At 55.7% G+C, this 54,890-nt stretch carries 50 protein-coding genes and 1 pseudogene; 31 read left to right on the top strand and 20 right to left on the bottom strand.

Going from position 1 to position 54,890, the window contains the following annotated elements; all coding sequences use genetic code 11:
• Window positions 1-124: 124 nt before the first annotated feature.
• Window positions 125-2,503 (bottom strand): autotransporter family protein, encoded by a 2,379-nt coding sequence (locus tag ACR0ER_RS22215; protein ID WP_480770771.1) that lies wholly within the window; start codon window positions 2,501-2,503, stop codon window positions 125-127.
• 211 nt (window positions 2,504-2,714) lie between these two features.
• Between ACR0ER_RS22215 and ACR0ER_RS22210 the strand changes: the two genes are divergently transcribed.
• The 10 genes from ACR0ER_RS22210 to ACR0ER_RS22165 all read left to right on the top strand — a co-directional run bounded on the left by ACR0ER_RS22210 (window position 2,715) and on the right by ACR0ER_RS22165 (window position 8,640).
• Window positions 2,715-3,272: a hypothetical protein gene (locus ACR0ER_RS22210; protein ID WP_010443781.1), complete on the top strand. Its 558-nt coding sequence runs from the start codon at window positions 2,715-2,717 to the stop codon at window positions 3,270-3,272.
• 53 nt (window positions 3,273-3,325) lie between these two features.
• Window positions 3,326-3,847 (top strand): hypothetical protein, encoded by a 522-nt coding sequence (locus ACR0ER_RS22205; protein ID WP_480770770.1) that lies wholly within the window; start codon window positions 3,326-3,328, stop codon window positions 3,845-3,847.
• A gap of 5 nt (window positions 3,848-3,852) precedes the next feature.
• The gene (locus ACR0ER_RS22200; RefSeq protein ID WP_170418283.1) at window positions 3,853-4,179 is read left to right on the top strand and encodes a hypothetical protein; all 327 of its coding nucleotides are present in this window, start codon (window positions 3,853-3,855) and stop codon (window positions 4,177-4,179) included.
• A 114-nt stretch (window positions 4,180-4,293) separates the two neighbouring features.
• A complete protein-coding gene (locus ACR0ER_RS22195; protein WP_010443788.1) occupies window positions 4,294-5,028 on the top strand; it encodes a hypothetical protein in 735 nt (244 codons plus the stop codon).
• Window positions 5,029-5,349: 321 nt separating this feature from the next.
• A complete protein-coding gene (locus ACR0ER_RS22190; RefSeq protein ID WP_029622284.1) occupies window positions 5,350-5,865 on the top strand; it encodes a DUF805 domain-containing protein in 516 nt (171 codons plus the stop codon).
• Window positions 5,866-6,010: 145 nt separating this feature from the next.
• The gene (locus ACR0ER_RS22185) at window positions 6,011-6,301 is read left to right on the top strand and encodes a hypothetical protein (RefSeq protein WP_170418286.1); all 291 of its coding nucleotides are present in this window, start codon (window positions 6,011-6,013) and stop codon (window positions 6,299-6,301) included.
• Window positions 6,302-6,460: 159 nt separating this feature from the next.
• On the top strand, window positions 6,461-7,234 hold the full coding sequence (locus ACR0ER_RS22180; protein WP_170603540.1) for a hypothetical protein: 774 nt from the start codon (window positions 6,461-6,463) through the stop codon (window positions 7,232-7,234).
• Window positions 7,218-7,445 carry a DUF3955 domain-containing protein gene (locus ACR0ER_RS22175; protein WP_170568172.1) on the top strand — a complete coding sequence of 76 codons (228 nt, stop codon included), beginning with the start codon at window positions 7,218-7,220 and terminating at the stop codon, window positions 7,443-7,445. Before ACR0ER_RS22180 ends, ACR0ER_RS22175 begins: the two co-directional genes overlap by 17 nt.
• On the top strand, window positions 7,445-7,891 hold the full coding sequence (locus ACR0ER_RS22170) for a hypothetical protein (RefSeq protein WP_010443799.1): 447 nt from the start codon (window positions 7,445-7,447) through the stop codon (window positions 7,889-7,891). Before ACR0ER_RS22175 ends, ACR0ER_RS22170 begins: the two co-directional genes overlap by 1 nt.
• 572 nt (window positions 7,892-8,463) lie before the next feature.
• Entirely contained in the window at window positions 8,464-8,640 is a 177-nt protein-coding gene (locus tag ACR0ER_RS22165) for a hypothetical protein (protein WP_157769979.1), read from the top strand.
• Between the two features lie 52 nt (window positions 8,641-8,692).
• Here ACR0ER_RS22165 and ACR0ER_RS22160 read toward each other — a convergent pair whose 3' ends face one another.
• From ACR0ER_RS22160 to ACR0ER_RS22135, 6 genes are all read right to left on the bottom strand, one after another.
• Window positions 8,693-9,106, bottom strand: coding sequence for a hypothetical protein (locus tag ACR0ER_RS22160; protein WP_170568171.1), 414 nt, complete (start codon window positions 9,104-9,106; stop codon window positions 8,693-8,695).
• Between the two features lie 92 nt (window positions 9,107-9,198).
• Window positions 9,199-10,347 carry an AAA family ATPase gene (locus ACR0ER_RS22155; RefSeq protein ID WP_029622285.1) on the bottom strand — a complete coding sequence of 383 codons (1,149 nt, stop codon included), beginning with the start codon at window positions 10,345-10,347 and terminating at the stop codon, window positions 9,199-9,201.
• A 497-nt stretch (window positions 10,348-10,844) separates the two neighbouring features.
• A complete protein-coding gene (locus tag ACR0ER_RS22150) occupies window positions 10,845-11,447 on the bottom strand; it encodes an amino acid synthesis family protein (protein ID WP_010443804.1) in 603 nt (200 codons plus the stop codon).
• Between the two features lie 13 nt (window positions 11,448-11,460).
• A complete protein-coding gene (locus tag ACR0ER_RS22145; RefSeq protein ID WP_170486591.1) occupies window positions 11,461-13,569 on the bottom strand; it encodes a CoA transferase in 2,109 nt (702 codons plus the stop codon).
• Window positions 13,566-14,333 carry an alpha/beta fold hydrolase gene (locus ACR0ER_RS22140; protein ID WP_254447392.1) on the bottom strand — a complete coding sequence of 256 codons (768 nt, stop codon included), beginning with the start codon at window positions 14,331-14,333 and terminating at the stop codon, window positions 13,566-13,568. The genes ACR0ER_RS22145 and ACR0ER_RS22140 overlap by 4 nt, the downstream gene beginning before the upstream one ends.
• Before the next feature lie 32 nt (window positions 14,334-14,365).
• Window positions 14,366-14,767 carry a RidA family protein gene (locus ACR0ER_RS22135; RefSeq protein WP_170418304.1) on the bottom strand — a complete coding sequence of 134 codons (402 nt, stop codon included), beginning with the start codon at window positions 14,765-14,767 and terminating at the stop codon, window positions 14,366-14,368.
• Window positions 14,768-14,910: 143 nt separating this feature from the next.
• On the opposite strand from ACR0ER_RS22135, the gene ACR0ER_RS22130 reads away from it, so the two are divergent.
• The 4 genes from ACR0ER_RS22130 to ACR0ER_RS22115 are packed head-to-tail and all read left to right on the top strand — an operon-like array spanning window position 14,911 to window position 19,199.
• Window positions 14,911-16,392 carry an aldehyde dehydrogenase gene (locus ACR0ER_RS22130; protein WP_170568169.1) on the top strand — a complete coding sequence of 494 codons (1,482 nt, stop codon included), beginning with the start codon at window positions 14,911-14,913 and terminating at the stop codon, window positions 16,390-16,392.
• A gap of 11 nt (window positions 16,393-16,403) precedes the next feature.
• On the top strand, window positions 16,404-17,444 hold the full coding sequence (locus ACR0ER_RS22125; RefSeq protein ID WP_170486588.1) for an LLM class flavin-dependent oxidoreductase: 1,041 nt from the start codon (window positions 16,404-16,406) through the stop codon (window positions 17,442-17,444).
• A gap of 4 nt (window positions 17,445-17,448) precedes the next feature.
• Window positions 17,449-18,252, top strand: a complete 804-nt coding sequence (locus ACR0ER_RS22120) for a carnitinyl-CoA dehydratase (RefSeq protein WP_170568168.1) — start codon at window positions 17,449-17,451, stop codon at window positions 18,250-18,252.
• Window positions 18,252-19,199 (top strand): 3-hydroxyacyl-CoA dehydrogenase NAD-binding domain-containing protein, encoded by a 948-nt coding sequence (locus ACR0ER_RS22115; protein ID WP_170568167.1) that lies wholly within the window; start codon window positions 18,252-18,254, stop codon window positions 19,197-19,199. The genes ACR0ER_RS22120 and ACR0ER_RS22115 overlap by 1 nt, the downstream gene beginning before the upstream one ends.
• Here the strand turns inward: ACR0ER_RS22115 and ACR0ER_RS22110 are convergent.
• Entirely contained in the window at window positions 19,181-20,251 is a 1,071-nt protein-coding gene (locus ACR0ER_RS22110; protein ID WP_170667836.1) for a GlxA family transcriptional regulator, read from the bottom strand. The genes ACR0ER_RS22115 and ACR0ER_RS22110 overlap by 19 nt on opposite strands.
• A gap of 119 nt (window positions 20,252-20,370) precedes the next feature.
• Between ACR0ER_RS22110 and ACR0ER_RS22105 the strand changes: the two genes are divergently transcribed.
• From ACR0ER_RS22105 to ACR0ER_RS22065, 9 genes are all read left to right on the top strand, one after another.
• Entirely contained in the window at window positions 20,371-21,261 is an 891-nt protein-coding gene (locus tag ACR0ER_RS22105; protein WP_120981302.1) for a beta-keto acid cleavage family enzyme, read from the top strand.
• Window positions 21,254-22,255 carry an ABC transporter ATP-binding protein gene (locus tag ACR0ER_RS22100; RefSeq protein WP_170568166.1) on the top strand — a complete coding sequence of 334 codons (1,002 nt, stop codon included), beginning with the start codon at window positions 21,254-21,256 and terminating at the stop codon, window positions 22,253-22,255. Before ACR0ER_RS22105 ends, ACR0ER_RS22100 begins: the two co-directional genes overlap by 8 nt.
• A gap of 76 nt (window positions 22,256-22,331) precedes the next feature.
• Window positions 22,332-23,438: an extracellular solute-binding protein gene (locus tag ACR0ER_RS22095; RefSeq protein ID WP_480770769.1), complete on the top strand. Its 1,107-nt coding sequence runs from the start codon at window positions 22,332-22,334 to the stop codon at window positions 23,436-23,438.
• A gap of 65 nt (window positions 23,439-23,503) precedes the next feature.
• Window positions 23,504-24,352: an ABC transporter permease gene (locus ACR0ER_RS22090; protein WP_010443824.1), complete on the top strand. Its 849-nt coding sequence runs from the start codon at window positions 23,504-23,506 to the stop codon at window positions 24,350-24,352.
• The gene (locus tag ACR0ER_RS22085) at window positions 24,349-25,146 is read left to right on the top strand and encodes an ABC transporter permease (RefSeq protein ID WP_170568163.1); all 798 of its coding nucleotides are present in this window, start codon (window positions 24,349-24,351) and stop codon (window positions 25,144-25,146) included. Before ACR0ER_RS22090 ends, ACR0ER_RS22085 begins: the two co-directional genes overlap by 4 nt.
• 11 nt (window positions 25,147-25,157) lie before the next feature.
• Complete coding sequence (locus ACR0ER_RS22080; protein ID WP_170463741.1) at window positions 25,158-26,318, top strand: acyl-CoA dehydrogenase family protein; 1,161 nt, start codon at window positions 25,158-25,160, stop codon at window positions 26,316-26,318.
• Window positions 26,315-28,405, top strand: a complete 2,091-nt coding sequence (locus ACR0ER_RS22075) for an acetate--CoA ligase family protein (protein WP_170696928.1) — start codon at window positions 26,315-26,317, stop codon at window positions 28,403-28,405. Before ACR0ER_RS22080 ends, ACR0ER_RS22075 begins: the two co-directional genes overlap by 4 nt.
• Window positions 28,402-29,544 carry a serine hydrolase domain-containing protein gene (locus tag ACR0ER_RS22070; protein ID WP_170568160.1) on the top strand — a complete coding sequence of 381 codons (1,143 nt, stop codon included), beginning with the start codon at window positions 28,402-28,404 and terminating at the stop codon, window positions 29,542-29,544. Before ACR0ER_RS22075 ends, ACR0ER_RS22070 begins: the two co-directional genes overlap by 4 nt.
• A 407-nt stretch (window positions 29,545-29,951) precedes the next feature.
• Window positions 29,952-30,716, top strand: a complete 765-nt coding sequence (locus tag ACR0ER_RS22065; protein WP_170568159.1) for an SDR family NAD(P)-dependent oxidoreductase — start codon at window positions 29,952-29,954, stop codon at window positions 30,714-30,716.
• Here ACR0ER_RS22065 and gcvA read toward each other — a convergent pair.
• Window positions 30,704-31,648: a transcriptional regulator GcvA gene (gene gcvA, locus ACR0ER_RS22060; protein ID WP_480693316.1), complete on the bottom strand. Its 945-nt coding sequence runs from the start codon at window positions 31,646-31,648 to the stop codon at window positions 30,704-30,706. The two genes, ACR0ER_RS22065 and gcvA, sit on opposite strands and share 13 nt — an antisense overlap.
• 93 nt (window positions 31,649-31,741) lie before the next feature.
• Between gcvA and ACR0ER_RS22055 the strand changes: the two genes are divergently transcribed.
• Window positions 31,742-32,941, top strand: coding sequence for a serine hydrolase domain-containing protein (locus ACR0ER_RS22055; protein ID WP_480693315.1), 1,200 nt, complete (start codon window positions 31,742-31,744; stop codon window positions 32,939-32,941).
• 7 nt (window positions 32,942-32,948) lie between these two features.
• Here the strand turns inward: ACR0ER_RS22055 and ACR0ER_RS22050 are convergent, their stop codons facing one another.
• The 3 genes from ACR0ER_RS22050 to ACR0ER_RS22040 are packed head-to-tail and all read right to left on the bottom strand — an operon-like array spanning window position 32,949 to window position 36,612.
• On the bottom strand, window positions 32,949-34,736 hold the full coding sequence (locus ACR0ER_RS22050; protein ID WP_170568157.1) for an ABC transporter ATP-binding protein: 1,788 nt from the start codon (window positions 34,734-34,736) through the stop codon (window positions 32,949-32,951).
• Window positions 34,733-35,608: an ABC transporter permease gene (locus tag ACR0ER_RS22045; protein ID WP_142638852.1), complete on the bottom strand. Its 876-nt coding sequence runs from the start codon at window positions 35,606-35,608 to the stop codon at window positions 34,733-34,735. Before ACR0ER_RS22045 ends, ACR0ER_RS22050 begins: the two co-directional genes overlap by 4 nt.
• Window positions 35,605-36,612, bottom strand: a complete 1,008-nt coding sequence (locus tag ACR0ER_RS22040; RefSeq protein WP_217360874.1) for an ABC transporter permease — start codon at window positions 36,610-36,612, stop codon at window positions 35,605-35,607. The genes ACR0ER_RS22045 and ACR0ER_RS22040 overlap by 4 nt, the downstream gene beginning before the upstream one ends.
• A 134-nt stretch (window positions 36,613-36,746) precedes the next feature.
• Here ACR0ER_RS22040 and ACR0ER_RS22035 point away from each other — a divergent pair, with 134 nt between their 5' ends.
• The 4 genes from ACR0ER_RS22035 to ACR0ER_RS22020 all read left to right on the top strand — a co-directional run bounded on the left by ACR0ER_RS22035 (window position 36,747) and on the right by ACR0ER_RS22020 (window position 42,451).
• Window positions 36,747-38,345, top strand: coding sequence for a fatty acid--CoA ligase (locus ACR0ER_RS22035; protein WP_480693313.1), 1,599 nt, complete (start codon window positions 36,747-36,749; stop codon window positions 38,343-38,345).
• A 16-nt stretch (window positions 38,346-38,361) separates the two neighbouring features.
• Window positions 38,362-39,546: an acetyl-CoA C-acyltransferase gene (locus ACR0ER_RS22030; protein WP_170568155.1), complete on the top strand. Its 1,185-nt coding sequence runs from the start codon at window positions 38,362-38,364 to the stop codon at window positions 39,544-39,546.
• Between the two features lie 120 nt (window positions 39,547-39,666).
• The gene (locus tag ACR0ER_RS22025) at window positions 39,667-41,244 is read left to right on the top strand and encodes an ABC transporter substrate-binding protein (protein ID WP_170568154.1); all 1,578 of its coding nucleotides are present in this window, start codon (window positions 39,667-39,669) and stop codon (window positions 41,242-41,244) included.
• 103 nt (window positions 41,245-41,347) lie between these two features.
• Complete coding sequence (locus ACR0ER_RS22020; RefSeq protein ID WP_170485289.1) at window positions 41,348-42,451, top strand: glycine cleavage T C-terminal barrel domain-containing protein; 1,104 nt, start codon at window positions 41,348-41,350, stop codon at window positions 42,449-42,451.
• Window positions 42,452-42,985: 534 nt separating this feature from the next.
• Here ACR0ER_RS22020 and ACR0ER_RS22015 read toward each other — a convergent pair.
• The 3 genes from ACR0ER_RS22015 to ACR0ER_RS22005 all read right to left on the bottom strand — a co-directional run bounded on the left by ACR0ER_RS22015 (window position 42,986) and on the right by ACR0ER_RS22005 (window position 44,428).
• Window positions 42,986-43,330, bottom strand: a complete 345-nt coding sequence (locus ACR0ER_RS22015; protein ID WP_480770768.1) for a type II toxin-antitoxin system RelE/ParE family toxin — start codon at window positions 43,328-43,330, stop codon at window positions 42,986-42,988.
• Complete coding sequence (locus ACR0ER_RS22010; protein ID WP_480770767.1) at window positions 43,320-43,577, bottom strand: ribbon-helix-helix domain-containing protein; 258 nt, start codon at window positions 43,575-43,577, stop codon at window positions 43,320-43,322. Before ACR0ER_RS22010 ends, ACR0ER_RS22015 begins: the two co-directional genes overlap by 11 nt.
• A 290-nt stretch (window positions 43,578-43,867) precedes the next feature.
• On the bottom strand, window positions 43,868-44,428 hold the full coding sequence (locus tag ACR0ER_RS22005; RefSeq protein ID WP_170516133.1) for a recombinase family protein: 561 nt from the start codon (window positions 44,426-44,428) through the stop codon (window positions 43,868-43,870).
• A gap of 134 nt (window positions 44,429-44,562) precedes the next feature.
• Here ACR0ER_RS22005 and ACR0ER_RS22000 point away from each other — a divergent pair.
• Together ACR0ER_RS22000 and speB are read left to right on the top strand one after the other, a co-directional pair.
• Window positions 44,563-47,537, top strand: a pseudogene (locus tag ACR0ER_RS22000) (Tn3 family transposase).
• Between the two features lie 262 nt (window positions 47,538-47,799).
• Entirely contained in the window at window positions 47,800-48,780 is a 981-nt protein-coding gene (gene speB, locus ACR0ER_RS21995) for an agmatinase (protein ID WP_170352649.1), read from the top strand.
• 195 nt (window positions 48,781-48,975) lie between these two features.
• Here the strand turns inward: speB and ACR0ER_RS21990 are convergent, their stop codons facing one another.
• The 4 genes from ACR0ER_RS21990 to ACR0ER_RS21975 all read right to left on the bottom strand — a co-directional run bounded on the left by ACR0ER_RS21990 (window position 48,976) and on the right by ACR0ER_RS21975 (window position 53,407).
• Window positions 48,976-49,770, bottom strand: a complete 795-nt coding sequence (locus ACR0ER_RS21990; protein WP_170485422.1) for a DUF3299 domain-containing protein — start codon at window positions 49,768-49,770, stop codon at window positions 48,976-48,978.
• A complete protein-coding gene (locus ACR0ER_RS21985; RefSeq protein ID WP_170486578.1) occupies window positions 49,767-51,602 on the bottom strand; it encodes an amidohydrolase in 1,836 nt (611 codons plus the stop codon). The genes ACR0ER_RS21990 and ACR0ER_RS21985 overlap by 4 nt, the downstream gene beginning before the upstream one ends.
• Before the next feature lie 480 nt (window positions 51,603-52,082).
• Window positions 52,083-52,592 carry a nucleoside deaminase gene (locus ACR0ER_RS21980; RefSeq protein WP_480770766.1) on the bottom strand — a complete coding sequence of 170 codons (510 nt, stop codon included), beginning with the start codon at window positions 52,590-52,592 and terminating at the stop codon, window positions 52,083-52,085.
• Window positions 52,593-52,729: 137 nt separating this feature from the next.
• Window positions 52,730-53,407: an ankyrin repeat domain-containing protein gene (locus ACR0ER_RS21975; protein WP_480770765.1), complete on the bottom strand. Its 678-nt coding sequence runs from the start codon at window positions 53,405-53,407 to the stop codon at window positions 52,730-52,732.
• Window positions 53,408-53,461: 54 nt separating this feature from the next.
• On the opposite strand from ACR0ER_RS21975, the gene ACR0ER_RS21970 reads away from it, so the two are divergent.
• Window positions 53,462-53,806, top strand: coding sequence for a WGR domain-containing protein (locus tag ACR0ER_RS21970; protein WP_480770764.1), 345 nt, complete (start codon window positions 53,462-53,464; stop codon window positions 53,804-53,806).
• Window positions 53,807-53,858: 52 nt separating this feature from the next.
• Here the strand turns inward: ACR0ER_RS21970 and ACR0ER_RS21965 are convergent, their stop codons facing one another.
• On the bottom strand, window positions 53,859-54,104 hold the full coding sequence (locus ACR0ER_RS21965) for a hypothetical protein (protein ID WP_298856126.1): 246 nt from the start codon (window positions 54,102-54,104) through the stop codon (window positions 53,859-53,861).
• Window positions 54,105-54,890: the final 786 nt, after the last annotated feature.

The following is a 54,890-nucleotide window of genomic DNA, read 5'->3' as shown; positions in this document are numbered from 1 at the left end:
TGCTTGTAGCTGATCGACGATGAATTCATCGATGTCACCTATGTCCAAATCCAAGCATGAGCAACCGAACGACGGTTAACGTGACAACACCAGCTTACCACTCCTCTTCGTTGGCCCGCCCTAATCAGAACCGAACGCTTAAGTTTGCACCGAGGCCATGTTCTTGGCCGTTGGAGCGAACTGAATAGCCATATCCTGCCGTTAGTCTGGCCAGATCAGAGATCTGATACCCTAGCCCCAGACCAAGAACGAAGCCGTTTGCTCCTCGGTTTTGACCGACTTGCGTGAACGTGCCAAATATCGGGCTTGTTACAGTGATTTCGTGCTCATTGTCCTTGTTGGCAAAGAAGTCATATTCATACCGGGCAAAGGCGATTGGGGTTAGCAAACCATTCTCTGTCAAGAAATCCCGCTGGTAGTCAATTCCAATAGAAGCGACCAGCGATTCTGCGTTCGCTTTTTCAATCGAGTAATTGAAATCACCACCGCCAGTCTCTGTGCCTGAACCTTGTTGGATACGCCCGTAGTTCAATCCGAAAACCGTAGAAACCCTTGCACCGCTCTCCAGGTTAAACAACTTCCGTGCCTGGATACCGGCGTGGATTCCCTCTTGGTCCAAATCCGATTTAGCCTCGCCCCCCGTAAAGCCATCAACAGAAGGGTTATTTCGCTTGGCGTCGGTTTCACCGAACATGTAACCGACCAGCCCGGAGAACTCCCAAGTTCCGGTTGTTGTGCGCCCATAGACGCCCACATGATAGCTGTCGGTCGAAAAGTCCTGATCGACTTGATCGTGTTCATCCATGGAGGATGTCCCAAAACCTGCGTACACGCCGACCACACCTCTATCGGTGCTTGCGACATCCGCTCCGACCAAAATCGTGCCCAGCGAATAGTCGAATGTCCCAAGGCCATTGCTTCCATCAACGTCCCCGCTCACATAGGCCGTGTCGATCCACCAGCGCCGATCAGAGCAGTCTATTGCGCCGCTCGGGCTCTGGGCCGAGTCGATGTCGCCTTCTGCAACGGGTTGATCCGCATTGCTGAAGCCAACCGCTTGATACTTGCGGCAGTCAGCATGGCTCAGCACAGTGTTTGTTATCAGGTCAAGTTGCTCAAGCCCAACGGTCAAATTGGAGGAATAGGGCTCTGCGTGCACACGATTAAATCCAGACAAACCTGAATTGGTAAGCGTGTTAACGGTATTACCCAAGGTTGAGCCATTGGTCAGATTAGTTCCAGGTGACGTGTTTGTGGTGTTAGCCACCGCACCAGCAAGGTTGCTTGCATTGGGAGATCCAACAACTGATGGATGTTGTGGTAAACTCGAAACGGGGAGGGTCGAAAACGCTATGTCGATTCTACCGTCCGCGGTTGGCGTGTTTGAGATACTCAGACTGGATAGGGCGGGCAGAGATCCTCCGGCAACAAGAGTTGGGGAGTTTCCATCGAAACGCGAGGCTTGAAAAACCGTGTAGTCGTTGCCAGCAGCATAGTCCTGCGCAGTCAAGCCTGGACGAGCGGCTTCGACTTGTATGGTGGCGTTGTTGATACCAGTGACTGCGTCTGTTGACGAAACCAGATCCGCTTTTTGTGCCGCTGCGGGGTCGACTTCCGACAAAATCGTCGACCCCGCAGCGAAGGAAATTGCACTATTAATATTCAACGTCCCAATCGAGGAGCCCGGTGAAAGAACAGCGCCATTTCTCACGTTGAAATTGAATGCGTTCACGGTGCCGTTGCCGGCCAGAGTACCAAAGTTATCAAAATCGACCGTGGTTAAGCTGCTGGACGCGTCAAGCCGAAGTGTTGAACCAGCACCGATCACCATATTGCTGGTGGCCGACATTGAACTGTTGGTCAGTGTAAAATCAGACGCTTGAGCGCTTCTTGTCTGAATGTTGATCACACCAAACGCGATTTCCGTCGCGTTTGTTACTGTCAAATTATCGTAAGTTAACGGCGTGTCTGATTGGAAAAATACCTCGGTTGGGTCAACATCACTCCCATTTGCGGGCGCAAATGTCATGGACCGTCCTGATCCTATCGAAGTCCCTACAATATTGACTCGTAGTCTGCCGTTGATTTGCGTCGTCAGGGCCTCCCGTGAAACAAAGTCGCCGCTCCCTGCCGCGACATCGACGTTCAACAAAGTCAGTACCGATGCTCTGTCTGGATTTTGACTCTGCCCCGGGACATACAGCTCAATTTCCCCAGAAGGCGTTATGGTGGAATTACCAATCAGAAGCGCCGTGATGGGCCCGTTTGGAATTGGCAGGCAGGTTTTAACAGTAGAAGATATCGTCTGCCCGCTAAGAATGGTCTCTGTTCCAGCAGTGTATTCTTGACGCGGAGCACCAACTTCAGCGCAAGATTGCGAACTTTGGGCCTGGGCAATGCCGGGCAGTAAGAAGTACGCCAAGGCTCCGAGTGTGAGCTTAGTGAAAAGTGCGCGATCAACGTACGGCGCTACGCTTGCCTGAACTCGATCCTTTGTTTCCATAAGCTCTCCCCACTAACTTCACAAACGCGGCCACAACCTTTTGCGATCATCCGGAGAATATTTGAGCACAAAAAAATATTCGAATGAAAGACCGCTATGGCAAATGGTTTTTGATGGGGGGCCGCGGTGCAACAGTGCCGCTTGAAGATTATTCGCCTCGCGATAGAATTTACTCACGAAACTGCAAGAACTCTGCCCGGAGTATTCGCGCATGCAGAAAGCACACCAGTTACGTCCGTCTGCTGCGACGAAGCGCTTAAAGCGGCCGTTCAAGCAAAGTGCAGCGAGTTGTCGAATGCCAGTGTTCGAATTATGGATTGCGCGGATGATGTTTGCTCCCAACTGTCACGCGTCGCGGCGAACTGCAGATGTACTCTTCTGCAGGGAAAGGAGCCCCAAGGTGGAAGTGCGGAAAGTTGGACTGGATATCGGTTTCGCCACGCTCAAAGGCTCGTCCACGGCGGTCAATTCCCAGCGCTTAGCCTGCAACTCCGGCGTGTCGAAATCTCGGATCATGGAAGCGTCTGAAGGCATAGTCTGCTGCGGAAATGGTGCCGCAGAGAAGGTCATCGACAACGCTTTCGTGAGAGAGCCAGACGACCCTTGGAGTGTAAGCGTTGCTTTTGATGGCGATACCATTCGCGCGATGACGTCGCACAGCTTTTTCGATCACAGCCGCCGACAGGGTTCCAGTTCGGGCTGTTTGGCGAAGAACGGTCGAAATTCCTTGTCTTCAGTGATGGTGACGAAACTAAATCGAATTCGGTGACAACACCGGCGAACCATGCAGCGGAACCTTAGGTACATGATGGAGAATCGAAAATGGAGACTAAGATAGCCGGAAAGAGCAACCGCGACGATGCCCGGAAATGGGCGTTCTTTCTCTGTGCAATCTTGACGGCATTCAACACTGGTCCAGCAATTGCACAAGATTGGTCTGCGCTGCCGGCGCGGTTGGCCGAAAAGGTCGAAGCCGCCCAAAGGGCTTGTTCTGAATTCGAGAACGGACAGTTCGCCCTGGAGTTCGGTGCGGTTCGCCGCGTGGATCTGGACGGAGACCTCCAGCGGGACTGGGGGCTGGACGAAAGTGGATTCTCGTGTTCGACCGCTGCATCACTCTATTGTGGTACAGGCGGTTGCATGTCCCATTTCCTGATCGAGGATCGTGCGTTTTCGCTTCTCAATCAGGGTTGGGAGATGGCGAACATCGGCCCGTTCCGGGTGCTTCTGGCGGATGTGCATGGCTCGCAGTGTGAAGGTATCAACCCAACGCCCTGCATCGTAGCCAGCGTATGGGATGCAGAAGAAAAGGTGTGGCGCAGCACGCGCGCAGAGTGGGAGTAGCGTATTTGAAACGACACCTCGAAATGATTATGCTCAATATCGGCACTATCGCATCGGTGCTGGCTGTTTCGGGGTGCATTGAAACTACTCCTGAGGTTGCCATAAGCGAACCTGATCCGGAATTGATCTTCGTCCGCGGCTACAGAAGCGCTGCTGATGATTGCCGCCTCGTTGGCGAAAGCGCTTTTACCCTCGATTTCCTAGACGACGCTGCCGATCTTGTAGCGTGTTCAACCGGTTCGACGGATATGGATGAACTCATGGCACAGACTGGTGTGCCAATCCTGACCCAGACGAACAGCTACACATTTTTCAGCGTACCGCGAAGGTAAGAAACATCCATGTCCGCGTCCCAATTCATTTTTTCTTGCGTCCCCACAACAATGGCAACCATTACAAGAATCACGGCCACTGCGAGGAGTGCAACGAAATCTTTCAGAGAAAAGTTGTCAACATCGTTTGCCATCTCACTATTGGCTGCAGCTGTGATCGGGAACAACGCTGCGGGGGATCCTATACCAGAGGGTCCACCTGGCGACATTGGCACCTTGACCGAGGAAGACTTCATTGTCGATGGATCTGCAGGTGGCGCAAAACGCTTTACCTTCACCAATGGCGAGCGAAGCCTGTATTTCATCCCCATGATCCATATCGCCGAGCAGCCTTTCTATGATCGTATTGCCGCTGAGGTCGAACGCCTCAAGCTAAATGGAGCGGACCTCTATTACGAGTTTATCGACTTCGACACGGCCAGCGTCGCCGACAAACTAAGGATACGCGCAATGCTGGGCATGCTTCCCTCGCCGGCCTTCTATGCCGAGAACGTGTCGGACGGTCTTGTTGCACAGGACAACGAGGCTTTCCTTGGCTTCCCCGGTGGTCAGGATGTGAACGTGGATCTGACACCAGCACAAATCGCAGACGCCTATGAAATGCTGATTGGACCACTCGAAATCAGCGAAGAGAACCTGTCGACGCCCATGAGAGACTTCGTTCTGCCGACTGCGGACCCCGCGCGGGTCACGCAGATCACAATTGACGCACGTAACAGGCACTTGGCAGCCGTGATCGATGCCGCTCCGGGTAACGTCGTTGTCCTCTATGGCGCAGCGCATGGCGCGGGGACCCTGCAAGAGTTGCGGGCTCTCGATCCCGAATGGCGGCGCGCGCCCACATTTTGACCGGCCGACCCCACCTGACAGTTTAGTATCGACGCCCGAGAAAGAGTGCGTGCGTCTTCGCGTCTGGTTTACCCCAGAAGCGTGCTTCACTCAAAAAGCATGATGAGGTGACACGGAGGCCACGGTATGGGTCGGGATTACCAGGTGCATTTTGTACTACCGCAGCAGGGAAACCGAGCGCTGCTTCAGAGAAGATTCTAAGGTGGCGAATTTGGACACTCACCGGTTTTGAGGGAGCAGTGCCAAGGCGATTGACTAAGCCGTGGAGTAGGGTCCATGATTTCAGAGAGATCGGGCCGCCGCTCTAAGGAGTTCGGAAATATGGGATTTGTTCAAGCAACCAAAACGTGCTTTGGAAAGTACTTTGTTTTTTCCGGGCGTGCAGTGAGGTCTGAGTACTGGTGGTTTGTGCTGTTTGTTGTTCTCGTAAGCCTCGTCTTTGCAATCGTCGACGCATCAATCTTTGGGACGGATCCCGAAACCGGACAAGGCATCCAAGTCCTGACCCCAATTTTTCAGCTTGCCGTTCTAATACCCATGCTGGCTGCTGGATGGCGTCGACTGCACGACACAGGACGACCGGGCTGGTATTTGCTTTTGCCTGCAGCACTAAGCATCGCGACTGTGCTCATGCTGTTCAGTGGCATCGCAGTGTTCTCTGCGCTCGAGCAAGGCGCGAATGATCCTGAAACTCTGAGGGGCCCAGCGGCTTTCCTCGGTGTCACCGGGTTGATGGTTGTCGGTATTCTGCAACTCATACTCTCAGTGCTCATGATCTGGTGGCTGAGTCGACCGTCACAAGAAGGCGATAATGCATACGGTCCCGCTCCAGTTTGACGCTATGACGCAGACTTGGTCAGAGGTTTTGCGGGGACGTAGTAAAGTTGTTTGGGAGAATACTAAGGAAGAATCTACGGTTTGCCTGCACGGGTCTCGCTATTCCGACTGTCAACAACCAACAGAATCAAATTGGGGGGAATAAGTGTCTAACTATTCAAAAATTGGCCTTGCAGTCTTCGTTGCAACGGCTGTCGCAGGCTGTGTCGAGACGACGCAACCCGGCTCTGGTGACGGTGAGGCCGTCGCGCGCGCCAATTGCGTCGCAGATGTCAACTCTACCGTCGGTGTCACCGGTTCGTCAGTGAACGACGTTACTCGCCTTGACGATGGCTTTAGCCTGCTCATGAACGTACCCGGCGCGCAAAATTTCTGGGTCTGCGAGACGACTCCGTCCGGCGCTGTCACGTCCGTGTTCTTCATGGGTGAGGGATAAGCTCTTTGAAGCGGGCGGTCTAAAGAGCCGCCTATTCCAAGAGGAAAAAAGATGTGAAGCGGGTGTGGCTTTGGGCACTAGGTTGATGAGTCAACCGGCTCTCACGAATTTGAACACCGGCAGCCGCCGGTTTCGCTCTCTACAATAATGAGGTCATAAATGAACTGGCTTTCCACATTATTTACGTCCTTTTTGCTCGCTGCTCCATTGTCGGCAATGGCAGATTGGCAGTTTAGTTCAGGCCCAAGCCCTAATGCATTCATTCAGGCGAACAATATCACTTTAGAACTGCAATGCGACCGCATACGGTTTGCTCCAGCAGGCTATGAAGACAGCCAAGACATCGTGAACAAGCAGGGGCTTTCGTTTCGATTCATGAGCAACGGCACAGCTGAAGTCGGTGCGTTTCAGGCCGGGCGGGCCAACAGTTCCTTCCGGGTTGTGGACAATTACCCCGTCGAAATTGAGTTCAATGACGCCAATGACTACGTGTTTGTTCTGGATCAGATTGCCGCTAACGCGACGCTCAATCTCTCTATGACCGATCAGGACATTTCGTATGCGATCCTCGAATTGAAGGGGTCTTCGGCGGCCATCCGTTCGTTGAAACGCAGTTGTAGTAACCTCGCCTCGTCGGGTTCAGGTTCCCTTCCGGAAGCACCTGAAGGCGTAGTCTACTGCGGCGGGGGCGGCACTCAGCGACAGATCGAATATGCCATTGTCGACACCGGCAGCGACTGGGACGCGCGTGTTACGGTCAACGGTGAAACGATGGACGCAATGACGTCCTACAGCTACTTCGGCAATGCAGAGCCGCCGCGTGGCTTTATCGTCGCTCTCTTGGGCCAGGACCGTTCCGAGTTTCTCGTTTTTGAAGATGGTTCAGAGCGTTGGATCGAATACGGAGACTATCGATATGATCAGTGCAACTAGGCGCGCCGCGAAAGTGACCCTGATCTCGGCGCTGTTCTCTTTGACCATTGGTGCGGTTTTATGGGTCCTCTATTGGGTGCAAGGTGTGCAGATTGACGAGGACGGAGTGCTGCGCGAAGCGTTTTTCCTTCTCGGCCTTGGATGGATATTCACCTTAGGTGCAGTGGCGATGCTTCTGACGTCGCTGTTTCTCTATTTTTGGAACCGTTAATGCGGCTCTTCGCCTTAGTCGCGGCGATGGTAGTGCTGGTGACTGCCGCGTTCTGGGCGGGCGCGCGTGTACAGCTGGCCGTACAGGAGGACAACTGCCTGGACCTCGGCGGTGGAAGACATCCAGGGGACTACCCGGTATGCGTGGTAGAGCGATTTCCTGACTGGATTTCCATCGGCCCGATTGCTCTAATGCCTGCTGCTGTCCGCGAAATGAGCACCGAAGAGACCGGCAATGAGCAAGTGATCCTTCGGCTCGAGCTAAACAAAGACGCTGCTTTCGCCGTGGCGGGCCTGACAAGAGCGAAGATCGGAAAGGACCTTGAGCTGCGAGTTGGGAACAGGATGGTTAGCGCCGTGACGGTCAGAGAGGAGATCGCGAACAGGCGATGGAACCTCATCCTTCCCAAGGAGGCCGCCGATCTCGCGGTGCGTGAATACCAATGACTCAGCTAGCGCAGCTTCCTGCATCGAAATAGAACAATTGTGCGGGTCTGCTAGAGGAAAATCTATTGTCGAAAAACTTAGATAGCACTCTCTGCCGCAGCCTTGATCTTCAGCTTTCTGCTTCTGGCGGGATGTGCAGATTCCGTCCGGCAAGGCGGCGCGTGACAGGACACCCTGTCGGTGGTTTTGGATCAGGGTCCGCCCAGCAATATCGAGCGGCTCAACGATGGTCGGCGAGCATACTAGTGGATTGTCGAATTCACAGGCACGCAACCGATTGTAACCAACGCAACGACGAATGTAGAAAACGACATTTTATGTTCTACCCTAGCGAATACGTCATCTACTACGTTCGAGCCCTATTAGTATCGTTGCCCTTATTCTTTGATTGCGACGCCGCAGGGATATAAGTGGGCCATAGAGGGGCTTTTCAACGGGCGACCCAGATGTAACTAACCTTGCACCGATTTAGGTTATGCAGAATACGGCCCGGAGATCATCTTAGCCATGGAAATAACGGGAATCTGCACTCATCATTGAGATTTATGGAATCATCAAATGACGGAAAACCTATGAACTATGATGTCGCGCACGCGCTTGCTTCTGGTGCCTTACTTTACGCCACCTATTGGTTAATGCAGCTTACCGGTGTCCTTGACGGAAAGAGCAAGGGAAGACAGCGGCTGACACTTGCGGTCGCCTTTGCAGTCGTTATTCTTTTGCTAAATCTAGTGTGGCCAACCGCCTGATGAGTTTCCTTTAAGACTAGTTCACGAAGTCGCCGGGAGAGCGCTACCGCATTCAGCTCTCAGGAACCCATCCGCATAAAGTGTAGATCTGGTAAGTGGAGGTTTCTTCGTCTGGTGAGTTTACAACCAGCAGCCTATTTTTCTCAAGCGGGGTTAAGAGCTGGCGGTAAGAATAGGTTGCACCGTCAAATGAGCAGGCCAGATCAACGATTTGCACCGCGGTTCCGCGAAGAGCCTGAACTTGAGCGTAAGCACAAGACCCGTCGTCCGATTTGCGCCCCTCGTCGTCATAGATGACGTATCCGGCACGAAGGTCCCCATATTCCTCCGAAATCCGCGCGCCTTCCGCGCACGAAAGACCTTCCGGGACATAGAGTCCAGAAAAATGAACCTTTTCGGCCACTACAATCGATGAACTCAAGCCATACAAGATAGTGGCAAGTTGTACCGTAGATTTGGAAACCATGCGGTTATATCGCGCGCGAGGTCAGTGTGGGTCAAGGCGATTCCGTGTAACGCACAACTCAATCGCGCGCGTTGTTAGCACTTCCCTAAAGGCTATCGTTTGGGCCACGACCAAGGTATGGGTTCCGCCGCTTCGACAAAGGTTTCCCCAGTGGCTTTGCCGAGGTGATGCGTGAGCGCATTACCCTTGCTCAAAGCTTTGGCTAACGCTCGGTTGTGAGAAACGACGATGATCTGACTTCGCGCGGAGGCTTCTTTGATCAACCGAGCTAGAGGTGGGATTAAGTCAGGATGCAGGCTTGTTTCGGGCTCATTTAGGACCATCAGGCTAGGAGGTCGTGGCGTCAGTAAGGCCGCCACGAGGAGCAGGTATCGCAGGGTCCCATCCGACAATTCCGCAGTGCTGAGCGGGCGCAGCAACCCGTGCTGTTTCATTGTGAGGCTGAATAACCCATCTTTCGCATGAACCTCAATTGAACTTCCCGGAAATGCGTCCATGACGGTCTTTTCAAGTGTTGCCACATCGCCGATTTCCCGAATTGTCTCAATAGCTGCCGCCAGGTCCGAGCCGTCACTTGCAAGAATTGGAGTTCGGGTGCCGACCTGTTGCCTTCTGGCCGGGGCCTCACGATCAGTCCGAAGTTGATCATAGAACCGCCAATTCCGCATACGGTCTCGTAAATGCAGCAGCTCTAATGCGTTATTCGGATCGGCTGCGTGGGTCATCATACTGTCAAACGGTGGAAGGGTAGTGGCCGCCTGGTTCCAAGAACCGTACTCCGACCGTACCCGTACACACGGGCCACGGCGCTCTGCAAGCGCGTTGTGTCGGCTCAATGTCTCGCCGATCCACAATGCTTCGGACTTGATCTCAGGATCATTAGAAAAGGCTGAGGTTTCTGCTGGCAATCCAAGCTCGACTGCGTACCCGTAGTCTTCGGACGCAAAGCCAAGCTTTAGGCCGACTGGTTTGCTCCGAGTCGTTCCGGTGATGGGTACTTCACCCGTTTTCATCCCTCGAGACAGCACTTCAGGCCCCGCCCACATTGTGGAGCCCAACCCTCCTTCAGACGCGAGTGTAGAGATAACACTACCTTGTGACACCTCGCTCAACATTCGAAGCGCGCGATACAGCGACGACTTTCCGACCCCATTGCCACCGGTAATTACCGTCAGGGGAGCAAGTGGCAGAACCAGATTTCGGAGAGATCGATAACCGGCGACAGCAACTGTAACAAGCATTTCAGTCTTTCCGGCTCCGGCGATCACACATCAACAGACGACCTATCAGACTAAACACAGGATGTCCGCAACAGGTTTTGATTAAGGCTTTCATGTAGCCGCTGCGAATGAGAGCTTTGTCTGTGGCTGACACAGTTGCATGGAACAAACTTCCTTGCTGTTATTTCTGTCCAAATGAGCTAGACGCACTAGAAAAAGGGAGGTGGGTAGTAGTTGTAAAGCCGCTTTTTATGAGGTTGGTGTCCCTGAGCGAACTCCATGTTTGGCGCTCGCTGCCTGATGATGAGTGTCTGAGCATTTCTAAACGCTTCCGGCTGAACGCGAAGTGACTCCGGTTTAGCCGACCCAGAATACCCCATCAAGGAGGCGGCGGTCGTTGGCGATTTTGCGCCCAATCCTTATTTGTTGATTGTCAGCTCTCGTGCTGAGTTGGTCTGCATCGAAGACAACAACTTGCCTCAAGCCAATTACCTGATACGCATCATCATCGTAACAAACTAGACCCCAGCCGGGTTCTCCACATCCCTTCCCAAGGCAGCGAGGTCTGAGTATCGGTCGCCGATCCGGTGGTGCGGGCGACCACGGGTTGATGCCCCCAGAGCCACAACAAGTTCATCCACATCCGGCGCGTCGTAGATTGAAAACTGGACGGTCAGGTAGTGCGACCGCCGCCCGGTATCATGTTTGTCCATCAGCGGGATCTGAATTTGGGTGTTCGCGGGCCCTCGCGTGTTTGTGAAACCGAGATAGCTTTTTGCACCCACTGCCTCACGATAATAATTTCCGTACTGCAGGGTGTGAATAAGCGCGGAGGCATGTTCAATCTCACAACTTGTCCCGGCGATACAGGCTTTTCCGTAGGCTTCTATCGCATCGCCTGACCCCGCCAGAGCGATCAGTCTGTTGGTGAGCATCTCTCCCAGAACTGGCGCCATGCGCTGAATCTCTGGTGAAAGATCATCGACAAAGCCACGTCCTGCCCAAGGGTTTCTGACCACCGCTGCCACGCCGATCATGCGCAACACGGGTTCCGAAGGTCGGCCTCCTTCTGTGTGAATATCCTCATCAAAGGTGACTACCTTGCGCAATTCGGGGATCATATTGCTTCTCCTGTCAAACGTGATAGCTGTGGTGCCCGGTCGGTGTGTGTACGACGCCTTCGACTTCAGTTCCGTGGTAGAAACCAAATGTACCGTGGCTGTTTTCCTTTGCGTAACGGCGCAACATCGAATTTTCAGCCCCGTCGCGTACGCGTTCCAGCGGCAAGTCGCCGAGACCAAAGTATTGCATGCCGTCAGGGGGCTGCCCATGAACGCTTCCGTGGTAGATGATCCGCTGCGTCCCACTTTTGGATATTCGATAAACCGCATAAGGATGCGCCAGCTCTACAATCAAATCTCGGTTTGACAGATCAGTGATCAGCCCATCTGCAGAATTGTTATTTGCAGGAGCAACCGGCACTGAAATGTGCCCGCTTTTGTCAACGGAGAGTAGGACCCGATCTTCGTTGGCCAGTACCGCTCCGACGGTCACACCACCTGCAGTGGCGGCCTCTGTCAGGGCACTGTTGAGCCCCAAATCGAAATAGGCACCGCGAAAGTAGCCCAGCGGATGTCCCTCGCGCGTTTCGAAATCCTCCACGCGGCCGATCAGGATCAGATGGTCACCAGCATCGACCAAACGGTGTCGGGCACAGCTGAACCGGGCGAGCGCACCGTCTATCGTGGGCATGTTCCGCGCGTCAGGTTGCCAGGCTGCAATGTCGAATTTTTTGGCTGATTGAGACGCGAAAAGGCCCGAGATTTCTTTTTGGTCGTCCGACAGGACGTTGACCGTGAAATGATCCGCCTGCAGGAAGGTTTCAAAGGACAAGGCCTGCTTACCGACACAAACCAGGAGTAGAGGTGGGTCGAGAGAAACGGAGGTAAATGAGTTCGCCGTGAACCCGCGCGGGGTCCCGTCCGGCTGCCGGGTAGTTACCACTGTCACACCGGTGGCAAAGCGCCCGAAGGCGTCGCGCAGCGCCTTCCCGGCTAAGGGTTCCGTCGACTCCGGTGGGGTCAATCCTTCCAGAATGCTATTGTGCTCACCTAGCGCAGGAGGGGTCGTCAGTGCACCTTGGCGGTGTCGACCGAACCGCAACGGGTTTGCTGCCACGATCCAAGGTTCATGCCCCGCATCCGGATGCGGGACCTTCGCCAGCATGCCGCGACTGGCTACATGAGGGTCGGCCGCGATGTCCGAGATATTGTTCATCGGGCCGAACGGGACCTGGCCACCCAGTGTTGCCGTCAATTGCTCCTTAGTCCGTTGTCGGGTCCAATCGCGTACGATTTTGTTGACTTCGGAAGCATGGTTGGCCCGGGCCGCCCTTGTGGAGAAGCGGTCATCTTGTCCAAGTGACGGTTGCCCCATCAGCCGTGTCAAAAGCTGCCAAAACGCGTCATCGACAATACCAAGCGCGATGTGGCCATCGGCTGCAGGGTAAAGGCCAAACGGGGAAAGGAATGGATGCCCGTTGCCTTCCGGTCCGGGCACCTCTCCTGTCACGTTATGCAAGTAAACCATTCTTTCGCAGAGCGAGATCATGGCATCATACATGGCCACATCCACAAACTGCCCTTTGCCCGTCGCTTCGGCCTCGCGCAGGGCGGTCATGATACCGAAAGCCATCATCATGCCGGTGAATATGTCACCCACCCCAGGTCCGGTCTTGGTGGGTGTGTCAGCATTCGGTCCGGTGACGGACATCAGACCGCCCATGGCCTGCGCAACCACATCGTACGAAGGCCAGTTGGCATAGGGGCTTTGGCCTGTGCGCGGGTCGCCAAAGCCACGGATCGCGGCATAGACGAGCCGGGGGTTGTCGGCAGCAAGGCTTTCATAAGACAGGCCAAGGCGATCCATTACGCCCGGGCGGAAATTCTCGACGATGACATCCGCCGTTGCCGCAAGTTCTCGAAAAGTCGCGCAGCCCTCGGACGATTTCAGATCAAGCTGCACGCTTTTCTTGCCGCGGTTCAGGCTTACAAAGTAGCCGGCCCAGGCATGATCCGGATCGTCTTGACGGAACGGTCCGTTGCCGCGGCTGGTGTCGCCATGTTTGCCTTCGATCTTGATCACCTCGGCCCCGTGATCCGCCAGATGCATTGTACAATAGGGACCTGAAAGCATCCGGCTCAAATCCAACACACGCAGGCCTTTGAGGATTTTGGTGCTCATGGCTTCAGATCCAGATTGTTGAGAAAGCTGCGGAGTGGCTTGTTCACTGCGTCCGGGTCTTCGGCAAGTGCCATATGCCGCAGTCCCGGGAGGATAAGTGCACTGCCCCCCGCAATCTCGCTTGCGATGGCATAGGCCATGTCAGGCCCGTTGCCGAAATCCTCATCACCGGTAATCACCAGCGCCGGGCAAGAAATCGGCGGGCTTGGCGCAACAATTTCGTCGATACCATCGGCCAGCACGCGATAGATAGTGTGGTAAATTGCTTTGTCATTGGCCATGACCCAGTCGCGTACCGTCTCCATCATACGAGGGTTGGACTGGCGGAACGCATCGGTGAACCACCGGTCCAGCGCAGCTTCGACCGTTGCCTTTGGTCCGTCCCACCGTGCCTGTTCCACCCGTTTCAAGATTGCCTCTTGTGCGGCGTCGGTCCGTTTGTGAGGGGAATGAAGGATCACCAGAGCTGAAACCCGTTGTGGCACATCCTGGGCAAACCGACGCGCGATCATGCCACCCAACGAGAACCCTGCGATAACCGCGCTTTGGATGGCGCAGTGGTCCAGCAAGCTCTCTAGCTGGCGTGAAAACATTGAAAGGCTGGGGCGTTCGGGTGGCGGGGCACTTTGCCCATGACCATATAGATCATAGGTGAGAACGCGAAAGCGATCAGACAGTGCAGGGATCGTCCATTGCCAGCAATCCTGGTTCAGGCCCAGCCCATGGATCATTACCACAACAGGCGCACCTTCTGGTCCTGTCATTTTTAAATGGGTTCCGTCTGGTGCTATGCCCATCAGGATTGGTCCTTGAGGGGGCGATAGGCTACGACTTCGACCTCAACGCGGGCATCCACCAGAAGATCGCTGACCACAGCCGACCGGGTTGGAGGCTCAACTGGAAAATAGTCGGCGTAGACGGCGTTAAATCCAGGGAAATCGTCGCGCTCCCGCAGCCAGACCATGGCCTTGATGACATCGTCGCGGGTGCAGCCTGCCTTGGCTAGTGTCTTGGTGATGTCGTCCAAAACTGCGCGGGTCTGCTCTTCGACGGTGCCATCGGTCATAGGCACGCCGTCTCGCATAGGAATTTGCCCTGTCAGAAAAACGAAATCACCTGCCCGAATGGCGCGGGACAGCGACAGAACCCGTCCGCCAATTTCCAGTGGACCTCCGATAACCTGCTTTTTGCTACCCATTTCCAAGCCTCCCTTTGGAACAGCCTGCACCCATGATCGGATGCGAGACCCGGATTTTTCGACAGACTGCGTCGTATTTTCATAACCCTGAGGCGCGAAAGCAGACATGAATAGGGAGGCAACAATCAGGGGGGAGGCACGCCATGGCTGATGTCAAAAACTATCAGATGCTGATTGATGGCGACTGGGTCGACGCTGCGGATGGCGGTACTTTTGACAGCGTCAACCCAGCCAATGGTGAGGTCTGGAGCCGTGTTCCAGAGGCAACTGAGGATGATATCAACCGCGCAGTCACCGCGGCGCACACTGCTTTTAGCAGCGGCCCCTGGGCGCGGATGACACCGACCGAGCGCGGCAAATGCCTGCGCAAGCTGGGCGATCTTCTGGCGGATCATTCCGAAGAGCTGGGACGAACTGAATCCATCGACACCGGCAAGATGCTCAAGGAAACGCGTTGGCAAGCCAAGTACATTGCCGAGTTTTTCCACTTTTTTGCTGGGTGTGCGGATAAGGTAAGCGGCGAGACACTGCCCATCGACAAACCTGACATGTTTGTCTTTACCAAGCGCGAACCTCTGGGCGTGGTTGCTGCCGTGGTGCCCTGGAATTCGCAATTGTTCCTTGTAGCGGTCAAGATCGGCCCGGCATTGGCTGCCGGGAATACGGTTGTTCTAAAAGCATCCGAACATGCCAGCGCGGCCATGCTGGAGTTTGGGCGACTTGTCGAAATGGCCGGTATCCCGCCTGGTGTGGTCAACATCGTAACGGGTCATGGTGAGCCCTGTGGACGGGCTTTGACCGGGCATCCACTGGTGGCGCGCGTCTCTTTTACCGGTGGCCCAAATGCCGCGCGCCATGTGCTGGAGAACGCAAAACGCAACTTTGCCGAGGTCTCATTGGAACTGGGCGGCAAGTCGCCCTTCATTGTTTTTGATGACGCCAATATCGAAAGTGCAGTCAATGCCTCGATTGCCGGTATCTTTGGCGCGACAGGGCAAAGCTGCGTCGCCGGATCGCGGCTCTACTTGCACGAGGACATCGCGGATGAGTTTCTCGACAGGATGGTGGCGCAGGCGCAGCAGATCCTCATTGGCGATCCACTGGCCGAGGAAACTCAGATGGGGCCGCTTTGCACCCCTGGACAGTTGGACCACATCCAACGCGAGGTTGCCTTCGCTCAGGAAGAGGGCGGCACAGTTCTGGTGGGGGGCAAGCAGCCGGAAGGCAAAGCAGGGCTATATTTCGAGCCAACCATCATCGACTGCCCACGGCAGGATCTGCGTATCGTCGATACAGAGCTTTTCGGCCCTGTACTTTGCGTCCAGCGTTTTAAGACCGAATCTGAGGTGCTGGAACTGGCCAACGATACCGAACATGGGCTGGCGGCGGGCATCTTTACCACCGACGGCGCGCGATCCTTGCGCATGGCAAATGCGGTGCGTGCCGGCATCGTCTGGGTGAACACCTACCGTGTTGTGTCGCCGATAGCGGAGTTTGGTGGCGTTAAAGGATCAGGCTATGGCCGCGAAAGCGGGTTCCAGGCGATCTACGATTACACCCGGCCCAAGACGGTCTGGATGAACACATCGGATGAGCCGATGGCGAACCCGTTTGTAATGCGCTGAGGGAGGTGAGCATGAAATTCCAACTTGCCGTAAACATGGAGCGGATCGACAACAGTCTTGATATGAAAGACGTCGCGCGCCACACATTGGAGATGGTGCAAATCGCCGAGGATGGCGGTTTCGATATCGTTTGGGCTGCTGAGCATCACGCGCTGGAAATGACGATTGCGCCCAACCCGTTCCAACTGCTGACTTGGTGGTCATCCGAGACCAGCCGGATCCGGCTTGGTACGGCGGTGGCGACCGCTGCGTACTGGCACCCGATTAACCTGGCCGGTGAAGCCGCGATGCTGGATCTTTTAAGCGGCGGTCGGTTGGAGTTTGGTATCGGGTCAGGTGCCTATCAGCGCGAGTTCGATCGCATGAAGCCGGGCCTCAAGCAATCTGATGCGTGGCGCTATATGCAAGAGATGCTGCCCACGGTGCGCGAGTTGTGGAAGGGCGATTATGCGCATGAAGGCGAATATTGGCAATTCCCGACATCAACCTCGGTGCCCAAACCATTGCAAGCCGAGGTTCCGGTTTGGGTCGCGGCGCGCTCGCCGATCACCTATGACTACGCCATGCGTGAACGCTGCCACGTGAATTGCTGGCCTTTCACCCGCCCGTTCGCTGAGGCCGAGCTGTACAAAAAGCAACTCGATGAGGCGATTGAAAAAGCGGATAATGGCTGGGTTCCACGTTTTGCGCTGATGCGCCATTCCTGCGTTTACGACAATGCGGCCGATGGCGAAAACGCGATGAAGGCGGTGCGACGATTGCTGAGCCAGTTCGAAAACCTCTATCGCAATTTGGGCGATGTCAAAGATGGTTTTCCTGCTTCCATTCCGCTGGATCAGTTGGAGGGCCGGGAACAGTATGATCCCTTGATGCTGGAAGAAAACCTAATGTTCGGTTCACCTGAGCGTGTGATTGGAAAGCTCAAGAAATATCAGGGGCTCGGTGTGAACGAGTTCATCTACTATGCCTCGATGGGGCTTGATCACGCGGCGCAGCAGCGATCCTTGCGCATGTTCTGCGACGAGGTCATGCCGGAATTCAAGGAGGACTGAAGCAATGGCAGAAGGGGTCAAAACACACCGCGACGGCCACGTTCTGGAAATCACACTAGAGCGGGGCAAAGTAAACGCCATCGACGTTCCCACCAGTCAGGCCTTGGCCGCGGCGTTTAAGGAGCTGCACGAGGACAAGGACTTGCGTTGCGCGATTCTGACCGGGGGCGGAGATCGGATTTTCTCGGCCGGGTGGGATTTGAAGGCCCTGAACGAGGGCGAAATGCAACTCGACAACTGGTGGGAGAGTGATGACTACGGGTTTGGCGGGTTCACGGGTCTGACCGAGAATTGGGCGCTCAACAAGCCGGTTATCGCGGCCATCAACGGTCTTGCAATCGGCGGTGGATTCGAGATGGCCATGGCCTGTGATCTGCTGATTGCGGCGGATCATGTGGAGTTTGGCCTGCCTGAAATGCCTTTGGGCATCGTTCCAGATGCGGGGGCACTACAACGCCTGCCTCGGAGAATACCGCACAATATCGCGATGGAGATGTTTCTATTGGGCCGTCGCATGACCGCCACCGAGGCAGCGCATTACGGGTTGGTCAACAAGGTGGTTCCAAAGGATCAATTGATGACAGCGGCCCGGGAATGGGCGGCCTCGATTGCCTGGTCAGCGCCTCTTGCAATGCAATCCGTCAAGGAAGTGCAGCGCGAGATCGAGTGCGTGCCGCTGGAACAGGCCTTTCACAAGATGCGCACCGATCCGATGCCGATCTACCGCAAGATGCTGAAATCTGATGACGCGGCCGAAGGTGTCGCGGCTTTTGTCGAAAAGCGTGAACCCAAATTCAAGGGTGAGTGATGTATCCTGACCCCTCATCGATCACCCGCATCACCAGCATTGGAGCCGGCCCCATCGGCGGCGGCTGGGCAGCGCATTTTCTTGCGCGTGGTTATGATGTGACCGCCTATTTGCATGACGCGAGCGAAACTGATGCTTTCTACGAGATCCTGCATACTGCCTGGAAAAGCTTGACGGATTTGGGCCTTGCTGCTGGCGCGTCGCTTGACCGTTTGCGTATTGTCACTGATCTGGAGGCTGCGCTGGACGGCGCCGAATTTGTGCAGGAAAGCGCGCCCGAGCGTCTTGAGATCAAGCAGGCACTTTATCAACGACTCGGGCTCATTTTGCCAACAGACGTCGTGATTGGCTCTTCCACGTCCGGCTTGATGATGACCGACATCCAAGCGACTTGCGCGACACCGGAACGCTGTGTGATCGGCCATCCCTTCAATCCACCATATTTGCTACCACTGGTCGAAATCGTGGGCGGCGAACAGACATCACCAGAGGCGGTGGCTTGGGCCGGGGAATTCTACGAAATAGCGGGCAAGGCCCCGTTGATGATGAAAAAAGAGATCCCCGGCTTTGTCGCGACCCGACTGCAAGAGGCGCTTTGGCGAGAGGCCCTGCATATGGTCGCCAATGGAGAGGCAACGCCGGAAGACATCGACATCGCACTCATGAACGGCCCGGCGCCTCGTATGGTCTCGCAGGGTCAGTGTATGGCTTTTCACGTGGCCTGTGGTGCCGGAGGCATGGCCACCAACCTGGATCAGTTCGGCCCGGCGCTTAAACTGCCCTGGACCCGGTTGGAGGCACCTGAGTTGACGAAGGAATTGCGCGATCGCATGGTCGATGGCTGCAACGCTGTCGCCGGCGACCGAGATTTCGAGGACATGGCAGCCCAACGGGATCGCGAAATAGTTGCAGTGCTGAATGCTCTGCGTCAGTCCCGCGGGGGATAACCTTGAGCGGGCACGTTGTTCAGAATGGACAAGAAATCCGAGAGAGAGCCGGGCCAGCTGGGTGCCGGCTCGCTTTTCGGCCATGCCTCACGGTATTCGGATGGGCGCCGGCCGAAGAATTTACCGAATGAATAGGCAAAATGTGACAGTGTATTGAATCCTGATGCGGTGGCAATCTCGCGTACACTGAGGTCGGTCGAAATCAACAGTAGGCGAGCATTCTGCAATCGGCGCAATAAGCCGAATTGCACCACGGTACAGCCCACGTGTTTCTTGAATTGGCGTTCCAGTTGACGCTGAGAAACACCCAGAACATCAGCGATTTGGGGCACTTTGAGCGGCTCTTCTATGTTTTCTTCGATCAGGGTCATCGCTTCTCGGATCAACGGAAGCATGGTTTCCGTGCTCCGGCCCATGGTGCTGCGCTGGGGTGAGGCGGCGTCGCGAATGGGGTGATGCAGCATCTGGTCGGCAATCTCCCCCGAAAAGCCGCTGTCGCTGATGGATTCAATCAGCCTTAGCATCAGATCGACCCCAGCCAACCCGCCCGCGCACGTCATTACCTTGCCGTCAATAGTGAACAGACACTCATGGACATCGACCCGATCAAAGGATTCCCGGAACCCGCTCAACCACGACCAGTGAATAGTCGCAGGTTTGCCGTCCAACAGGCCTGCACGTGCGACGATGTAGCTGCCCAATTCAACGCCGCAAACAGTTTCGCCTGCGCGTGCGCGTCTTCGCAACCAGGTGAGTAAAGCGGTGTTTTCGTAGTGTTCAGTACCCCAACTGCCCAACACAAACACAAAACCTGCCGGAGTGAGGCTCCCGTAGTCGGTGTCAACTGCGGTCGTCATGCCATTGCTGGCAACAATCTCAGGACCGTCGAACGAGACGATGTCCCAGGAAAACATCGGTTCTGGCGCCAGGTAATTTGCGATCCGCATGGTTTCGATCATGGTGATCAGCGTGGTCAGGTTGAAACGCGGGACAACGACAAATACGGCATGCCGTTTAGCCCGAGCCATATGCGTTGTGATGTCGACATGCATTGGTTTTACCAAGAAGCTTTAGGTCAGATTTTTCGCCATTCTAACCTAATCTGTGGCGGATAATCGACATCTTTATCCGTCAATCGCGCGGCAATCTAGGTAAAAAGGGGGGCTCGGATATGACCTACGAAGTTGTGCTGACCTGCGCAGTTACCGGTGCGGGAGATACGACCGGCAAGAGCTCTCACGTGCCGGTGACCCCGAAAGAAATTGCTGATGCGGCAATCGAAGCCGCCAGGGCAGGGGCCTCTGCCGCGCATGTGCATGCGCGTGATCCTGAAACAGGGCAGGGCTCACGCGATCCGGCGCTCTTCAAGGAAATCGTGGACCGAATACGCGAAAGCGATACCGATGTGGTCATCAATGTCACGGCAGGTATGGGGGGCGATTGGATTTCAGACCCGTCCAATCCCGCCATGCCCGGTCCGGGCACCGACATGATCGGCCCGGAAGAACGGCTGGCCCATATCAAGGAATGCCTGCCTGAAATCTGCTCTCTCGATTGTGGCACGCTGAATTTTTCCGACACGGACATGATCTATATTTCCACGCCACCGACACTGCGTCGGATGGCGGCACTGGTTCAGGAATGGGGTGTGAAGCCCGAGCTTGAGGTCTTTGATCTCGGCCATATCCGATTTGCCAAGGCGATGGTGGAGGAGGGGCTGATTGATGCTCCGCCGATGTTCCAGTTGTGCCTTGGAATTCCATGGGGGGCCGATCAAACGGTGGAAACCATGGCGGCTATGAAGGCGCAACTGCCCGTAGGCGCCAGCTGGGCCAGTTTTGGGATTGGGCGGGGGCAGATGCCGATGGCAGCCGCAGCTGTCGCGCTTGGCGGGAATGTGCGTGTCGGTCTTGAGGACAACATCTACCTTGATCGCGGGGTTCTGGCGACAAACGGCCAGCTTGTCACCCGCGCCCGAGAGATTATCGAACGGATGGGTGGGCGGATCCTGACACCGCAAGAGTCGCGCAACAAGCTGAACCTGAGGGGGGCGGATGGCTGATCCAACCCAAACCGGTAGCTTGCAAATTCGCGATGTCTCCAAGTTTTTTGGTCAGTTCCGTGCTGTCAACGACATCTGCCTGGATATCCGAAATGGAGAGTTCCTGACGCTGTTGGGCCCGTCGGGATCGGGCAAAACCACCTTGTTGATGATGATCGCCGGGTTTCTCGACATATCGAAAGGAGAGATTGCGCTGGACGGTGCGTCCATCTCGGATGTGCCCGCCGAAAAGCGCAATTTCGGCATGGTGTTTCAAGGATATGCTCTGTTCCCCCATATGACTGTTCGCGACAACGTAGGTTATGCGCTAAGCGTACGTAAACGCCCCGCCGACGAAATTCGGAACCGTGTCGACGAGATGCTGGAGCTGGTTCAGCTTCAGGAGTTTGCAGATCGCAAACCGGGGCAATTGTCTGGTGGTCAGCAACAACGTGTGGCCCTTGCACGTGCCTTGTGTTTTGCGCCGCCTGTGCTGTTGCTGGACGAACCGCTGGGAGCGCTGGACAAAAAGCTGCGTGTCGAAGTGCAGGAGCAGCTCAAGGACATTCATCGCCGCGTTGGCACTACCTTCATCTATGTCACGCATGATCAGGAAGAGGCACTGTCGATGTCTGACCGCATCGTGATCATGCGCGACGGCGCGATCGAGCAGGTCGGAACGCCAAAAGAGCTGTACGAGCGCCCGATCAATCAGTTCACCGCCAGCTTTCTGGGGAAATCGAACTTTATTCATCAAAACGGAAAGGTCTTTGCGCTGCGCCCGGAAAAAATTGATCTGATGCCCGGCAACGAAAACACCGAGGCCCGGATGAGGGGCGCCATTCGCAGCATCACCTATTTCGGCTCGATGCAGAGGATCATCGTGGACACCGACGAAGGGGCCGAGATTGAGGTTGATATCGACGTCTGGCGCAACGCCTCTGATCTGGCGGAGGGGGTGCGGGTGGATTTGCTTTGGAAAGACTCAGCAGCAGTGGAGCTACAAGCGGGCTAGGCACCCCAACACAGAACGCCCAGAGGCGTCATGACCGAAAGCCGAGTCAAATCTCGGATCAAATGGGAGGAAGAAAATGCACGATAGACAATTCAAAAAGGAAATACTTGCCGAAAGCGCCCAGGCGTTTAGGGCTGGCCGTATGGATCGACGCACGTTTCTGGCGCTTTGCGGTGCCTCGGGTGTCGCAATGAATGCGGTACTGGCGGGCGACGCCGAAGCGGCGGCGGACCATGTCGTGATGTGGAACTGGGGCGGCCAATCCGAAGAATGCCATGGCTCGGCCATCGGTGAGGCCTTTACCGCCAAAACCGGCAAAGGTTTGAAGTTTGATACCTCTGGTCCGTTGGAAGGCAAGATCAAGGAAATGGTCGACAGTGGCAATGTGACTGCCGATGTGGCTGATGCGGATTTGTTCAACGCCGTGTCACTTGGACCAACCGGGCATCTGGAGCCGATTGACTATTCCGTGGTGTCCAAGGAGAAAACGCTGCCCGGCTATGCGCTGGAATATGGGGTGTCGATCATCCTCTACGGGTATGCCTTTGTGTATGACACTGAAGCCTATGGCGATAATCCACCGCAAAACTGGGCCGATTTCTTTGATACCGAGAAGTTCCCCGGGACCCGTGCGCTTTACAAATGGGCAAATGGGTCGCTCGAGGCCGCATTGATGGCCGATGGCGTCGCTGGCAGCGATCTCTACCCGCTTGATATGGAACGCGCTCTGAACAAAATCCAGTCGATCAAAGATGACAGCCTTTACTGGGGCTCGGGATCGGAAGTTCACTCGATGGTGGTCAACAACGAGGTCTCGATGGCGATCATCTGGCAGAACCGGGGTCGCAACATCGAAAACGACACTGATGGCCAGTACAAGTTGGTGAACAATCAGGCGATGGCGATGCCGGGGGCGTATATCGTGCCTAAGGGCAACCCCGCTGGTGCCGCAGTCATGGATTTCATCGCCACGGCGCAGGACATACCAGCGCAGTTGGCGCTGTTGGATTGCCTTGGCATGACCCCGTCAAATCCCGAGGCCTTTGGCCAGATCCCCGAGGACCAACAGCCTTATGCGATCACCTCGGCCATGAACATCGACAAGATCGTCTACAACGATCCGGAATGGTGGGGCAACAACGGTGGCGACGCGGTGAATGCCTTCCTCGAAGCGATCAGCTGATCGCTTTAGCTTATGGTCACCCGATCCTAAGGGTCGGGTTGCCAAACCCTTTCCGAAAGCTCTGGATGCAAGCCTTAAACCGTCATATCCACCCAGGATGGCTGATTATCGCGCCTTTGCTGCTGATGGTGGTCGCGCTCTATCTGGGGCCGATCCTGAATATCCTTTGGCTAAGCGTGACAGACCCCGAGCCCGGGTTCGGCAACTATGCCAAGCTGACGGAAGGTGACGCCCTGATCCGCATTGTCTGGACCACGGTACGCATCTGCATCATCACGACGGTCTTCAGCGTCATTTTCGGCTATTCCATCGCCTACGCGATGGTGCACTGCCATCAACGCCAGAAGACTTACATGCTGACCCTGCTATTGGTGTCGTTCTGGATCTCCATCCTCGTACGCACCTTCGCCTGGCTCATGTTGCTGGGACGCAAGGGGCTGGTCAATGTCACATTGGAAGACATCGGCCTGGTTGCTGAACCCATCGCCTTCATGCGCAATGAGTTGGGCGTTCTGATTGGAATGGTGCATTACATGATCCCCTATGCGGTGTTGCCATTGCTGGTCTCGATGCAATCCATTGATCAGAGGGTGATGGACGCCTCGCGCAACCTGGGGGCCAGCGGAAGCCAGACCTTCTGGCGGGTCTACCTGCCGATGACCATGCCGGGGCTTGTGGCTTCGACCCTGTTGGTTTTCATCCTCAGCCTCGGGTTTTATGTCACACCGGCCGTATTGGGCGGCGGCAAGGTGCTGATGGTGGCGGAATACATCTCGGTTCAGCTACTGGTGACCTTGAAGTGGGGCACAGCGGCGATGCTGGCGGCCATCATGTTGTTCGGCGTTCTGGCGATGCTTTGGATCATGTCGCGGTTCATGAAGCTGAGCACGGTGTTCGGGGGGGCAGCGCGATGAAGCCGGGCCTGTTCTCATTTTTCAACCGCGTGGGGGCCTGGGTGCTGCTGTTGTTTCTGGTCACACCGGCCTTGATCGCCATCCCTGTTTCACTGACGCCAAAACGCTTTTTGTCCATGCCGCAGGGTGAGTATTCGCTGCGCCATTTCCAAAAGCTGTTCACCAGCGAAGAATGGCTTTCGAGCTTTTTCCAAAGTGGTGTTATTGCCGTGTCCTGTTCTGCGCTTGCGACGCTATTGGGCACGCTTTGCGCGATCGGGCTGTGGCGGGTTTCGTCGCGTTTCAGCGAACTGGTGCGCGCCTTTCTGCTGCTGCCATTGATCATACCGCAGATTATTTCCGCCATGGCGTTTTATCGGTTGTGGATACCTCTGGGTCTCCTGGACAGCTACGCCGGTTTGATCCTTGCGCATACAATACTGGCGGCCCCCATGGTGCTGATCACGGTCAGCGCGTCCTTGGCAACGTTTGATCCTAAGCTTGAACAAGCCTCCAAGAACCTCGGGGCCTCTAACTGGACCACCATGCGCCGGGTGATCCTGCCTTCGATCAGGCCGGGGGTTTTTGCCGGGGCGCTTTTTGCCTTTATCCTCAGCTGGGATGAAATCGTGGTGACCTTGTTCATCTCGAAATACAGCGTCTACACGCTGCCGCGCCGCATGTGGAACGGCATCCGTGAAAACACCGATCCGACAGTGGCTGCCGCTGCCGTGATCCTGATTGCCATCACCCTGATTGCCTTTGCCGTCTCTGCGGTACTGTCGCGGCGAAACGCACGGGCTCAGGCAGAATGAATGAGGTTGCCATGAATCTGGAAACCAGTCACGAAACAGAGCTTCTGGTTAGCACTGTTCGCCGATTTGTCGAAACAGAGATGTATCCGCATGAAGAAGAGGTGGATCGCCTAGGCTATGTGCCCGAGGAGATCGGCCGCCAGATTGAGGCGAGGTCGCATGAATTGGGCCTCTTCGCCTGCAACCTGCCCGAAGAGGTCGGTGGCGGAGGGCTGGGATATGGGCCCATGTCCCTGATCGAGCGGGAATACGGCCGTACAAGCCATGCGCTGCAAAGCTGGGCGGCGCGCCCGACCGAATTGCTGATGGCCTGCGAAGGAGACCAGCGTGAGCGATATTTGCTTCCTGCCGTGCGCGGTGAAAAGCGTGAGCTCTTTGCCTTGACAGAGCCTGACGCAGGTTCGGATGTAATGGGGATGAAGACCAATGCGATACGCGACGGGGATGACTGGATCCTGAATGGATCCAAGCACTTTATCTCCGGTCCCTGCATGCCGGATTTCGCGATTGTCTTTGCTGCAACTGGTACAGATGAAACACCACGCGGCCCACGCAAACGGGTGACGGCTTTTCTGGTCGATGTGGGCCTTCCGGGGTTCGACTGCCGCGAAGGGACGCATTGCGTCAGCTATCGCGGTTACAAGACTTTTGAGTTGAGTTTCGACAATGTGCGTCTTGGTCCGGACCAGATCCTGGGCGAAGAGGGTCGCGGGCTTGAGCTGTCGGGAAAGTGGCTCGGCATGGGGCGTATCTGGGTCGGCGCGACCTGCTGCGGTAAGGCCGAACGCATCCTTGATCTGGCGACCGAGTGGGCCGCAACGCGCAAGCAATTCGGTAAACCGATCGGTACGTTTCAGGCCACCGGCTTCCGTTTGGCGGACGGTGCGATGACGTTGCGCGCGGCCGATCTGATGGTGCAAGACGCCGTTGCACGTGCCGAAGCGGGTGTCATGGGTGATGCAGATGCGGCAATGGTCAAGGTTTACTGCTCAGAGATGCTCAACAAGATCGCCGATGATGCCGTTCAGATTTTTGGTGGCATGGGATTGATGGAGGAAATGCCGATCCAACGGTTCTGGCGCGATAGCCGATTGGAGCGGATTTGGGACGGCACCAGCGAAATCCAACGCCACATCATCACCAGGTCCATCCTGAGGCCACTTGGCGCATGACGCCGGCGCGGCGCGAAAATCTTGAGCGTCTTTTAAAGCCGCGCCACATCGCGTTTATTGGTGGACGTGATGCGACCATTGCCGTGCGCGAAGCCCGTCGGCGTGGATTTCAAGGGAAAATGTGGGCCGTTAATCCCAAACGCGCCGATCTGGATGGCGTGGGCTGTGTTCCCAGCATCTCGGACCTGCCGGAGCCACCTGATGCCGTCTATCTCGCTATCCCTGCGGCCGGGGTGACGGATGCCCTGAGAGAATTGGAACAGATGGGTGCAGGTGGTGTCGTTTGTTTTTCCGCGGGCTTCAAGGAAACTGGCGACATACAATCGGAACGAGATCTGATCGAAGCCGCCGGAGATATGGCTCTGATCGGCCCAAACTGTTATGGCATGATCAACTATGTCGACAATGCCGCTCTTTGGTCATTTGAACATGGCGGCTGGTCGCCGGGATACGGTGCAGCGATCGTTACCCAGTCTGGTATGTTCTCATCCGACATCACCATGAGCGCGCGTTCATTGCCAATGGCCTACATGGTTTCTGCAGGCAATCAGGCGGTCTTGGGGATTGAGGAATTCCTGGATGCCTTTGCTGAAGACCCGGCTGTGCGCGCCATTGGATTGCACATCGAAGGGTTGCGTGACATTGCTGCTTTTGAACGCGCCGCGCTGAAAGCCCTGGATCGGGGGGTTCCGGTTGTCGCACTGAAGACCGGCAATTCCGCCATTGGGGCGACTCTGACGGTCAGTCACACCGGCTCTCTGTCTGGTTCGAGCGAGCTTTATCAGGCACTGTTTGATCGCACCGGGGTGATCGACGTCACCAGCCCGTCGCAGTTTCTGGAAACGCTGAAGTACCTCTGCGTAGCAGGCGCGCCGCAAGGCAGGCGTGTCGCTGGCTTTACCTGTTCTGGGGGCGGGGCGACGATGCTCGCAGACCACTCGGAAAGGATTGGTGTGTGCTTTCCCAAAGTGGGCTCTGCAGGGCAGGAAAGCCTGACCAGTTTGCTGCCTGAGATTGCGACGGTTTCCAACCCGCTGGATTATACGACCCCGATCTGGGGACAGGGCGATAAGACTTACCCGGTTTTTGCCACGGCGCTATCTGCCCTTAACGCGGATCTGGCTGTTCTGGTACAGGACTACCCGGCAGAAGGGTTGGACGCGTCCAAGATCTACTACCAGAACGATGCTGCAGCTTTTGCGCAGGCCGCTCAGGAACACTCCGTCCCGGCAGCGATCTGCGCGACCTTACCTGAAAATCTTGATCGTGGGACCCGCAGGCATCTCATAGAACTGGGGGTTGCGCCTATGCAGGGTATTCATGAGACGTTGAATGCCATGCGCGACGCAATTTGGTGGTCCGAAGTAAGGGCGCGGACAAGGATTGACCGGCCTGCTGCCTTGCGACCCGGTGCAACTATCCCGAACCCAGTGGTATTGACCGAAGACAAAGGTAAATCCTGGCTCAGGCAAAGGGCTGTTGCTGTGCCAAACGGACATGTCTGCAACGCGGCCGAGGCAGCTGGCGTTGCGCAGGATATCGGCTATCCGGTCGCGCTGAAAATGATGTCACCAAGCTTACCTCACAAGACCGAAGCGGGCGCGGTCGCTTTGGGGATCAAGGATGCGGAGGGGCTGTCCTCGGCGATCCAGGTAATGACGGCAACGGTTGCGGCTTATGACCGCGCGGCGGTGACGGATCGCTTCCTGATCGAAGCCATGTCGCCCAAGCCGCTTGCAGAGCTGATCGTCACGCTGCGTGCTGATCCGCAATTTGGTCCCAGCTTGGTGATCGGTAGCGGCGGTGTATTGACCGAATTGATCCGAGATGCGCGCACTGTGTTGTTGCCTGCCTCAAAAGACGAAATCGAGCGCGCATTGTGTTCGCTCCGTGTAGCTCGATTGTTGGAAGGGTACCGGGGCAGTCAAAAGGCGGACATTCCGCGAATTTCGGATGCGCTGCACCGGTTTTGTGCGGCGTTCCTAGAGGCGCGCAGCCAGGTCGCAGAGGTCGAGATCAACCCGATGTTTGTCTACCTAGATCACATCGTCGCCGTTGATGCCTTGATCCAGGTGCCCCGGTCATGAGCAGGAATAGGATCATACCCAATCCCGATCTGGCTATTGGAGACGACAACAAGCAACGGTGGAACCAGCCGGAATTTCGCCGGCATGGGTTCCACAACGCATATCGGCTGTTTCGCCGATGTCTCATGGTGCGTTCCAGAGAGGTTTTGCAGTTGGAAACCGCCGAGCAGAATCTGTGCGCCCGTGTGCCTGAACTGGAACAAATGCTTGCCCATCCGGCGTTCTCTGCGTTCTGCTGTTTAAAGAACGACAAGATCATTCTGGAAAAAGCCGCAGATGATTTTTCGACTTCAGCGCCGCACTCCATCCAGTCGGTGACAAAGCTGCACATCCACTTGATCATAGGTCGGCTGCTTGCGAAGGGGCTGTTGTCATTGAACGCGCAGGTCCGGGATTATTTGCCGGATATGGGCAGCGGGTATGCCGAGGCCAGCATTCAATCTCTGCTCGACATGAGTGTCGATAACGACTTCACCGAGGATTATGCTGACCCCGATGCCGACTGCTATACTGAAGAGGTCGCCCTGGGTTGGCGCTTGCCCCGCGTGGGTGAAAAGGAAATCACGCTTGCGGAATTTGCGGCCTCGATCACTGGTTTCAGGGCAAACTCGGGGGTGCGACAAGCCGACTATAAATCCGCGAACACGGATGTCCTGACCCTGATAGCGGCCGAGGTTTCACCCATTCCACTAGCTGAACAAATCGAAGAGATTGCTGATGCCGCAGGATACGAGGGCGCGTTTCACATCAGCCTCAGCAAGGACGGGCACCCAGCGTTTTCCGGTGGCGGTTGCCTAAGCGTGCGCGACCTCGCGCGGTTCGGGTTGCTACTGGCTCGGGAAGGCCGCGACCTGCACGGTCGACCTATGGCCAACATCGGTTTCCTGCAAGAAACTCTGATCCGCCGCGCGCCAGCGATGACACCACCCAAGAATTGGCTCAAGTACTCAAACCAGACCATGACCGACGGTCGATTAATCGGTCATGCTGGCTATGGAGGGCAGTTCCTCATGGTGGATATGGTCACCGGCACCAGCTGTGCATTCTTAAGTGTGCTGGAGAATGACTCGGGTTACGATGACACCTATATGGGAGAGCTGGCCACAACGCTTCGAGACGTCTGCCTTTCTGTCATTTGACGGGTTTGCAGTTGCCGAGCTAAGTGCCAGCGGGGAAGGCACGGATTGGCCGCTTTGCAGTCCTTGACCTAGGCTGAATCTTTTAGAGTGATCCGACCCACTCTTCGATCATCCAGTTTCGATCACCTAAACTGAACTTCTTCTCAGCGCGGCATTTACGTCTGTCGGGATATCCTGCCGAAGTTGTCAACAAGGCATGTCGCGGGTGTAACTCAACCCGCCCGAAGTCGCTTATCGCGGAGCAATTGTTCGAAACAACAGCGCAGGTTTGTGACCCGACCGTCCCGACATATTGCACTGCACGCGGAGGCAAAATGATTTTTGGTTGGCCAAAGGGTAAATAGAACTTCGATGTTTACCTTCTGGTTCTGGGTTAAGAAGTTCTGAACAAACGGAGATTATCACGCATGGATATTGAAGGACTATCTGCGATCGTGACCGGGGCAGGATCAGGACTGGGGCTTGCTACTGCACAGGCGCTCAGCAAAGCCGGAGCACGAGTTACCTTGCTGGACCTCGATGAAGTTCGGGCAAAAAACGCGGCAGCGGAAATCGGCGCGCTTGGCATAGGTTGTGATGTTATCAACAGTTCTGCGGTCGAGGCCGCTTTGGATCTGGCCGAAGACCGGAGCGGACCAATTCGCATAGTTGTCAACTGTGCGGGCATCCCCGGCGGTATGCGACTTGTCGGACGGGACGGTCCAGTTGATATGGAAGCATTCGCGAGGGTGATCAACGTCAACCTGATGGGAACCGTCAGCGTCATGACGAAATGCGCAGCCCGGATGATGCAGCAGGAGCCGCTCAATCAAGATGGCGAGCGCGGGATTATCATCAACACAGGCTCGATTACTTCAATCGAGGGTCAAATTGGGCAGGGGGCTTATGTGGCTTCAAAGGGCGCGATTGCCAGTCTGACATTGCAGGCCGCCCGTGAATTCATGCCCCGCGGAGTGCGGGTCATGACAATTGCGCCCGGATTGTTTCGCACTCCGATCGCTGATCATATTCCGCAGGAGGTAATCGACGGGATGCTAGATGGCCGGATGTTTCCAAACAGGTTTGGCGAGCCCGCGGAATTTGGGCGCCTTGCCGTTAACATCATCCAAAACCCTATGCTGAACGGCGAGACCATTCGTCTTGACGCAGGCGTGCGGCTTCAAGCCAGATAGGTCTCTCGAATGCGCTTGTTTTCGAGGTCGTTTTCTGACGTCTCGATCAGCCACTCGCGAAAATTTTGGGCATCAGGATGGTCGCGATCCGCTTCCGGTGCGATCAAGTAGAAAGCCTCCTGCAGGGGCGCTTCGAGCTCGAAGGGTTCAACAAGTCGTCCACGCTCGATCTCGACGCCGCACATTGAGGACCGTGCTAAAGCTACACCGCCACCACGAGAGGCAAACTCGAAAGCAAGCAGCGAGGTGTCGAACTGTAACCCCTGGCCCGAGTTGACACCGCTTGCCTTTGCATAACGCAACCAGTCAGCCCAACCCTCCTCATAACCGAGCACGTGTAGCAGGCGATGGTGGGCAAGATCATCTGGTTTGCGGATCGCTTTGGAACCTTCAAGCAAAATTGGAGAGCAAACCGGTTTGATCACCTCCCAAGTTAACCGGTCGGCTTTGTATCCTGGCCACTTCCCTGTGCCGTATTGGATATCGAGATCAAACCGCTCATTGTCGAACTGATCTCCCCATACACTTGAGACCAGACGCACTTCTGTGTCCGGGTGGCGGTCAAAGAATCCCTGAAGTCGCGGCGCGATCCAGTTAACTGAATACCCGACCGGCGCCCGCACGGTCAGGACTTCGGAGCGCCGCAGGCCAAACACTTCCTCGGTTCCCGCGGCCAGGCGTTCAAAGCCGTCTCTGACCTTCGGTAGATAGGCGGCGCCCACTTTGGTCAGGACCAGACTTCTGGGTTTGCGCTCAAAGAGCGGCTCGCGCAAGTAATGCTCTAGCAATTTCACTTGTTTGCTGATCGCTGCTTGTGTCAGGTTCAGTTCCTGCGCCGCATGGGTAAAGCTCAGATGCCTGGCCGACGCTTCGAATGCGCGCAGCCAGGTCAGGTGGGGAAGTCGCCGTGTACTCATGGCCAACTCAAGCATAATTTCAGTTAGGTTATAGATAGATTATCTATCGCTTGAACGCCAAGAGAATCTCGGAGCAGATTGACGTTGAGACAATATGGAGCTGACGACTTGCAACCAGAAGATACCTTGGGATTAGACCCGATTAAGCTGTCGCGCATCACCAATTGGATGAACGCCCATGTGCATGAGGGACGCCTTTCTGGTCTGGCTGTGCAAATAACTCGCCGGGGAAAGATATGTTTTTCGGAGTGTGCGGGATTTGCCGATGCAAAGTCGAAGCGGCCTGTATTACCTGATACTATTTGGCGCATCTATTCGATGACCAAACCTGTGACCTCGCTCGCCCTGCTTATGCTCTATGAAGAAGGGGCGTTTCAACTGGATCAGCCTGTTTGCGACTTTCTCCCAGATTTCGCAAACCCGCAGGTCTGGAAGGGTCCTGGTCACGCTCTGAACGAGACCGAGCCAGCTGACCGGGGTATTACAATCCATGATCTTCTCACACACCAGGCGGGGATCGTCTATGGTGATCCGCAGGGAAACGAGCTGGAGCGTGCCCTTTCGGATAGCGGTCTCGACTTTGACAGAGGTCTTACGACGATGGCGGAAGCTGTTGAAGTGCTAGCGAGTTTTCCCTTGGCCTTTCAGCCGGGTGACCGTTGGTTTTATGGCCTTTCGACGGATGTTCTCGGCCATTTGATCGAGGTTATCAGTGGTCAGCCTCTCAGCGAATTTCTTAAGACACGGATCTTTGATCCGCTCGGAATGGTGGACACAGGCTTCGCCGTATCGGCCGATAAGTCTGGCCGCTTGGCCACGCTCTATGACCGCGCGCCAGGCGGCTTTGTTGCTTCTGATGATCAAAAAGGTTTCATTGCGCCGGTTACCTTGGAAAGCGGGGGCGGTGGGTTGCTCTCCACAATGGACGACTACCAGCGTTTTGCAACGATGCTTCTTCGGCGCGGCAGATGTGACGGAGGCAGGTTACTGGGGCGCAAGGCTTTTGATCTAATGGTATGCAATCACATGGGCGGCGATTTGGCGAGCCGGGGACAGGCTCATTTCAGCGAAACTACCTTTGAGGGGGTTGGCTTCGGACTCGGTGTGTCGGTGATGTTAGACCCGGCGCGGGCCAAAATCATCGGCTCACCCGGTGAATTTGCCTGGGGCGGTATGGCCTCGACCGCCTTTTGGGTGGACCCGATCGAGGAGATGACTGTGATACTTATGACGCAGCTAATTCCTTCGAGCGCCTATACCCTGCGCCGTGAGCTGAGAGTTCTGAGTTACCAGGCGCTGGTGGACTGAGGCGACGTCAGTCCAGGGGCAGGTTCGTCTGGGTCAAATGGCAAGCGATGCTCAATCCACCGGGTAGGTCATGCAAAGGTGGAGTCCGAGTATCACATGTTCCCGCAATGATATGGGTGCAGCGGTTGGCGAAGGGGCAGCCCCGCGCACCGATTTCGACGCTGCCAGCGCTAGCCGCCTTTGCCTCGCTTGTATCTGCCACGCCTTCCAGCCAGCCTTGGCGCATCTCGGGCACCGAAGATAGCAACAGCTTTGTGTAGGGGTGAAAAGGCGGGCGAAAAACCGCTTTTGATGGTCCCTTTTCGACGACACGTCCGGCATACAGTACAACCACCTCATCGGCGAAAGAAGCTACGGTGGAAAGATCGTGACTGATAAACATGTAGGCGACGCCCAGTTTGTCCTTCAGCGATTTCAGGAGTTCGATCACACCTGCGGCCACCACGGTGTCCAGCGCCGAAGTCACCTCGTCACAAAGGATCACCTTGGGCTCGGCGGCAAGCGCGCGAGCGAGATTAATGCGTTGCTTTTGCCCACCAGACAGCTCTCCGGGATAGCGGGAGGCGAAATCGCGAGGAAGATCGACCAGTTCCAAGAGGTCGCCGACCTTCTGCGCGCGTGCGCGCCCCTTGAGGTTCAGATAGAATTCCAGAGGACGGCCCAGGATATCGCTGATCCGTTGCCGAGGATTTAGCGCCGTGTCAGCCATTTGAAAGACGATCTGGCAATCCTTGAGCGTTTCGATCGACCGATCCTTCACTGCTGGAGCGGCGGTATTGCCATCGAGTTGGACTTCTCCGCCCTTTAACGGTGTGAGGCCCGCAACAACTCGGGCAAGTGTGCTTTTTCCACAACCACTTTCGCCAATTACGCCCACGACCGAAGCGGCAGGTACATCGACGGATACATCAGAGAGAATGGTCAGAGCTCCATAACCCGCAGTCACGTTCCGTGCCGAAATCACCGGCCTCTGAGCCAGATCTGTCTCCACGTGATCCACCAAGTGTGGAGCAGGACGGACAGCCTCCATCAGTGTGCGAGTGTACTCGTGCTGTGGGTGATGCAAGATCTGGTCCGTTGTGCCTTCCTCGACCATCTCGCCGTTTTTTAGCACTAGAATTCGGTCAGCCACCTGCGAGACTACGGCGAGATCATGTGTGACATAAATCGCGGCGGTACCCTGATCGCGGATAATGTCCTTAAAGGCTTTCAGCACCTCGATCTGGGTCGTTACGTCAAGCGCAGTGGTGGGTTCGTCGAGTATCAGAAGGTCGGGTCCACAGGACATGGCCATTGCAGCCATCAAGCGCTGCAACTGACCGCCCGAAACCTGATGTGGAAACTTATCGCCGACGGTTTCCGCGGCGGGCAAGTCAAGTTTGCGGTAAAGCTCTATTGCATTCGCGGTCAGAGTTTCGGCATCTCCGGTGCCATGCCAAAGAGGTGCCTCGACAACTTGCTTGCCGATCCTAAGCGCAGGATTGAAGCTGGCTGCCGCCGATTGTGCCACGTAAGACACTTCGTCCCCGCGCAAGCTGTGGCGGTCGCGTGGGGGTAATTTCATAATGTCCCGTCCGTTCAGCCAGACTTCACCCCCTGAGATGCGACAGCCGGGGCGGGCAAAGCCCATTGATGCCAGAGAGATCGTAGATTTGCCCGAGCCGCTTTCGCCAATGAGTGCCAACACCTCGCCCTTGGCGACGCTCATGGACACGCCCTTGACAATTGGCACATAGTTACCGCCTGGGGGGCGTCCCTCGACGCGCAGGTCCTTAATGGTCAGAATGTCGGTCATTGGTCGATCTTCTCCAGAACAGTTTCGCCTTGCTGGCGCTGTTGGAACCAGTCAACAAGCAGGTTCATGGAAACGGTCAAGGAGGCAATGCATGCAGCTGGTATAAGCGCTGCGGACGAACCGAGGAACAGCCCACCCACGTTTTCCTGCACCATGAGCCCCCAGTCGGCCGCAGGTTCTTGCACTCCTAGGCCAAGAAACGACAGGCCCGAAAGGAACAGGATCGAAAAGGTGAATCGAAGGCCAAACTCGGCAATCAAGGGGGCCATGGAATTGGGTAAGATCTCACGTGTCAGAATCCACCAGGTGCCTTCGCCCCGCGCACGGGCAGCCTCGACAAAATCCATAACGCCGATGTCATAACCAAGTGCTCGAGAGACACGGAATACGCTGGTCGAGAGGACCAACCCAACAGTCAGAACAAGCACTGTGATAGAAGTACCGAAGGCGCCTATGACAACCAAAGCCAATAGGGTGGAGGGGAAAGCCATGAATGCCTCGACAACGCGGCTTACTACGATATCGAACCAGCCTCTCAGAATCGCGGCGGCAAAACCGAGTGCGACGCCGAATAAAAAAGAGATCATGGTGGTGACAAGCGCCAGCAACAGCGTTGTACGTACTCCATAGATCAGGCGGGACAATACATCTCGTCCCAGCTTGTCAGTACCCAGCAAACCGCCTTCGCCTATCGGTGCAAAGGTCTGGCCTGAGATGATTTCGGCTTCACCATGGGGTGCGATCCATGGCCCAAAAAACGCAAGGATGAGCCAGAACAGCAGCACCGCGCCGGCAATACCTGCAGTCCAGGTCAGGCGCAGGCCCGCAAAGACAGAGGCCCGGGGAGTGGGGATATCGGTTGCTTCGCTCATTTTGGGTACCTTAAGCGCGGGTTCGCCATGATGGACAGGACGTCGGCCAGTAGATTCAGAAGGATATAGACAGTGCCAAAAATCATTGCACAGGCCTGGATGAGTGGAATGTCCCTCAGAGTGACACCGTCGACCAGAAGCCGCGTTAAGCCGGGTACGCCAAACACGGTTTCAACGATAATGACACCGGACACCATGTAACTCAGATTAAGTGCAATAACCGTGAAGATCGGCGACAGCGCGTTAGGCAGCGCGTGGCGCAAAACCAGCCTTCGCTTGGGCAAGCCCTTGAGTGCTGCCATCTCCAAGTATGGGGAGGTGAAGATGTTGATGACGGACGAACGTGTCATCCGCATCATGTGCGCCAGAACGGCAAAACTGAGGGTGGCTACGGGGAGAGCCAAGGCCCGGAAATTCTGCCAGAAATCAAAGTAGGGCCGCGTGTTGGCCGACGCGGAGAGCCACTTTAGTTCGACTGCAAAAACTTTCATCAGAATGAGGCCAATGAAGAATTCAGGCACTGCAATCAACGCAAGTGTGGTCATGGCAAGAGTTTTGTCGATCCGGCCACCGGCGCGCATCGCGGACCAAAGGCCAAGAGCCAAAGACATCGGAACCGAGATTGCCGCTGCCAAAAGCGCAAGCCGCAGAGTGTTCCACATACGGCTTTCTATCATGTCAGCCACAGGTCGCTTGGTGGCCAATGATGTCCCCAGATCCCCTTGAATCATACCGCCCAGCCAATCGAGATAACGCACTACTGCAGGGCGGTTGAGTCCCATCTCTTCGCGAAGCGCGGCAAGCGATTCTTCGGTGCGGCTTTGTCCTAGAATGGCTTCAGCAACGTCGCCCGGAAGGATTTCCGTCGCGCCGAAGATAATGATGGAAGCAAGGAGCAAGGTTAGTAAACCCTGAGCCAGGCGGGTCAGAATAATTCGGTACACCTTGGTCCTCCCTTCAAGGCTTCCGGCATATTCGGCGCAAGCTTGAAGCGAGACAAACAACCATAGCGACCAGATTGGGGTCGTTTTGGTTATGGCAAAGGCATGTGTATTCTTTTGTTTGGGCAAAGACCGAGATTTTGTTGTTTGTTCCGCAGGGCTGGAGAACGCAAAGACTGGGGCGATCGGAGATGCCCATGACTGCCTATTCCTACCCATTGTTGATCAAGCAAATCCTCGCCACGCCGCTGGCAAACACGCCAGATCAGGAGATCGTACACGCCGATACGAAGCGGTATGACTACCGCACTTTTGCCAGGCGCGTCGGCCAGGCTGCAGGGGCGTTGCGCTCACTTGGCTTGGGTGAGGGTAGCGTTGTGGCCGTTCTGGATTGGGACAGCCATCGGTATCTCGAGTGTTTCTTTGCTATTCCGATGATCGGGGCCACGCTGCATACCGTGAACATCCGATTGTCGCCGGATCAGATCCTCTACACGATCAACCATGCAGAGGACGACGTAATCCTGTGCCACGTCGACTTTTTGCCACTTCTAATCGAGATCTCTGAGCGGATCGAGCGGCCTTGGCGGTTGGTAATCCTCAGCGACGATGGGGTGTTCCCCGAGGTGGAGTCCTCGGAAGGCGAGTACGAGGCCCTGCTGCAGCAGTGCGAACCGGAGCAAGAATTCCCGGATTTTGACGAGAATATCCGAGCGACGCTTTTCTACACGACCGGTACCACAGGTGATCCCAAGGGGGTCAGCTACTCCCAGCGCCAACTGGTTTTGCACACAATGGCGGTCGCGGCCGGGTTAGGCCCGGTACCAGGCGGCGGGCTGAACCGGAGCGATGTCTACATGCCGATAACCCCGCTGTTTCATGTGCATGGTTGGGGCATACCCTATGTCGCCACATTGATGGGCCTTAAACAAGTCTATCCTGGTCGTTACGATCCCGCCCGCCTGTTGGGGCTAATCGAAAAGCACGGTGTTACGTTCTCGCATTGTGTACCGACGATACTTGCGATGCTTCTGAATGCACCTGAAGTCGCGCAAACAGATCTCAGCAACTGGAAGGTCATCATAGGCGGTTCTGCTCTGTCCGAAGGTCTGGCAAGGCAGGCATTAGAGCACGGAGTTGACGTGCACGCTGCCTATGGCATGTCAGAGACCTGTCCGTTCCTGACAGTGGCGGACATGATGGCCACGCGGGACCCGCAAACACCACTGAGTGCTCGGATTGCAACAGGAAAACCCGCGCCATTTGTGCAAATCCGTGTGGTTGATGGGGATATGAACGATGCCCCTCGCGATGGAAGGACGACGGGAGAAATTGTGGCGCGCGCGCCCTGGCTAACTCAAGGTTATCTGAAAAACGAGGCCGGGACGGGGGCACTTTGGCAAGGCGGCTGGCTGCATACTGGAGATGTCGGGTTCATCGACGAAACGGGCACGTTGCGGATCACCGACCGGGTTAAAGATGTGATCAAGACCGGAGGCGAATGGGTGTCTTCGCTTGAATTGGAAAACCTCGCGAGCACCGTTGAAGGTGTGAGTGAAGCGGCCGCCATTGGCGTTCCAGACACGAAATGGGGGGAACGCCCTATGCTGATTGTTACCTGCTGTGATGAAACCGAAAAAACCTACGACCGTCTTCGTATGGCGTTCGATGTGGCGGTAGACCAAGGGGCGATTTCAAAATGGGCGATCCCAGACCGGATTGAGTTTACCGACAGCTTGCCAAGAACGTCGGTTGGCAAACTGGACAAGAAGGCCCTTAGGGCCCGGTTCATCTAATAGGAAGGTTCGTGATATGAAAGATGTCGTTGTCGTTTCAACCGCTCGAACACCCATAGGGTCGGCTTTCAAGGGTGCCTTCAATAACTCGAAGTCGCCGACACTCGCTGGACACGCCATACGAGCCGCCGTCAGTCGGGCCGGTATCGATCCAGCAGAGGTAGAAGATGTGGTGCTGGGATCGGTCCTGACCGCTGGGACTGCCGGCCTGAACATCGCCCGCCTGGCAGCGCTTGCAGGTGGTCTCCCGCCAACGGCGGCAGCCCAGACTCTCGATCGTCAATGTGCCTCGGGCCTGATGGCCATTGCCACAGCGGCAAAACAGATTTCGGTCGACGGAATGGGCATTGTCGTGGCGGGAGGACAAGAGAACATTTCCGCGGTGCAGGCCAGGTATTTCGACTGGGTCATGGACGAAAAAGACCCAGCCGTAGTCCAAGCCTCAGAGCACGCGTATATTCCGATGCTTGTAACCGCCGAAAATGTAGCGCGTCTGCACGGGGTAACTCGTGAGGCACAGGATGAATTCGCGGCACTGTCGCAAACGCGCACGGCCGCCGCCCAGGCTGCAGGAGCATTCGACGATGAAATCGTACCTGTAACAGCGACCAAGCTGGTCAAAAACCGTGAATCTGGCGAAATTACCGAACAAACCGTTACGGTTAGGCAGGACGAAGGCAACCGGCCGGGAACGACAATCGAAACGCTTGCGGGGCTGAAGCCGGTTGTTGAAGCCGGTGTCGTGACCGCAGGAAACGCGAGCCAATTGTCCGACGGGGCATCGGCCTGTGTGCTGATGTCGGCCCGTATGGCCGAACGGCGCGGCTTCGCTCCACTAGGCGTATACCGGGGCCTTGCTGTGGCAGGTTGCGCTCCGGAGGAGATGGGCATGGGACCAGTTTGTGCTGTTCCGAAGCTACTGGAGCGTGCCGGATTGAAAGTGGATGACGTTGGTCTTTGGGAATTGAACGAGGCTTTCGCAGCCCAGGCCATTCCCTGCCGGGATCAGCTGGGTATTGACCCCGAAAGGCTAAACGTGAATGGCGGCGCGATTTCCGTCGGTCACCCCTATGGAATGACTGGCTCCCGGTTGGTTGGCCACGCGTTGATTGAGGCGAAGCGGCGCGGGGTTCGATATGTGGTCGTCACCATGTGCGTAGGCGGTGGTATGGGTGCGGCTGGGCTTTTCGAAGTCTGCTGACATTTCCATAACCTCAGTTATGGCAATGTCATGGAATCGGTTGTTTGTGTACAGGGTGCCGTCCGCTCAAACTTCGATGAACAGCGGGTGCAACCCGCATCGGTCATCTGGGAGGAAAAAATGTCCGACATCGATAGCTTGGTACGCCAATATAAGGCGGGATCGCTCAGTCGTCGCGGTTTTTTCAAACGCGCAGGCGCTTTTGGTTTATTGGTGCCCACAGCCAGCAGCATTCTTGCCCAGGCTGGTCCCGCATACGCTCAGTCGCCAACACGCGGTGGCTGGCTGCGGATCGCGCAGGGCAACACCGATGATACCCTAGAGCCCGTCAGGATGACGGATACTTCGGATGCAGTCTACGGCAATTGCGTCTACCAGCGATTGACTCGTTTGCTACCCTCGCTTGAGGTCGAAGGCGACGCTGCAGAGGAATGGAGTGTCAACGATGCAGCGACCGAATGGACATTCAAGTTGCGCGATGGCCTAGTTTTCCACAACGGTCAGAACGTCACCTCAGCCGATGTAGTCGAAAGCCTGTCGCGCCACATTGCCGAGGGTTCGGAATCGCCTGCCAAGGCTCTGCTTTCGACCGTCACTGCAATCGATGCACCCGATGCTATGACCGTAAAGATCACCTTGTCCTCCGGCAATGCAGACCTGCCGGTGATCATGTCAGACTACCATCTGTCCATCCATCCAGCCGGGCACAGCGATTTCACGAATGCAATTGGCTCCGGCCCGTTCAAGGTGATGGAATTCATTCCCGGCGAGCGAGTGGTTTTCGAACGTTTCGAAAACTACTATGAGGACGGTAAGCCTTACCTAGATGGCTTGGATTTCATCCCTGTTCCGGACGCAAACGCAATGTTGAGCGCGTTGTTAGCGGGGGATGTAGACTCCGTATACGACGTTCCGGCCTTCGCTGTTGATCAGCTCAACTCCAACGACGCTGTGACGCTTCACAATACACCGACTGGTTCGTTTACCAACATGGTGATGATGGTGGACCGCGCTCCGACAAATGACGCGAATTTCCGTAAAGGTGTCAAACACGCGTTGAACCGTGAACTTGTTTTGAACCAGGTGTTCAAGGGAATAGGTACTATTTCAGCAGACACACCGATTGGCCCGACCTACAAGTACTGGTGCCCGGACGTAAAGCCTGCCGAATACGATCCCGACAAGGCAAAGTTCTACTTCGACAAGGCAGGGGTTTCGGGCTTCGACCTCCATACGTCCGAGACTGCTGGGAATTCGGCAAACGACATTGCTTTGACTTTCCAGCAATCTGCAAAGGGAGCGGTAGATGTAAATGTGATAAAAACCCCATCGGACGGGTACTGGACCCACACCTGGATGCAGAAACCAATGACCATGTCGGGTTGGAACGCTCGACCTACTGTCGATGCCTTCCTGACCATCGCTCACATGAAAGGTGGCAGTTGGAACGAAACCATGTGGGGTTCTGACGAATTCGATTCCATGATCCTGGCGGCCCGCGCCGAATTGGATGAGGCAAAACGCGCGCAGATGTATTGCGACATGTTGCATATGATGAACGACGATGGCGGCTTTGTGAACGCCGTGTTCCAGAACCAACTTGAGGCAACAGCACAAAACGTCATGGGGTACACACCCCATCCGGTTGGAACTCTTGGTGGGTTTGGTCAGACTCTACGCAATATCTGGCTTACCTAAGGCTGCTTTCTCCCCGTCAGTGGCACCAGTCAACTGACCTTTGGTCGCCGGTTCCACCCGGACCGGCGGCCTTCTCTTGTCTCCCTTAAATCGCGATCAAGCCATGTTCTCTATTTCTCCGTCCACGCGTCTGCGCACATCACCCTTCTATGAGGCCACCTTGGCCGATGGTGTGTGTGCCATGACAACTTACAATCACATGTTGATGCCGACCTCCTATGGCAGCCCAGAGGAGGAGTACTGGCGCATCATCAACGATGTCTCGATGTGGGATGTTGCGGTAGAGCGGCAAGTGCAGCTAAAGGGCCCAGATGCCGGGCGTCTGGCGCAAATCCTTGCGCCGCGAGACCTTTCAAAATGCAAGATGGGCCAAGGCAAGTATGTTCCACTTTGCAACCACCATGGCGTGCTTATCAACGATCCAATCCTACTGAAGCTGGACCAAGACCGCTACTGGCTGTCTATCGCGGACAGCAATATCTGGTTCTGGGCCGAAGCCGTCGCACGAGAGCGCGGATTGGATGTGGAAGTCAGTGAGCCTGATGTCTCACCTCTGGCCGTGCAGGGTCCCAAGGCGGAAACTGTGGTTGCCTCGATCTTTGGTGATTGGGTGCGAGACCTGAAATACTTCTGGTTCCGGGAAACCGAAATTGACGGTATTCCGGTCGCCGTCGCCCGGTCGGGCTGGTCCAAACAAGGTGGGTTCGAGATTTACCTGATGGATAGTGCCAAAGGCACTACACTCTGGAACATCGTCAAAGAGGCCGGCCAGCCACACGGTATTGGTCCAGGGAACCCCAACTGGAGTGAGCGAGTCGAGAGCGGTCTCGTTTCCTATGGAGGCGACACCGATGGACAGACCAATCCCTACGAAGTCCGCATGGGCAAATATGTGGACTTGCATGTGCCTGACGACACGATTGGGATCGATGCGTTGCGCCGTATTGCGGATGAGGGGCCGAAACGGCATCAGTTGGGGGTTGTGCTGGACGCTGGCAGTCCTGCAAATCCAGAATTCACTTGGAACGACATAGAGAAAGGGGGGGTAAAAATTGGTGATTTGACGACGTGCGCCTGGTCTTTCCGGATGAAAAAGAATATCGGCTTTGCTTTGGTCTCGGTCGATGCCGAACCCGGCGACAGGGTCACGGTAAAACGTGGCGCTGGACCGGTTGGCGGAACGCTTTGCGAGTTGCCTTTTCTCTGAGAGCACGACGGACCTGGTCACCAAAACGAAAGGGCAAATTCCGATTGTTCAATGAACCGATGTGCTTTTCGTCGGGTCGCCCAACCCTTGTTGTCCCACACACTCATGTGGCCGAAGAACTCATCCAGATCTGCTCCATCGCCAGTGGTGCAGATCACCACGTCTAGGTAGAATTTTTCGACCACTAGCAAGTTCAATGGCGCGGAGCGAGAAGCCGACGGGTCGCTAACGGCGCTGACTGACCAGTTTTTAGCCCAGAGACAAAACCAACACCCAGACCGTACGTTTTTGCGTCTTTCAGGATCGGGAAACCACCAACCATCGCATGACCAAAGCTCACCAATCGCGCAGATCCAGCTCTGAGTGGACCACTCTCCTCCATGACCCTGATGGCATCCAGACTGAAATCCTTGGCTAGGTCTTAGTTTTGAACCGCAGGAATGCACTCGAGATTCCGTACAGTTCGAATTTCATAAAAGGTAGCCGACTTATGAGAACTGCCGGCCGATCCTACGTCCAATGGGCGCGTTGGGGTCAGGACAATAGCCGCAGCAGAATATGTGCATCGTGGTTTTGACCGCTATAGAAGACGGCGAGTACTCGTACGACCAGTTCGTCATCGTCGACTTCAAAATAAATGATCGCTTTGTTCTTGGTTACGTTTCGAATGCTATTGCCGAGATGTGGTCTTAGGGTGCCTTGATGCGGAACGTCCACCAGGCTTTCGAGGCTCTCCTGAATCTCTATGACGCGCTTCTCAGCGCGCAGAAAAGCGGTTTCCAGATCTTCGCCAAAGTGCTCAGCAGTTTCAACAAGATAGTCAAATATGAGATCGAGATCTGAGGTGACTTCTTCGGCGCGAACGACTTTATAGACCACGCACAGCCCGCTTGCGTGCGATCATGTCTTCGGTGCGCTCTTTGCCCTCTTCGAGAGTAATGAAGGTTCCGTTTCGACGCTGATCCAGCAGCTCTCGCAGTGCGTCAGTGTTTTGCGATTGCTCACGCATCAGTTCAAGCCCATGCTGAAGCACGGCGGACAGGCTAGCGTAATGACCCTGGGCGACAAGATTCCGCGCATAGGCCTCTTGGGATTCAGTCAGGGATATTGATGCTTTGACGCTCATATCTAGCCTCGTTTGTACTACTGAGTAGTATAAGTTGCTACAAACAACTGTCAATATTGGGCGCGCACGGACGTATTTTGTTGGCATACCTATATAGAAAGAAACTTCCCTGAGTATCCTGCTCTATCGTAATGGCAGGCTAACGCCGTTCAAAGGTATCTGATCCACACTTTTTGATCCCGATTGAACCCAAGTTCTTCAAAGATCCCATCAGCATCCAGATTGGGGTCACTGCATAAAAGTGACTTTATTGCCCGGCTCGCGCGAACTTAACCGGAACATCTGTATTTTCAGTCCGCTTTTTGGTCTCTGAGAGCATTGTAGAGGCTGGTTTTGCTGATTTTGAGGCGCGCTGCGGCCTCTCGGACCGTCAATCCATCGCTGATATGATCTCTGGCCTGCTGCAGTTTTTTGGGTGTTACGACAGGCTTGCGCCCGCCTTTTCTGCCGCGCGTTGCGGCAGCCTTCAATCCTGCCTGTGTGCGTTCGACAATAAGGTCGCGCTCAAACTGGGCAAGCGCGCCGAACAGATGGAACACCAGCGTGCCGCCGGTGGTGGTTGTGTCCACGCCTTCCGTCAGAGATTTGAAGCCAACGCCACGGTCCCCGAGATCTGTCACTGTTTCGACCAGGTGCTTCATTGACCGACCCAGGCGGTCGAGTTTCCAGACCACAAGCGTGTCGCCTTTGCGCAGAAAGGCCAGGGATTCATCGAGGCCAGGGCGTTCAGCTTTGGCGCCGGAGATGACATCTTCAAACACGGTTTCGCAGCCCGCAGCCTTGAGTGCGTCGACCTGTGGTTCCAGCTTTTGGTCTGTTGTCGAGACCCGCGCATATCCAATCAGCGCCATGAAGATAACCTTGTCCGTTTTCCCGTCCTTAAATCAACTTGTCCGACTTCCCGTTGTCAAGCCATATTGACGGACGGAACGGGACGTTCCGCCAAACGAGCGTTTCACGGACATGCATGTAAGAAGGGTATTTCATGGCACGGCGACAATTATTGACGGCAAGGTTCTGGTCTCGGTTGATGGCGCCGCCCTCGGAGGATCGAGAGGTTGCGATGTATTGCACGCTCACCCCGGACGAGATTGAGGCTGTCGCCAGAAAGCGAACAGCAGCTGCCCGTCTGGGCTATGCCGTATCATTGGCTTATCTGCGCCATCCCGGGCGGGTTCGTGAGGTTGGAGAACAGCCCAATCATGCGATGCTGGCCTTTCTTGCAGATCAGGTTGATGCCAGTGCTTCCGATCTGGCGGCCTATGATCGACGCCCACAGTCTCGACGCGAACATATCGCGCAAATCATGGCCCGGTTCGGATATCAGGCCTTCACAAGACCACTCATCCGGGAACTTGTTCATTGGCTGACACCATCTGCCGGAGAAGACCCACGTGCCGAGCCTTTGGCGATCTCGTTGATTGAAGAACTGAGGCGCCGGCGTATCCTGGTCCCGGCCCGCCGGACCGTTGAACTGATTGTCAGGCACGCGATCCGACGCGCGGAGAATGTCAGGATTTCTGCTCTGACCCAGGACCTGCATCCGGACCACCACGATGCTCTGCGCGCTTTGATTGCGCCCCCTGAATTGGGCGAGGTATCGACGCTGAGTTGGTTGAAGGCTGCACCTAAATCGGCGTCGGCCAAGTCCATCAAGGCAGTTTTGGATCGCCTGTTGGTGGTTCGAGCGATCGGCTTGCCCACCAGTTTGCGGCAGAACATTTCGACATCCGCCCTCGACAATCTGGCCGGCGAAGGCTTGCGGATCACGGTGCAAAACCTGCGCCGTATGGCCTTGCCACGGTTGTGGGCGGTTTTGTCAGCCGCCTGTTTGCGGCTGGAAGAACAGCTCACCGACCTTGCACTGGATGTGTTCGATAAATTGCTGGGTCGAAGCTTTCGAAAGGCGGAACAGCAAAGTTCCGATAAAGCATCACAGCTCCTGATGGACATCATCCGCCCCTTGCAGTCTCTCAAAGCCTTTTGCCGTGAGGCACTGACGGCCCGCCTGCAAAGCGGCAATCTCAACGGGATGCTGGACACGGCCAATTGGGATGAGATCGAGAGTGCCACATCCGCAATTGAAACGGCCCTGGGAGACGGAAAACCCGACAAATACGCGGAGCTCATCGGGAAATATCAGACGGCTCGTCAATTTGCGCCCATGATAATAAGGGGATTCGGCTTCAAAGGTGCGGCCAGCGCTGCCAGCCTTCTGCGCGCAGTAGATCTTTTGCGCATCATGTTTGAGGCGAACAAGCGCAGTCTGCCTGACAACCCGCCAACGGGGTTCATTCGGAAAGTCTGGCGTCCATTTGTCTTTCCGGCGCCCGGGGAGGTCAACCGGCGCGCATACGAGCTTTGCGTCTACTTCGAACTACGCGATCGGCTTCGGGCAGGGGATGTCTGGGTCGAAGGAAGTCGGCAGCGCCGCAACTTTGATGATCGGCTCATCCCCAAGACCACTTTCGAGATCTTGCGTACCGACGGATCATTGCCGATAGCGGCCGCCGCGGATGCAGAAACCTATCTTGCGGAGCGGCAACAGCAGATCGAGGTGACCATGGCCATTGTCGCGGCCCGGGCTGAAGCGGGGACTCTGCCGGACGTCGCCATTCAGGGTGGCACCCTGAGCGTTACCCCGGTCAAAGACGAAACACCCGACGCCGCCACGGCCATGAGCCGTCTGGTTTACGGGCAATTGCCACAGATCAAGATCCCCGACCTGCTGACAGAAGTGAACGCCTGGACTGGATTTGCGGAGTGCTTCACCCACTATCGCTCGGGCAGACCGGCGGAAGATCAAAAGGCCCTGTTTGCCGCAGTCCTGGCCGATGGAATCAACCTGAGTGTATCCCGCATGGCGGCAGCAACCCACAATCTGTCCGCCCGGCAGATCGCATGGGCTCATGACTGGCATTTGCGTGAGGAAACATATTCAAGCGCCTTGGCTTGTTTGATCGACATGCACCGCGAACTCCCGCTGGCCAAACTCTGGGGGATGGCGTGACGTCATCCTCTGACGGGCAGTTCTTCCGGGCAGGCGGTCGCGGTGAGGCTTCGGCAGACATCAACGCAAAATACGGGCGTACCCCGGGTCTCAAGTTCTACACCCACATCTCCGATCAATTCAGCCCGTTTCATTCGACGGTCATCACCGCCACCGAAAGCGAAGCGCCCTTCGTTTTGGATGGTCTGCTTCGCCACCAATCGGGTGTCGCAATCGAAGAGCACCATGTGGATACTGGCGGCGCGACGGATCACGTCTTTGCACTGTGCTATCTCTTGGGGTTCCGCTTTGCGCCACGATTGCGAAACTTCAAGGATCGAAAATTGTATCTCCTGCCCGGCATGAAGCCTCCGGCCGTCATGACACCCTTCATCGGCGGCACCATCAAGGTCGGTCACATTGTCGATAACTGGCCCGAGATCCTCAGGCTGGCGACGTCCATCAAGGCCGGGACCACCACCGCATCAGCGATCCTTAAAAGCTTGTCCGCCTATCCCAGGCAAAACGGACTAGCAATCGCCCTACGCGAACTGGGACGGTTGGAGCGGACTTTGTTTGCCCTGGAATGGATGCGAAGCCTGGAATTGCGAAAACGAACCAGCGCAAGTCTGGCCAGAGGAGAAGCACGAAACGCCCTCGCACGCGGGGTCTTCTTCAACCAACTCGGTGAAATGCGCGATCGCAGCTATGAGCACCAGATCCACAAAGCATCCGGTCTCAACTTTCTGGTCGCCGCCATCATCCTGTGGAACACAAAATATCTGGAAGCCTCGATCACTGATCTGAGGAAAAACGGTGTGACCATCCCAATCGATATCGTCAAACACATCGCGCCGCTTGGCTGGGCCCATGTCGGATTGACCGGCGACTACCTGTGGAACATGAAACCGCCATTCAACCCAGATCGCCTCAGGCCACTTCGGAAAAATGATCTTCGCAATGCCGCATAAGTTCTCCGTTCGTTCGCACGAACCGGACAATAATGTCACTTTTATGCAGTGACCCCAAGTAGGGCGGAAAGCTGACTTTCGTTGTGTCCGCATAATAGGCAAGGACCTCTGCCGAAAGCTGACATTCGATTGATTTTGCAACTAAGATAATCACTGCGCCGCCGAAAATCGGCTGCAAGATCAAGATCACCAGATAGCATCCAGCCGATAATGAGAATAGAAAAAGCCATGAAACCTATCACAAGAAACTGACCAAAACACCATGGCTACAGACCTTAAATCCTATGGCATCGATGCCGCCTTTACCCGTGGCGCACTCAAAGGTTCACAGATTGAGCCCAGTTATTCCGGCGCTCTGAGTTTTATGCGCCGCAAATACACAAAGGATCTTGAGGGGGCGGATGTAGCGATCACCGGAGTTCCCTTTGATCTTTCTGTGAGTAACCGTCCTGGAACCCGCTTTGGCCCAGAGGCAATTCGCAAGGCAAGCGCTCAACATGCCTGGGGCCCAATTTGGCCCTGGCGGTTTGATCCATTCGATACGCTTGCAGCAATCGATTACGGTGATTGCGTTTTCGACTGGGGCGTGCCCCAAGACGTCCCGTTGGCCATAGAGCGCCACATATCGGAGATAATCTCGGGAGGAACGGCCAGCCTTGTTCTGGGCGGCGATCATTTCATCACCTATCCGGTACTTAAGTCCTATGCTGAGAAGTACGGCCCAATCGGTCTCATCCAGTTTGATGCCCATCGGGACGTCGAGCCCGACGAGGGTGGACGCATGGATCACGGCAGTATGTTCAACCTAGCGGTTCGCGAGGGCATCATAGATCCGCAACGGACCGTTCAGGTGGGCATCCGCACCTGTTTCGAGGGCGAAGAGACCTATGGCATGAAAATCTTGCATGCAGACGCCGTACATGCTGCTCCAGCTGAAGAGATTGCCGCAACCATTTTGTCCACCGCTGGGGATGGTCCGACCTACCTGACCTTCGACATAGACTGCCTCGATCCGTCCACTGCTCCCGGGACGGGCACACCGGTCCCGGGCGGGCTTACCAGCTACCAAGCGCTCGCCATAATCCGGGCCATGAAGGGGCTCGATCCAGTCGGCATGGATGTGGTCGAAGTCTCCCCCCCGTTTGATCATGCGGAGATGACCTCCAACGCAGCCGCAATGATCGCCGCAGAACTTCTTTGCCTGAAAGCCTGGGCCAGAGGAGCTCGGGCCGTTTCAGAATAGCCAATAAATCGTCTGTTGCTTGTCTCACAAGTGGAGAATAGCTGCGTGCGGCTTGGCCCCAATAGGCCGTCCGCAGATTGCGCCCTTCTGTCTATTCGAGCTCAAATGTCCGGTAAGGGGCAACGGATCCATAAGTTCGTTTGGACATTCTCTCTATCAAATGGCTCAAGCATCAATCATGGCTGACGATTGATTTCACCAAGAATTGTAGACCTCTACGGTCTTTGCTTTCAGGCTATATTGCGCCTCAATGTTTGCAGCGCCATCAAAAAAGACGACGTCGCGCCGTGTATCCTCGGCGTTCAATTCTCCTTCGATCCAGAAAGCTTCGAAGATTGAGCTGAAGGCAACACCCTTTGGATAGTCCACATGGACAATCTGGTTTGGAGGCGGTGTTGGCGTGTGAACGCAGGCACCTGCAACTGGCACAAACAGGAATTCTGTCACCTTTTTCTCTTCGAAGGCGAGCGGGACAACGTAACCGGCAAGCCGTATAGATTGTCCGAGAATGTTCTGGTTGGGTGCGCGCCTTGCTTTGCCATTCTGAGCGATGATGTTCCGCCGCTCTCTCATCAGGCCGTCTACGTCAACTTGATGCATTGAGAGGAGTGTAAGAGCAGCTTCGTGGCGTTCAAATAGTGCCATATCTTCCCGTTCGCGCGGTGTCGACGTGCGCCATTCGACGTGGATGCGCATGGCGTCGCGCAGAAACGGTCGCATGTCGGCAAAGGGCGTTTCGCTGGAGACATGCACTGGTAGCAGATCCTGCCAGCCAATCACACGCGTACCTGTCGACATGTTTTGCGGCGCTACACTGACTGGCGTTCGGGTCAAATCAAGCGGAGCTGCAAGCGGATCAAACGGCATACCACCGGGTTGCTGGCCCGCAATCGCGCGCTGCCATGCGCTCTCAATGCTTTGTGCCGCAACCGGGAGAGATATCAGACCAAACAGAGCGCCAATCGCAAAAGCTGACAGCGGACTCGTCATCCCTCAGACACTCTCACGCTAGTAACTGCGACGCCTCGGCGCAGTTTCTCGTCGTCGCCTTCTTCCCACTCCGGCTCGGTCAATAGTTTGTCCGGTTCGCCGTCGCGATCAATATCGTAGACCAGTTCGCCGCCAAAATAGGTTTGCAGCACTTCAGTCTTGTGAAATTCAAAAACGTTCTCTTCGGCCTGTCTGCGAATATCTCGGTCGAGCACGATGATGTCTGCAATCTTGCCTTCCTCGAGACTCCCCAACACATCGCCCCGATCCTGAAGGCGTGCACTACCCAGGGTCGAGCCATGGATAACCTCTTCAAAGGTCAATGGTTCACCGGGCATGACAAGACCGCCGGGTGTTCCCATAGCCTGTCGTGTCATGCCGATCTCCATTCCTTCCCACGGCGAAAACACAGGAGACGTCGGCGCGTCAGGTCCAAATCCATACTCCATGAACTCGGTCACGAGTTTGAACTGGTACATACGCTCCAGCACCTCTTTTGGCAGGTTCTGACTGGTCACATTACGAAAGTACTCCTCGGTGGGATCAGCCCAGTGAAGTTGAAGCTGCCCGGAAACCCCGAGCCGAGACATGCGACGAGCGTTGTCGATAGACAAATGGTCAACATGCGTGAAAATCTGAGGGATGTCGTCGCGAAGGGGCTCGCCGGTTTCATGTGCAAATTCCAGCGCGTCGAGCGAGCGGCGGATCCCCGCGTTCCCTTCAACGTGCAGCATCAAGGTAAAATCACGCTCTGTTAGTGCGTCGAAAATCTCTGCAAGGTTGTCTGGTCGAAAGTTCATATCCGGCCGTGTGCCGTCCAGATACGGGCCTTCCATATAGGCAAAACGCCCCGGTGTTCCATCAATAGCGAACTTCACAGTGTTCGCATGGAGAATACTGGGATCAACGCCCGCATCCTCGACTGCGGCCCGCCGTATCTCTAATTGTTCGATCATTGCGGTATCGCCCTCTGGCGTGCCGGTGCCCCAGAACACCATGGCTAATTCGTGCCTGAGTGTTAGTTCTCCTTTTTGCGCCAAACGGACGTAGACGTCATCTGCCCCCTCCTTGGACCCGGCGGCAGCTTCCGTTGCACCGGTGACCCCGACCGCGTTGAGCACGCGAGCGGCACCAATAATCGCTTCCTCCTGTTTCTCAAAAGAATAGAGTTTGTGCTGTTCGACAAACCCTGTCGAAAGGTGAGCTTTCTCCTGCAAAAGTCCGGAAGGTTCATCGCCAGCGTCATTCAAAGGCATGTAGCCGCCTTTCGGTGGCTCCCAATCGGCAGTGATCCCGAGGTATTCCAGAGCTTTCGTCGAATACCAGCCGTTATGTTGCGTATTGTCGGAGATCAATGCAGGGCGTCCACCAACGATTTCGTCCAGTTCTTCCTTGGTGGGATTCTGAAAATGCGCGTCGGACCAACCGCCGCCGATCACCCACTCATCTGGCCCGAGCGTCGCCGCGTACTCCCGGATTACTTCGACAACCTCCTCACGCGACGCATCGTTGTAACCGAACAGGTTGAGCATGACGAAATGCGTCTGCCCAAAGATGCGTGTGTGCAAGTGAGTGTCGATGATACCAGCCATAACGGTATTTGTGCCCGCATCCACGATCTGGGTGCCATCGCCTGCCAACTCGCGGCAACTGTCATCAGTGCGTACACAAATGATCGTGTTTCCCGCAACCGCCACGGATTGCGCCAGTGGCAACTCGGGGTTTGACGTGATGATGTTTTCACTCAGGAAAACGGTGTCGGCTTGCTGAGCAAGTAGCGGCGAGCCTGCGAGCAAAATAGCTAGCGCGAGCGCGCTGTATCCTGATTTCATTTTCAAGTGATTCCCTAAATGCTGACTGTTTGGAGGTTGGCAAAAGACCACAACGAGCGTCAAATCAACTTTTCAACAAAATGGACGCAGGATCTGGCTCTACATCTTTGGCAACCTGATAAAGCGCATCACACCGTTGCACCTGCCTAATTAATCGCAGTGCTTGAACAACATCAGTTTTGTTGTAGCAAAACGGCCTATACTTACGGCGGGAGATCGAAGTTTCAAACCGAACGGCCCGGTCTTTCTCGATCTCACCCGCAACTTGTAGACGGCGCCCTACTGACCATTGCAGGCACTACCATTTTGATCACTTACGTACTGTCGATCCGGCATGGTATCGTGCATATGCGGCGAACGGCAGCATTGCTGAGCCGCGGTACAGCATCCCTGTAGACGGCTGGATGTCGGCTTTGGGCCGGACTTCCCACCGTGGGAGGTGAATGCAAAATGAAACGTTGCTGATGGCTGAGAACCATTCTAACGGCAAAGTTTCGGGGAACCTGCGCTCGTGATTTTCCGGCCGTAGAACATGAGGCGGATTCCAGCCCAGTATGCCGCGGCTTCACACATAGGACATGGTCGGGAAGATGAGTACATGACCGCTTGGTTCAAATCTCGGTCATTGAGGCGGCGCGCCGCGTCCCTGATCGTGGCCATTTCAGCGTGGGCCGTGGGGTCTTGATCTAAGATGACCCTGCTCCATGATTGGCCAATAATAACGTTGTCGCGCACCACAGCTGCGCCATACCCCTGATCTCCATGATCAATCGCATACTGACGCATTTCGAAAGCGCGCTCCATGAATGTGGCATCCTTGGGATCACTTGGTTGAAGTATTGCGCCGTCCGCCCTTGTAGAAGTTTGGCCTACAGCGGAGCCACTCAATCCAATTGTCAGTGCGCTAAAGCCTGATGCGCCAAGAAAACCACGTCTCGCGAAAACGAGTTCGTTGTGGCAGTCCTGTTCACTTTTTCTGATCTTGTCCATTGTGGCGTTACCCGTGAAATGTGTTCAACTCTGCCACCGCTCCGCTACGAGAAGAACTTGATTTGAGGTTGGTCTCATCCAAGCTGCCATCGGCACCTGTGAGGTGGAACGCTCCGCTTCAGCCTGCTGGACTGGTCTCAATCCTCTTTTCTTAGCCGTTCTGCCATCTCAGAAAATCCGCGTAATTCGGCGTGTTCGAGTGGCGTAGTTCCGTTACGATCGGCAAGCGATCGGTCAGCACCCGCTGCCAACAGTGCATCAAGAACTGCAAGATGATCCTGGCCGCCGTCACCAAGCACAACGGCTTCGATAACTGCTGTCCAGTGCAGATTGTTCACATGGTCTAGAGGCGCGCCAGCGGCAATTAGCCGTCGGACAATCTCTACATGACCGAGATGTGCGGCCGCGATTAGTGCCGTTCCGTCATAAGGGCTGGTTGTTAGGCCGGGATCGTTGCCCAACGCGATGGCGAGTGTCATCAATTCCGGATCATTTGCCACGGCCGCAATCGTGACTACGTCGTAAGACTGACCTTCAAGCGCATTCATGTCAGCATCGGCCTCAGCGAGCGTACGCAACGCCTCGTCCTCCGAAGCAAAGGCTGCGACATGGGCTGGCGTGCGGCCTTGGGAGTCGCGCGCGTTGACGTTTGCCCCTGCCGCAACGAGCTGCCGGATCATTTCTTCGTTGCCGGTGTGAGCGGCTGCAAAGAGACCGTCGTATTGCGCGACCTCATCAGCCGAAGGCGGTGTCTGCGCCGTGCCTGCGCTGGCGGCAAGACCCATCACGAAAGCAAATAGTAGAAAACGAAACATGGCAGATCCTATTACCTACATATTGGTCAGCTATAGTAGTAGCGGATGCATTCGATGTCATTTTCCATTCAGGATCAGAATCCTTTCCCGGGAATTGATTTCGCAATGTCATTGGACAGACGGGATGAGTTCGCCGACAATCGCGTCATGGAACTGACGGCAACCACACCTGTCCACCTGATCCATGTGGACCCGGACGTCAACATGGCGCGGTTCTACGGAATTGAGTTGCAGCCGACGCTGTTTGGGGAAGTGTCCGTCCTTCGGACCTGGGGACGTATTGGGACAAACGGGCAAGCCATGATGGTGACATATGATGACGAAGCCCAGGCCGGTGAAGCGCTCCAAAACCTCGAAAAGCAAAAGCGCCGTCGCGGGTATGTTCCGGTCGGTGGTTAGTACCTACCGCCAGCGATCGTAGATCTTTTATCTCTCAACCCAGTTGAGAGATCTATTCTTTGGCCACCCGGCCAGAATGGACATGATCACCGAGGTTTTCCAGCTCATCCTGGCACGCTTCTGAAATACCCTCTGGCAAATCGTATGCTTCAATATCCGCTTCGATCTTTCTCAAGTCAGATTCCAGTCCCATGGATTGGAAATCATCGACTTCTCGAAGGCGGTAAATCAAACGTTCAATCAGCAAACGGTGGGCAAGCATCCTGCCCAGCAGTTCACGAATTATTGGTTCTTGCATGTATCAGTTCTCCTCAATCCGCGCAGTAGGCACGATCGGATTTCCCGGGTCAATCTCGGAACTTAACTTGAGGGGAACCTGCGAAGATCGGCGCCCGACGTTCTGTTCGTAGCGAGAAAGCGGGATGCGACTTTACTCCCTGGCAAATCCCGAGCCTGTCGTCTCGTGACCGGGCTCTAGGTATCAGCCGGCATGCCGGCTTCCACCCAGAACACCCCAGCATGATCTCCCTGTCCCAGTAGCCCCTGGACCGTCTCCTGCGAGCCGGCGCAGGGGCTTTGGGTCATGGTCGCTCCATGCCGTGATGATCTGCCCGTTCGGGTGATGATCCCTTTTGCGCTTCCGCAGGATCGAAGATCCTTTGGCTTTTTTTGTTGGTCAGGCGGGATTTGGACAAGCCAAACGCCCCCCGACGTCAGGGGGAAGGCGCGGCCTCCCCCCTCGGACAAGACAAATAGACAAGACCGTGTCCTCGCGCGGTGCGCTGCGGGCCGCACCACTCTTGTCGATTTGTCCTGTCTCGCCCCTCTCCGCGTTCGCCACGGGGCAGGTTTTAGAGACGACGCCCTTTCAGGGCTTTGCTCAAAACCAGCACCAAAAGGGGATCAACCCCGGAGGTCGCATCACAAAGGAGAGACGGTTTTGAACCTTGAGACGACAAAAGACATCGAGAATGACACGAGCCTTCAGGCGGCAGAGATTGCGGCCCAGAATGACCTGTTTCGGAAAACCCTGATTGATCCGAGTGCAGCGATTGAAATGCAGTCCAAAGACATTCAGGGTCAG

The organism is Ruegeria sp. CH8 (assembly GCF_056536985.1).
Note: the sequence above shows the minus strand (reverse complement) of the source record. Positions and strands in the feature narration are given on the sequence as shown.

What these genes read in the sequence shown, in the direction of transcription:
- ACR0ER_RS22010 (WP_480770767.1), bottom strand. Translation starts at nt 43,577, where the DNA reads ATGAGCGTCAAAGCATCAATATCCCTGACTGAATCCCAAGAGGCCTAT.
- ACR0ER_RS21970 (WP_480770764.1), top strand. Translation starts at nt 53,462, where the DNA reads ATGTCATTTTCCATTCAGGATCAGAATCCTTTCCCGGGAATTGATTTC.
- ACR0ER_RS22045 (WP_142638852.1), bottom strand. Translation starts at nt 35,608, where the DNA reads ATGAGCGAAGCAACCGATATCCCCACTCCCCGGGCCTCTGTCTTTGCG.
- ACR0ER_RS22065 (WP_170568159.1), top strand. Translation starts at nt 29,952, where the DNA reads ATGGATATTGAAGGACTATCTGCGATCGTGACCGGGGCAGGATCAGGA.
- ACR0ER_RS22035 (WP_480693313.1), top strand. Translation starts at nt 36,747, where the DNA reads ATGACTGCCTATTCCTACCCATTGTTGATCAAGCAAATCCTCGCCACG.
- ACR0ER_RS22050 (WP_170568157.1), bottom strand. Translation starts at nt 34,736, where the DNA reads ATGACCGACATTCTGACCATTAAGGACCTGCGCGTCGAGGGACGCCCC.
- ACR0ER_RS22175 (WP_170568172.1), top strand. Translation starts at nt 7,218, where the DNA reads ATGATCAGTGCAACTAGGCGCGCCGCGAAAGTGACCCTGATCTCGGCG.
- ACR0ER_RS22160 (WP_170568171.1), bottom strand. Translation starts at nt 9,106, where the DNA reads ATGGTTTCCAAATCTACGGTACAACTTGCCACTATCTTGTATGGCTTG.
- ACR0ER_RS22125 (WP_170486588.1), top strand. Translation starts at nt 16,404, where the DNA reads ATGAAATTCCAACTTGCCGTAAACATGGAGCGGATCGACAACAGTCTT.
- ACR0ER_RS22215 (WP_480770771.1), bottom strand. Translation starts at nt 2,503, where the DNA reads ATGGAAACAAAGGATCGAGTTCAGGCAAGCGTAGCGCCGTACGTTGAT.
- ACR0ER_RS22130 (WP_170568169.1), top strand. Translation starts at nt 14,911, where the DNA reads ATGGCTGATGTCAAAAACTATCAGATGCTGATTGATGGCGACTGGGTC.
- gcvA (WP_480693316.1), bottom strand. Translation starts at nt 31,648, where the DNA reads ATGCTTGAGTTGGCCATGAGTACACGGCGACTTCCCCACCTGACCTGG.
- ACR0ER_RS22135 (WP_170418304.1), bottom strand. Translation starts at nt 14,767, where the DNA reads ATGGGTAGCAAAAAGCAGGTTATCGGAGGTCCACTGGAAATTGGCGGA.
- ACR0ER_RS22120 (WP_170568168.1), top strand. Translation starts at nt 17,449, where the DNA reads ATGGCAGAAGGGGTCAAAACACACCGCGACGGCCACGTTCTGGAAATC.
- ACR0ER_RS22170 (WP_010443799.1), top strand. Translation starts at nt 7,445, where the DNA reads ATGCGGCTCTTCGCCTTAGTCGCGGCGATGGTAGTGCTGGTGACTGCC.
- ACR0ER_RS22085 (WP_170568163.1), top strand. Translation starts at nt 24,349, where the DNA reads ATGAAGCCGGGCCTGTTCTCATTTTTCAACCGCGTGGGGGCCTGGGTG.
- ACR0ER_RS22030 (WP_170568155.1), top strand. Translation starts at nt 38,362, where the DNA reads ATGAAAGATGTCGTTGTCGTTTCAACCGCTCGAACACCCATAGGGTCG.
- ACR0ER_RS22190 (WP_029622284.1), top strand. Translation starts at nt 5,350, where the DNA reads ATGGGATTTGTTCAAGCAACCAAAACGTGCTTTGGAAAGTACTTTGTT.
- ACR0ER_RS22115 (WP_170568167.1), top strand. Translation starts at nt 18,252, where the DNA reads ATGTATCCTGACCCCTCATCGATCACCCGCATCACCAGCATTGGAGCC.
- ACR0ER_RS22100 (WP_170568166.1), top strand. Translation starts at nt 21,254, where the DNA reads ATGGCTGATCCAACCCAAACCGGTAGCTTGCAAATTCGCGATGTCTCC.
- ACR0ER_RS21980 (WP_480770766.1), bottom strand. Translation starts at nt 52,592, where the DNA reads ATGGACAAGATCAGAAAAAGTGAACAGGACTGCCACAACGAACTCGTT.
- ACR0ER_RS22205 (WP_480770770.1), top strand. Translation starts at nt 3,326, where the DNA reads ATGGAGACTAAGATAGCCGGAAAGAGCAACCGCGACGATGCCCGGAAA.
- ACR0ER_RS22110 (WP_170667836.1), bottom strand. Translation starts at nt 20,251, where the DNA reads ATGCATGTCGACATCACAACGCATATGGCTCGGGCTAAACGGCATGCC.
- ACR0ER_RS21985 (WP_170486578.1), bottom strand. Translation starts at nt 51,602, where the DNA reads ATGAAATCAGGATACAGCGCGCTCGCGCTAGCTATTTTGCTCGCAGGC.
- ACR0ER_RS21965 (WP_298856126.1), bottom strand. Translation starts at nt 54,104, where the DNA reads ATGCAAGAACCAATAATTCGTGAACTGCTGGGCAGGATGCTTGCCCAC.
- ACR0ER_RS22005 (WP_170516133.1), bottom strand. Translation starts at nt 44,428, where the DNA reads ATGGCGCTGATTGGATATGCGCGGGTCTCGACAACAGACCAAAAGCTG.
- ACR0ER_RS21990 (WP_170485422.1), bottom strand. Translation starts at nt 49,770, where the DNA reads ATGACGAGTCCGCTGTCAGCTTTTGCGATTGGCGCTCTGTTTGGTCTG.
- ACR0ER_RS22080 (WP_170463741.1), top strand. Translation starts at nt 25,158, where the DNA reads ATGAATCTGGAAACCAGTCACGAAACAGAGCTTCTGGTTAGCACTGTT.
- ACR0ER_RS22155 (WP_029622285.1), bottom strand. Translation starts at nt 10,347, where the DNA reads ATGCTTGTTACAGTTGCTGTCGCCGGTTATCGATCTCTCCGAAATCTG.
- speB (WP_170352649.1), top strand. Translation starts at nt 47,800, where the DNA reads ATGGCTACAGACCTTAAATCCTATGGCATCGATGCCGCCTTTACCCGT.
- ACR0ER_RS22140 (WP_254447392.1), bottom strand. Translation starts at nt 14,333, where the DNA reads ATGACAGGACCAGAAGGTGCGCCTGTTGTGGTAATGATCCATGGGCTG.
- ACR0ER_RS22095 (WP_480770769.1), top strand. Translation starts at nt 22,332, where the DNA reads ATGCACGATAGACAATTCAAAAAGGAAATACTTGCCGAAAGCGCCCAG.
- ACR0ER_RS22025 (WP_170568154.1), top strand. Translation starts at nt 39,667, where the DNA reads ATGTCCGACATCGATAGCTTGGTACGCCAATATAAGGCGGGATCGCTC.
- ACR0ER_RS22210 (WP_010443781.1), top strand. Translation starts at nt 2,715, where the DNA reads ATGCAGAAAGCACACCAGTTACGTCCGTCTGCTGCGACGAAGCGCTTA.
- ACR0ER_RS22180 (WP_170603540.1), top strand. Translation starts at nt 6,461, where the DNA reads ATGAACTGGCTTTCCACATTATTTACGTCCTTTTTGCTCGCTGCTCCA.
- ACR0ER_RS22070 (WP_170568160.1), top strand. Translation starts at nt 28,402, where the DNA reads ATGAGCAGGAATAGGATCATACCCAATCCCGATCTGGCTATTGGAGAC.
- ACR0ER_RS22145 (WP_170486591.1), bottom strand. Translation starts at nt 13,569, where the DNA reads ATGAGCACCAAAATCCTCAAAGGCCTGCGTGTGTTGGATTTGAGCCGG.
- ACR0ER_RS22165 (WP_157769979.1), top strand. Translation starts at nt 8,464, where the DNA reads ATGAACTATGATGTCGCGCACGCGCTTGCTTCTGGTGCCTTACTTTAC.
- ACR0ER_RS22150 (WP_010443804.1), bottom strand. Translation starts at nt 11,447, where the DNA reads ATGATCCCCGAATTGCGCAAGGTAGTCACCTTTGATGAGGATATTCAC.
- ACR0ER_RS22090 (WP_010443824.1), top strand. Translation starts at nt 23,504, where the DNA reads ATGCAAGCCTTAAACCGTCATATCCACCCAGGATGGCTGATTATCGCG.
- ACR0ER_RS22105 (WP_120981302.1), top strand. Translation starts at nt 20,371, where the DNA reads ATGACCTACGAAGTTGTGCTGACCTGCGCAGTTACCGGTGCGGGAGAT.
- ACR0ER_RS21975 (WP_480770765.1), bottom strand. Translation starts at nt 53,407, where the DNA reads ATGTTTCGTTTTCTACTATTTGCTTTCGTGATGGGTCTTGCCGCCAGC.
- ACR0ER_RS22020 (WP_170485289.1), top strand. Translation starts at nt 41,348, where the DNA reads ATGTTCTCTATTTCTCCGTCCACGCGTCTGCGCACATCACCCTTCTAT.
- ACR0ER_RS22075 (WP_170696928.1), top strand. Translation starts at nt 26,315, where the DNA reads ATGACGCCGGCGCGGCGCGAAAATCTTGAGCGTCTTTTAAAGCCGCGC.